Raw genomic sequence first — 57,671 nt, 5'->3', positions numbered from 1 at the left:
CAATAAAAAGCATGGGTACTCTCCTTTGTTCTATTTCATTAAATTTATCGTTAGGGTACGATTTAAAGTCAACATCCCCACGGATGCATAAAAGCGCAATGCGCGCTCATTAAATTCCCATACATTTAGCTCCAGTGATGCGGCATTGCGTTGTCTCGCCCATTCCATGGCAGCCAGATATAACTTCTTGCCGATCCCTTGCCGCTGACACGAAGTCAAGACCGCAAGTTCATTCAAATACGCATAGCTTCGTGGCACGAGCGCTTCATAGTTTGGACTTTGTTTCATCTCTAACATAGCCACACCAACGACGTCAGACCCAAGCTCAGCTACGATAATTTCTTTATCTGCCTTGTCTGAAAAGCTTCGATACCAACCCATTGCGACAACATGATCTAGGTGGGCAAATCGATCCGGTAATGCACTCGCATGCTCTTCCTGACCTTCACGAATAATGCTATTGACAACTTTGTAGTCTTCCAATGTGGCCGATCGTAGTCGTAGTTCCAAAGTAAGCCACCTCCGATAACTCAAATAGGGTAAAGACTGTCATTTTACTGCAACAAAATATTGAATATTTATACATATAGATGTATATTTATGTAATACATAATGGAATGGAGGCTCTTCTAGGTGGACACACAACGTGATTTTTTTGAACGATTGGATCGAATTGCAGCGAATACTTGGCCAGCAGAAAGCTGCACAACGGTTAATCATTGGCTCGTACGCGCCTCGCAAGGTATAACCAAACGCGCTAACAGCGTGCTTGCGATTGGGTCTTACCCCAATGATGACAATTGGCTGCCGCGTGTTGAACAATTTTACCAAAGTCATGGATTACCTGCTATTTTTCATATGAGTGATGCCTCTCCCGCGCATTTGGATAGGTTGTTACAATCACACGGGTACGAGACGGACACCCCATGCTTTATGATGACGGCAGATAGTCAACAAGTGGCAAGTTGTGCGCTAGAACGCTTAACAAAGCAATACCCATCCTCTTTGTCACTAGACGTAGAGATTTCACAATCCGTCACGAAAGAGTGGCTCGATGCGTTTCTCTTATTAGAGAAATACCCAGAAGAACGCAGGGGCTTCTATCAAGGTTTAAGCGAGCGCATGCCGGCATCTAAAGCGTTCATTGCTTTGAAGGATCACAGACAAATTGTCGCACTTGGTACAGCCATCGTTGAGGGTGAATGGGCTGGATTCGTCAATGTCATCGTCCATGAAGAGCACCGCGGCAAAGGCTACGGTTACGCTATTCTGCATGCATTAACTGTTTGGAGCCTCACACAAGGCGCGACCCAACAATATTTGCAAGTCATCGCCAACAATGTGCCAGCGGTAACATTGTATGAGAATCTTGGCTATCAAACAAAATATGGCTATCATTACCGAGTGAAGTATGATTTGGCTCCTCTTGTATCATCCTAACAAAGAATTTCTTAGGATGAAAGGAGCCGATTTACATGACTGCCACGAAGGAGAAACCTGTTTTCCCCCCTCAACATCAGAATAAGCAACCCGGCATTGAGTCGGGAATGAAGCCACTTCCCGAATTTGAGAAAGCCAGCTATAAACCTGCTGGTAAGCTAAAAGATAAGGTCGCCATTATCACTGGAGGTGATAGCGGCATCGGGCGCGCGGTTGCTGTCGCTTACGCCAAAGAAGGAGCCGATGTGATCATCGTCTACCTAAATGAGCATGGCGACGCCGAAGAAACACATCGGCATGTGGAGCAAGCAGGGCGCAAATGCTTACATGTCGCAGGCGATATAGGAGATGAAAGCTTCTGCAAGCAAATCGTTGCTCAAACGGTCAAAGAGTTCGGGAAACTCGACATCCTTGTGAACAATGCCGCTGAACAACATCCACAGAAAAGTATAACGGACATTACATCAGCGCAGCTTGAACGAACCTTTCGGACGAATATTTTCTCCTACTTCTATATGACCCAAGCCGCCCTTCCTCATTTAAAGCCTGGAAGTGCAATCATTAACACTACATCGATCACCGCGTATCACGGTCATGAGCAATTAATCGATTATTCATCTACGAAAGGTGCTATTGTCACCTTTACGCGTTCACTCTCCCTCCAATTGAATGCTAAAGGCATTCGCGTGAACGGCGTAGCGCCTGGACCGATTTGGACACCTCTGATCCCTTCCACCTTTACGGAGCAAGAAGTGGAAGTATTCGGCTCAACTACGCCGATGAAACGTGCAGGACAGCCTAGTGAGCTAGCTCCTAGCTATGTTTTCTTGGCCAGTGAGGACTCGTCCTATATGGCCGGGCAAATTCTTCATATCAACGGCGGTGCCATTGTAAATGGCTAGTTAAGAAAAAGCATGACAAGCAGCGGAATCACTCGCTACCTGTCATGCTTTTTTTGTTAGAGCCCGAGCTTCAATAACAATTTGTCCCCATACCACTTGGTATAAGCTAGCGTTTCTCTCGCCTCGTGATAAGGCATGAAGAGCACCTCTGACTTCGTCGTGGAGACGAACGGCTCTTGGAGACCAATCGTTTCTGCAATATCAAGAGATCGAGATCCATGGAACTTATGGGTAATAATGATGGAGCTAACAAGCCCCTTCTCATCCATAATTTGCTTACTGAAAAGTAAATTCTCGTAGGTGCTAGTCGCCTTAGATTCAATGAAGATACTTGATTTTGGCAACCCTTTTTTCACCAAATAGTCCCTCATACCCTCTGCTTCCGTTAAAAGAGAACCATTGTGATCCAATCCGCCTGAAACAATGAGTTGCTTAAAACGCCCTTGCTTGTACAAATCCACCGCTAAGTCCAGCCGTTCTTGCAGACCCGGACTTGGAATGTCCTTACGCAGCGAAGCTCCCAAAACAATACCTACATCGACTTGCTTTGGTAAGGTCTGATGAGGTCCTACCTGTACCTTCCACTGGATAAAAACAACCCAACCAACTAGCAGCGTAAAGGAGATCAAGATGAATTGAAACATTCTCACAAATGTGCGATAGAGCTTGGAAGGTGCTTTTACTTTGGAGGTATAGGCTTTCCGCTTAGGAGGCTTGGCAGGTGCAGGTGAGATGGCGCGTTGTTTTTTGTTCATGCTGGGCTTTGCCGTCATCCTTCCTACTCCTTATCCAGAAATGCGCTAACTTGCCGAAATAACGCTGGCGCATCCTCGCTTAAACATATGAGATGATTTGATTTTGCGTGCCAATGCAGCTCTCGTTGACCTCTTAGCTTGCTATAAATATAGCGTGCACTTTGGGGATGAATCACTTGATCTCTCTCCGACTGTGCGATAAGTGTAGGCTTATTCACTTGACTCAGTTCCGGTTTCAAATGTCGGACTAGCCGCGTAAATTGCCAGGTGGCAACAAGTGGTGTTGATTTCCCTTTGATCAGGCTAATTTTGCGTTGATACTTCCATTCATCACGAAGTACGTTCAAGAGCCTGCCGGGACTGACATAAATGACAGCGGTATTTAACAAAATGAGCCTCCGAACAGGGTATCGAACCGATAAATAGGCAGCCAACAGACCTCCCATAGAAAATCCGACCATATCAAAGGAGCCGTAGTTTTCTGTCATTTTCGCTGCATGCCATTCCGCGGCCTGCACCCAATCTTCCCAACGCGATGCATGGAGCTGATGACGACTCTCCCCATTCCACGGTAGTATAGGTACCTCACACAGCTGTCCACGCTCTCGCAAATGCCGAGCTAACGGCTCAACCTCATAAGGTCCACCTGTAAATCCATGGAACAATAAGCACGGTTGTTTCATGAGATCCACTCCTATCCAGCATGAAAGCGTTCTTTCGTATAGTTTATTTTTCTTTGATGGAAATGGTGTTAATCGTTACCTTTTCTTTCGGCTTGCTTGGCGAAGAATCTGCACCATTTGGATCTCTTTCCACTGGCGTATCTGCGATTTTGGTAATTGTGGCCATACTATCTGCTGTCACTTTCCCAAAAATTGAGTAATTCGGCATCTTATTTAATGACGCGCAATCCGCACCTGAACATATGAAAAATTGGCTGCCATTCGTATTCGGACCGGAATTCGCCATCGCAACTGTACCTGGCTCGTAGGTATGCGTCGTCTTTAACTCATCCGCAAATTTATACCCAGGACCACCTCTGCCGGTTCCTTGGGGATCACCCGTTTGGATCATGAAAGTTTTGATAATACGGTGGAACGTAACATTGTTATAAAAGCCTTCCTTGGACAAGAAGACAAAGTTGTTTACTGTTTTGGGAGCTTCCTTGGCGTAAAGATCAATGGTGAACGTCCCTTTCGAGGTGGTAACCTCCGCTTGATATGTTTTGTTCGTATCAATCATCATGTCAGGAGCTTTACTCCATTGCTTTGCCGCCCCTGTTGATGCAGCAGGTGTCGCAGTTGCAGCCCCAGTTGATGCTTTGGTGCTCGCACTCGGTGTAGCAGTCCCGCCAGTAGTTTCCGTTGGTTTGTTGCCACATGCGGAAGCGATGAGGGTTAAGGTAAGTAATGAAGCGGTTAGCAGCATTTTGGGTTTCATGGTTTTGGTGAACACGTTCATGGGTAGGGCCTCCTGATTGAATTTTTGTTTGAAATACGTGCACGTTGCTAGTTGGAAAAGACATTTATCACGGCGAAGATCGGCGGAATGTGCCGCAGGATAAGCCTTCAGCGGTGAAAACGCCGTTGTAACGACCTTTTTGGGCGTTACAGCTTGTCCATGGCAGTCTGCTGGGGCTGTAAGGCCCTTTGGGGGCCTTACGGTGCTCGCGCAGCAGCCTTACGTGCCGTTCTTAGTCTTGTCGTCATTCAGCTTGTTGCCCGGAGTGAGCGTTGGACTTGGCTTGGGACTCGTAGTCGGGCTCGGACTTGGGCTCGTGCCTGTTTCCGTTCCCGTGCCTGGTTTAATCGTTGCACCTGGTGATGGAACAGGCTTCCCGCTAGGCGTTGGGGATGGATTCTGACCGTTTCCAGGTGATGGTAATGGCGAGCCTGATGGCGATGGAGAAATAATACCGCCGTTAGGCAACGAATCATCCTTCGGAATTTCGACCGTTGCGACGTTCGACTTTGCACCAGGTGTATTGGAATCCGATTCCACCGGTACAACGTAATACTGATACGTTTCCCCACTGTTAATCGTCGTATCATTTATTTGTGCCGTTGGCGTTAAAACAATCATCTTTGCTTCAGCCTCTGTAGCACCCTTACGATACAATTGATAGCTAACTTTCTCTCCCAAGGAAGTCCAAGCAATTTTTACTTGTTTGACTTCCGGCACGTAAGTTGCCGTCACATCCTTAATGCCGCTTGGTGGTTCTTTTAAATCATCTACATTCGCAGGCTTCACGAAGCTTGTAACTGGTTTACCTTCCAAGGATTTCGACATGATTTCCTTGAAAAGAGCCGCTGTGCTGCCACTTCCAACCGTTACGTAGTGCTTCGCATCGACCTTATCGAAGCCTTCCCACACTGCAGCAGTCCATTCAGGTGTATAGCCAACGAACCACACATCGCGATCGTACTGTTCAATGCCCTTAATATCTAAGCCAGTAGATCCAGTTTTCCCTGCGACAGGTCGGTTAAACTTCGCTTTTACACCCGTACCGCCCGTATCCACGACACCTTGCAGCAACAATGTCATATAGTAGGCCGTGCTCGGCTGCATAACTTGTTTTTTCTCAGGCTTATAAGCCGCAATTTCTTTACCTTGAGTGTCGGTTATCCGTAGAATCGCATGTGTCTTATTTTGCGATCCTTGATTCGCAAACGCCGTATAGGCTCTTGCCATTTGCAATGGTGATACACCGTCAGTAAGTCCACCTAGCGCAACAGCTAAATTCTGATCCTTCTTATCATTTAAGGTGGCACCTAGCTTATTAGCAAATGCAGTTCCAGTCCCAACACCAATTTTACTTAATAACCAGACAGGCGCCAAATTGTATGATTTCTTGACGGCTTCGAACATCGTGACTTGCCCATGTGTCTGGCGATCATAGTTCTGTGGTGTATATGTGCCATTCGCGAATGACGTTTGCGTATCATCCAGAAGCGAATAAGGCGTATAATTCCCGCTATCCAATGCTGGACCATAGACCACAATCGGTTTAAAAGACGAACCTGGCTGTCTCTGCGAATACACACGACTAAACCCTTTGGTCTTATAATCGCGACCGCCGATTAATGCCATTAAACCGCCGGTTTTGTTATCCAAAATAACCATGGAACTTTGAATTTTTTGACCGTCTGCAGCGTCCTTCTGGAAAAAACTCGGATTGGCATAAGTTTGCTCCATGACCTTCTGAGCTTTAATGTTCATCGTTGTGTAAATCCGATAGCCCTTGGTCAAGAGTTCATCTTCTTCGATGCCGTACATATCTTCCGCTTCATTCACAACGTAATCCACGAAAGAGGCATAGTCCTTCGTTCCTTGGTTCGTTGACGCAGGCGGCACATAATCCACGGCTGCAGCTTCCGCACGTTCCGCCTCGGAGATATAGCCCTGATCCGTCATCAGTCTAAGGACAACCGCACGACGCTCCTTGGACAAGTCAGGATGAGTCAGAGGTGAATACCGTGACGGTCCTTTAGGTAATGCGGCCAAAGTAGCGATTTCCCACACCTTCAAATCATTCAAATTCGATTTCCCAAAGTAAACTTTGGCAGCTGCCTTAATCCCGTACGCATTACTTCCAAAGAAAATACGATTTAAGTATTTCTCCAGAATCTCATCCTTCGTAAAGCGCTCATCGAGAGCAAACGCGATCGACATCTCCGTTCCTTTCCGGAAAGCCGTCTTCTCTGAGCTTAGGAATACGTTTTTGGCAAGCTGCTGTGTGATTGTACTTCCGCCTTCAACAGCACTCATATGAACAATATCGGTGACGAGTGCACGCCCGATGGCCCAAAAATCAACCCCCGAGTGCTCATTGAACCGACGATCCTCAGTTGCGATAAAAGCTTGCTTCAACCGCTCAGGAACGTCCTTAATGTTGACACTTTCGCGATTTTCACCTTTATAAATCTTTGAGATTTCAGTTGCAGGTTTGTCCTTCCCATCCTTATCTTTGCCTTCCTCTTGTGCATAAATTAGTGTGGACTCCGTCGTGTCGTCGATTTTATCGATATTCGCATCCAAAATTTTGAAGCCGCTCATGATGACAATAATATATATGCCCAACGCACAGATCACAGCTATTATCGCAGCAATGATAGAGCCCATAATTAGCTTACGTGCATTCAATCGTTTCTTCTTTGAGCCTTTGTTACTGCTCTGTTTGGACTCCCTTGGCTTGGTTTGCGGCGTGGATGGATTTCTTGTAGGTTTATCCAGGTTCACCAACTCCCTTACGTTTCATTCTCTAGATTGATGCAGAAACCAACAAAAGAACAACCTTTATACAAGGTTGCTCCCAAAAGTTTCTATTCGTTTAGACGTTTCAGTCCATTAAAAAGTTGCAAAATGAAGCGATACTCAGATCGAGATCGATTATTCCGTTGCTTCAGCAGCAGCCATTAACGAGACAGCACGCTGTGGTGTGAATGTGGAAATGGCATGCTTGTACACCATTTGCTGACGACCTTCGCTGTCAATAATGATGGTGAAGTTGTCAAATGCACGAATAAGTCCTCTAATTTGAAACCCGTTAGTTAAATAAACGGTTACGGGAATGCTTTCTTTACGCAGCTGATTTAGAAAATTGTCCTGAATATTAATGGATCTATTCATCAGTATGTCCCCCTTAATGGAATGAAACTTTCGCCAGACGGCGCTATTTTCTAATGGTGATATTTGTTAATTATATTCTATTTTATGTACAAACTTTCCTGCTAGTATATCACTAATCATTTCGAAATGGGCAGAAAAATTTGCTGTATCCGTGACATCGACCCAATCAATGTCCTTCATATGCCGAAACCAAGACAATTGGCGCTTCGCAAATCGACGTGTATCACGCTTGAGTAAGATCACGGCATCCTCGAAGCTGAGCTCATCTTCCAAATAACTGACGATCTCCTTATAGCCCAGGGCTTGCATCGAAATCGCCTGCTTGGGACAGCCTGCATCCAGTAACCCTTGTACCTCTTCGACCAATCCCTCCTGAATCATGGCATCGATGCGTTCTTCAATACGCTGATATAGCAGTGCCCGATCCATCGTGAGCCCAATAATACATAGTTCGTAAGGAGACTCTTTTTTCTGGGAGGCTAAGTGCGCCGTCATCGTTTGTCCTGACATTTGGAAAATTTCAAGAGCCCGAATGACTCGTCTACGGTCGTTCGCATGCAATCGGTCCGCACTCTCAGGATCAATTTCACGAAGCTTGCGATGCAGGGCTTCTTCCCCATACGTATTCGCAAACTCTTCCTGGGCCTGCCGGAACGCCTCATCCATGCTGACATCCGTAAATTGATAATCGTAGCAAACCGATTCGATATACAATCCTGTGCCACCTACGATAAATGGCAGCTTGCCACGCGAATGGATGTCATGAATCAAACCCTTTACTCGCTCTTGAAACTCTGCTGCCGAAAACGGATACGAAGGATCATGAATGTCAATCAAATGGTGCGGGACGATCTGCTGCTCCGCCTCGCTCGCTTTGGCGGTTCCGATGTCCATGCCACGATAGACCTGCATGGAATCACCAGAAATAATTTCACAATTGTAGCGCTGCGCAATTTCCAAACTAAGCTTGGTCTTGCCAACTGCGGTGGGACCAAGTAGCACGAGTAATTTCGGCTTGGCTGATGGGGCTAACACAATCGAATCACTCCATACGTTGTTTTCGTTGTTGATCGTAACACATGCTCGAACCCGAGCCGGGCAAACTCAGAGCTGTCTCTGTTTTCCTTTAGCACAATGCTCTTGCGTGCAACGCGTCTTGCTTCTGCAATCGAAGCCAAACTAACGGCTTCAACGTTCGCACGATGCCGCAGAGGTGACATCGCATGCGACTCCTCAATCGGACTTCGAAACATCGGATCAAAATACACCACATCCACACTTTGCGTGTCTAATTGCTGCAAAAATGAAAGATGATGTGTTTTCTTAACCTCAATACGCCTCATAGCTGCATTAAGTTCCGGTATTTCCGATTCATATTGAACCAAACCTTCTTGGATCAGCATCGCAGGGATCTCTTCACTCTCCAATGCTGTGACGCGCCCTTCAGCACCAACAACATACGAGAAGACGATCGCATCGGACGCCAGTCCTGCTGTACAATCCACAATCCTGTCACCGGGTTCGGCTCCTGACGCTTCAATTAACAAATCAGGCTCACCCCGCTGCATCCGTTTAACACGAACGAGCGACATACTTGGATGGAAAAAAGTTGCAGGTTGGTCTTCTTCATAGTACCTGATCTCTTCTCTCGTCACAAGCAGGACGGAGCTATCCTTATAATTTCTCCTAAGATGTTCCAAAGAATACTTCTTCCGGGGCACAATTCGGCCCCCATACAAAGCTGCTAAACGTGAAGCCTCCGCCAGCAATTCGGCGGAAGGATTATACGAAGTTGTCACTAACACAGGGTTACATCACTCGCTTAAACATTTTTTCTAACTCATACGTTGTGAAGCTTATTACAATAGGTCGTCCATGAGGGCACGTATAAGGATTCCTGCAACCCGCGAGTCGATCAAGCAACGTTTCCATCTCCAACATGCTAAGACCTTGATTGGCTTTAATCGACGCCTTACAGGAGCACATGATCGCAGCCTTCTCGCGCAGTTTGGCGATATCCAACGCTTTACGATCCGAGATGATGAGTTCACACATCTCTTCTACGATAGCCTTTTCTTCACCGGACGGAAACCAATGAGGATGAGCCCGTACTAGGAACGTGTTGCCACCAAAGGCTTCCATGTAGACACCGACTTGTTCAAACAGCGCAAGTTTATCCAAAATAACGCCCGCTTCAGACGGTGTAAATTCCAAAGTTATGGGAACGAGTAATTCTTGGCTCGCTTCAGCAGGATTGCCAAACCGCTCATAAAAATATTCATAATTAATGCGTTCATGTGCCGCATGTTGATCAATCAGGTACAAGCCTGTTTCATTCTGAGCAATCAAATAAGTACCATGCATTTGCCCGATCGGATCTAATCTCGGGAATGTTGGGAGCTTTGGTGCATCACTGTCCTCACCAGTAGGCATCAAATCCATGAATGCTTCGTTCGTTCGGCGCTGCTGTTGGATGGATGTGTTTCGATAAGGCGCATCACCGGTTGGTGTGTAACTCTGATTGGGTGATGGCGTCCGTTTCGTCGCAAAAGCTGCATCAGATGACGAAACACTGCTTGAGTAAGACTGAGTAGGTGCCTTCGTTTGACTAGGTGTTGTCAAGGAAGTAGTCATTGGCTGACGATAGGCTGGTGCCGTTTCTTTAATCTGTGACGGCGTCCACTGGTTGTCAGGTCTTTGCACAGGGCGTGATTCTTTCGAAACGTTCGGCGTATCTTCCTCTTTATGATCCTTAAAAAAGTCCGCTTCCAATTCCACCGATGGACTTCGGTTCTCTCGAATTGGCTCCATAGTCCGCGTGAGCTCCAACTGTTCCTGGACAAAAGCGCCTTTCGGCACGGATGCCGCCTTGATCCCCGTAGGAATCAGCACCTGCCTGCCAAAAAGCCGTTTCACTTCGGCTTCGATCAAAGCCGTTAGCTCCGCTTCCTTACTGAAGCGGACTTCAAGCTTGGATGGATGCACATTGACATCCACGAGCGCAGGGTCCATCCCGATGTGCAGCGCAGCAACGGGATAGCGATTGATCGGCAGCAGGGTATGATACCCCTGCAGCAGCGCTTGATTCAGCGCGAAGTTGCGCACATAACGACCATTGACAATGGTCGAGATGCCGCCGCGATTCGCACGGGTCATTTCGGGCTTGGCGACAAAGCCCGAGATCGTATAATCCAAGCTTTCCACTTGGATTGGAAGCATTTGCTTGGCAATCGCCGTGCCGTAGATGCCGGCAATGACTTGGAGCAGATCCCCATTACCCAGCGTTTGGAGCAGCACATTCCCATTATGCTTTAAAGTAAAAGCAATTCCAGGGTGAGCAAGCGATAGACGATATAAATAATCGGAAATATGTCCGAGCTCCGTCTGGATCGTTTTCATATATTTCAGCCTGGCTGGTGTGTTATAGAACAAATCACGCACCGTAACTTCGGTACCACGCGATGCGGCTGTTTCTTCCACACTGCGAATCGTACCGCCTTCGATGGCGATTTTCCGCCCTAGGCCATCGCTCGTCGCGCTTGTCACGCACTCCAGTCTGGAGACAGAAGCGATACTGGGCAAGGCTTCGCCTCGGAAGCCCAGTGTTCGGATCGAGAACAGATCTTTGCTTGTCGATATTTTACTCGTGGCATGTCGCTGAAACGCTAATTCACAGTCTTCAAGAGCCATCCCTGAGCCATTATCGGAAACCCGAATTAAGGTCAAGCCGCCCTCTTCAATCGTGACATCAACACGCGTGCTGCCCGCATCAACCGAATTCTCCACCAGCTCTTTCACGACCGATGAAGGCCGCTCCACCACTTCACCTGCTGCAATTTGGTTCGCAATATGCTCGCTTAAGAGCTGAATTTTACCCATAGAATACTACCCCTTTACAGCCTGTATAGAAACATTCTCACCTTGATGATTGACCTTCAACTGTGGAAAATAATCATCAAATAGATCTACATTGACATAGCTTGTGCCGTTTTCAATCATCAGTTGATCTTTTGCAATTGGAAAGGCGTGTGTGATATGCCCATCTGAGATGTCAACGGTACGATTTGCATCATTCCATGTAATCTTAACTCCGATAAGTGCAGCTAAGCCACGTGCCGAAGCAAACATCTTTCCATCTTCTTGGAAACTTCCAAAACCATAACCTACATCAACGCCGTTATACGTGACACCATGCTTCGAGAACATCACATTGATATCCGAAATACCTGCTTCATGCAAAGCTGTGATGAATTGTGCGGACACGCCATCAACTTGTATATCTGGTGTAATGCCAACTTTGTTCACTTTTCGCTTTTTTGGTGTTAAGTATTCTTCAACCGTGACCTTCAACACACTCTCATCCGGAAACTTGAAGAGATGCTGCACACTACCTTTTCCATATGTTTGCATGCCAATCACTTTCGCAACCCCATAGTCCTGCATGGCTCCAGACAGTACTTCCGATGCACTTGCACTATTCTCATTGGCTAAAATATATACGGGAATTGCCAGTGGATTGCCGTCACTAATGAGCACAGGATCATCGACACCATTGCGATCCCTCGTATGAATGAGAACGCCGTCCTTCACAAAATGCTTCGCAATATTCTGCGCGGTATCCAGATACCCACCTGGATTGTTACGAACATCCAGGATGAGCGATTTCAAACCTTTGGCTTGAAGCTCGCTCAACTGAGCATCAAACTCTTCATCAGCTTCGCTGGAGAAGTCCGTGATTTGCACATACCCAACACCGTTCGCAAAGCTGCTGCTAGACACTTCAGGTGAGTTTACGGCTTGGCGAGTAAGCTCGAATGTGATTTCTTTATCTCCACGTAATACCGTAACATTTACTTTGGTTCCTGCGACACCGATAATCTTGTTTCGAACAGCGTCAATCGAAGTGGTCGAGGCTGGTACGCCATCAACAGCTCGAATGTAATCCTCTCGTTGCAGACCAGCAGCTTCAGCCGGCGAGCCTTTAATAGTTTTCGACACATAAACACCCTTGTCATCGAGGCCGATGACACAGCCTACTCCGACATAATTGTTTTCAAGTGAATTGGAAAATTGATTGTAGTCCTGTGGACTGAAAAGAACGGTATAAGGATCCTTTAAACCCGCAATCATTTGTTCAATGCTCTGATTGGCAAGTGCGGCTAGCGTAACCCCGCTCACATGGTTTTCAGCCAATGTTTTTCGAACGAGAACGGTTTGTAAATCCTCTTGCCCCATTGCAGTTGCAGGCAGAGCGACGGCTAGAGCCGATGCTAGAGCTAAGGTTGCTTTTAAAGCTTTCTTGCTAAGTGGTGATACTCTCATAGGCATATCTCCGTTCAACTGAGATCAATAAATATTAGTAACTTACAGCAACTGTTAAAAAGGAATAATGGCTTAGGCTCGCTTGTTTTACTGTAGTTTTTGCTTCCATTCATACACTAAGTTGAGCGCCTGCAATGGCGTCATATTGATGAGATCAATCCCCTTCAACTGGTCGAGCACCAGTTGAGATTTGCCGTCAAGCTTCTTCTTGACGGCAACTTCGGCCGGGCTGTCTTCGTCGAACAGGGACAGCTGACGGATCGGGGCTGCCACCGTTTGGGCAGCAGCCGGAGCCGGAGCCGCAGCCGCCACCGGTTCGAGGGTAGCGGTAGGCTTAGCGGTCTGCGGTGCAGCAGACGCGGCCCGCTCTTCAAAGCCATTCAGCAGCGCGTACGAGCGCTGAATGATCGCATCCGGCAGCCCGGCGATCTCGGCACAGTAGATGCCATAGCTTGTGCTCGCTGCCCCAGGAATGAGCTTGCGCAGGAAGGTGACCTGCCTGCCGCTTTCTTTCACCGCCATGCAGTGATTGCGCAGATGAGCAAGGCTCTCTTCTAGATGTGCGAGCTCATGGAAATGCGTCGAGACGAGCGTCTTGCAGCCAATCCGATCGTGAAGGAACTCTATGACGGCTTGTGCGATCGCCATTCCCTCACCTGTCGAGGTGCCGCGACCCAGCTCATCAATGATAACAAGGCTCCGACTCGTCGCCTTTTCCGTCATGACCTGGATGTCCATCATCTCGACCATGAACGTACTCTGACCGCCGATGAGATCGTCGGCCGCGCCGATCCGCGTGAATATCCGGTCGGTGACCGGGATGCGCGCAGAGCTGGCAGGCACGAAGCAGCCGATCTGCGCCATCAGGCAGATCACGGCAACTTGCCGCATATAGGTACTCTTACCGGCCATATTCGGCCCGGTAATGAGCAGGATGCGGCCCTGCTCTTGCAAGAGGCTCGTCCCGTTCGCGATGAACGAGCCGTCCTGGATGACGGCCTCCACCACAGGGTGACGGCCGTCTTCAATCTCAAGATCGAAGCCTTCGCCGATCTCCGGCTTGCGGAAGTGATGCGCCGCGCTGACCGTCGCCAGCGATTGGTAGACATCGGCGGTGGCAATCACCTCCGCCAGCTTCTGCAATCTGGAGATGTGCTTCGAAATCCGGTCGCGCAGCTCCGTAAACAACTCATACTCCAGATCGATCATTTTATCCTGCGCTTCCAGAATAAGCGCTTCTTTCTCTTTGAGCTCCGGCGTAACGTAACGCTCAGCATTCGCGAGCGTCTGTTTACGCTCGTAGCGTCCTTCCTGCAGAGCGGACATGTTTGCCTTCGTTACTTCAATAAAGTAGCCGAACACTTTGTTGTAGCCGATTTTGAGCGACTTAATGCCCGTCGCTTCGCGCTCTTGGCGCTCTAGCTCCGCAATCCATTGCTTCCCATTCTTGCTAGCTTCACGAAGCTGATCCAAATATGGCTGATAGCCTTCACGAATCATCCCGCCATCGCGAATAGAGACGGGAGGCTCGTCCTCAATGGCATTGGCAATCCACGACATGACATCATCACAGACGTCCATATTTTCAACGAGTTTACGCAGTGTTTCGGAACCGGAGGTTGCACATAACTGCTGTAGCATAGGGACTTGTTGTAGAGAATGCTTCAACGCGATCATATCGCGGGCATTCGCATTGCCATAGGAGATTCGAGCGACTAAACGCTCCAAATCATAGACTTCCTTCAGCGCTTGCTTCACGTCTTCCCGCACAATCAATTGATTGTAGAGGAGATTAACAGCTTCTAGTCTTTCTTCAATGCGAGCTACGTTCATAAGCGGCTTCTCGATCCAACGGCGCAGCATACGCGCGCCCATGGCGGTTACCGTTTTGTCCAAAAGCCATAACAGCGACCCTTTTTTGGCACGTTCACGAACCGTTTCCACAAGCTCTAAATTTCGCCGAGTAAACGGATCCATCGTCATAAATTGATCTGGCTCATATATACGAATGTGCTTCACGTGTGTGAGCGCTCTTTTTTGCGTTTCTTTCAAGTAAGCAAGCAGCAAGGCTACGCCTTGTCGACTGATACTAGATAATGCCGGTAGCGCGGTATCTTCTGCGAAATGTTCATCAAGCAGCCCTTCATCAGCTAGGGTCCACTCCGTTAGCACCATATTACGGCCCCAAGCTGCACCAGACTCACGAATCGTTGTGAGCAAAGCTTGATTGGTAACAATTTCGGACGGATTATACACGTTCAACTCGTCGACCACGAGCTCCCAAGAATGAGGCAATTGCGTCGTATAGAGCTCACCCGTGGAAATATCGCAGGCTGTAAACGCATAGCCATGGTCTTGGTTTACTAAGGAGACAATGTAGTTATTGACGGATTCGCCTAGCAGTTTACTATCCATAACGGTTCCTGGCGTAACAATCCGTACAATTTCTCTACGGACAACGCCTTTGGCCTCAGCGGGATCTTCTACCTGCTCACAAATAGCGACTTTGTAGCCTTTCTCAATCAAACGGGACATATAGTTGTCAGCCGCGTGATGGGGCACGCCGCACATCGGGATTTTTTCTTCTCCGCCGCCTTCACGGCCCGTTAACGTAATTTCTAATTCACGCGAAGCATTAATCGCGTCTTCAAAAAACATCTCATAGAAATCGCCTAGTCGAAAAAATAAAAAGGCATCTGGGACCTGCGCCTTGACGGCTAAGTATTGCTGAATCATCGGCGTATATGTAGCCAACTTGTGTTCCTCCAACCTATTCCATAATGAAAAGTCATATCTATGAAACTATCATTCTTATTTTCATCCCTACATAGCCGTGCATAAGTCGTTCTGCTTCCTACAGGTGACTTCGAGGAGCCCTGCAGGAAGCAAAACAACCATTTTATTGTACAACTCTCTAATTAACTGGATAGCTTTCAACAAAATTGATCTCTCATCCATGACTTAATCTATGAAGCAATCTATGTCGCTTTCTATGACTCTATAGATAATCTATTATAACATGATTTCCTGGTCAAAAGCTTCTTTCCGCGCTCCGGGTGCAATTTTCCAAGCGACGCGAATATCCGCCATTTCGTCCCATGGCTTCATGGCGATCATCTGCGAACGAAGCCCTTCCAGGACGCCCGTATGGACTTCATAGCCTTTCAATTGTTCCAAATCCTTCCATAACATTGCCACTTCTGCTTGAAGCCTCTGCTTATCTCCCTTGTAATACGCAGCTTGTATATCTGGTTCTTGAAGAGGCTTCCGCGATAAACGCCTGTAGTTATTGACGATAAGGGCTGCAAGTGCGAAAACGCCGCGCGTGATGTCGGGAGAGGCTAACCAACTTGGCATTGTTCGGTACTCAAAGCCCCCATGTGACTTCTTGCGGAAGTCACCAAGGAAGCCATAGCGCGGACGCCGACCACGCGTCGAGACGTCCTCGATCAGAATGAGAGGCAGCGCGAGATAGTTATCCAGTGCTCGCATCAGATGCCCATTCATCCAGCAGCGGCTGAAGTGGAGATGACCCCCGAGCGGATAGCCCCGCACCGGCATCCCGCCCGAAAGCCATGCAAGGCTTTCGTCGTGGATCTTCCGAGCGGCAAGCCCCATGGTCACTCGCACATTCTTCGCGAGCTGCAGCGGGTCCACGCTCGGCTGCGGGCGCAGCTCTGCGAGCGGCAGAATCACGCGGTGCCCGCTGAGCACGATGGCGTCGCTGCCCACGGCGCCATCGCGCGTTAAGAAGCGATCGGCGAAGACGACCTTGCCCTGCGGATTCATCAGCAGGAACTCCGGGTCGCAGCCGAGCATCGCTCGCTCTTTTCGCTCCAGCTCTTTCGCAAGCGATTGATCATAAGAATCAATTGCTTGCGCGAAGAGCTGCACCAGCCTCCCGTTCAGCTTCGGAACGGGATCTACATCAAGCACAAGCGTGTGGCCGCTTGGCGTGATGCCGATGGTTACCAGGCCATAGTCTAAGCCGAGGGCATAAATTGCTTTAACCGATTCGCGGCTCGCCCTGCGTACATGGAAGTTGATCTGTGCCGGTTGAACTTCTATGTAGGCGGCGTTCGCACCCAATTTCCTTTGATGCTGTAAGGACTTCTCCGAAAGCAATGCGGTCTCGTTTTTCTCATAGACAAGGAGGGTTTGCAGATGAAAGACAGCCACTTTATATTTATGCGTAAAGATCGGATGTTCCATTTTCCCCCGCGCTTTGGCGGTTTGAAAGGCCAATGTTTTCATCCCATGAAGCTGAAGCAGTTCATCCCGCTTCCGTCTATTCTGAGCGCGCATGATCGCTTTAATGGGCTGCAGAGCAGGTATCTGTGGATACTCATCATGTGCCGCTCCCCAATGCAGAATCATGTGACCTTGCCAGTTCTCAGGAAGCCTGGTCCCGCTTGGAATTCGGCTGCGGTCAGCCAGCTCCAGCGCTTCTTTCTCCTGTGCGTGCAGCAAGAAGGTTTCCATATTCACACCCCCTCATCTTACTCACTTCTACCATCACCAATGCCATGCATCCGCGAATGCCCAAATGTGTGAATACAACAAAAAAGAGGGCAAATGCCCTCTGCCGAACCTCTTTAGCCCGCATATAATGGCGTATAAGATTCCTTAATCCAGTTCATCCTCGAGCAGATCGGCGTCCAGATCCTCAAAATCTCCCTCGCCACTGTCATCGAAATCCACGTGCTTGTCGTCGAAGTCATTGCAGCCGTTGGTGCAAACGACTACACAGACTTTCGTTTCGGCAATGAGCTCAACTTGAAACTCGCGTTCCACCCGAATAATGACGCTGTCGCCGCTTGAAGAGACGCTTGCTTCCACGCAGTTCGGCTCTTGCGTCGCGACAGCTGATACTTCGGCTGTCGTCGGCTTATGTTTTTTGTCCAAGTAGCTTAGTCCAACGATTTCTACATACGATACGGTTTCTTTTGCTACGTCTGTTTTGGTGTTACGATCGTAAGAATACCAGATGTTGATATCGTAAGTACCAACTACCTCTACGCCCTCTCCAGAATGGACAGCCTCGAATTGGTTATTAATAATCCAAGCGCCCAAAATACTGGTTGGAGAATAAGGCGGAGTCACGGTATGACTTACATGAGAAAATTTGCGACCTTTACCGCAGACAGCCTTTGTAATGATCTCTCTGCATTGCAAATCTTTATCTAATGACATCCTTTCAACCTCCTCCATACAATCATTCATTACAAGTGTATGCAGGACAGTAGTCTAGAGTGACAATTATTTTTATACTTTTTTATTTATTTAATATACTGATTTCTGTCAGAGTCAACCCGCTTCTGGGCGGTGTTTTTTTTGCTTTTTGGCGATGGCTAAATAGTGCATTAACTCTCTTCTAAGCTGTAAAATCGCTGATCTGACTTCGAATTCTTCCCGACTTTGTGGAAGAGGCATTCGTTTATAGCGAGCATCCAGCTCTTGCAACTCTTTCTCTGCTTCCCCTGTATAATAGTCTTCCTTCACAGTTTGGCTAATATCTTCGAAGATCGCAGCAACCCACTCACCATGCGGCAGCGCCTGATACACTTGTGCGACCAAATCAATCATCCGATGGATCGAATCCAACTGCTCGCCTCTCATGTAAAAGTACACACGCCAATACGGATCTCCGCCAAAAAGCAACGTATTTTCCATTGAACGTTTGGCCAAGCTTGCCCCCCGCTCGATCTCCTCGCTTGCTTGAAGCAGCTCTTTCCCATCCCAGATCACGGTGTTATCGCGAAGATGCTTCGCAATGTTGACGAAAATATCAGAGAATAAGTTCTCCACGCGTTGTTTGTGAGCGGTAAGTGCCGCATCGGCCTTTGGCATGTAAGCAATGTTGATCAAAGTAGCTGTTCCTAATCCAATGATGAGCAAAAAGATTTCATTCAGCACGGTTGGCCAATCCGCAGATTCATAGGCAAAAAGATGCAGCATGACGACGGCGCCTGTCACAGCTCCCTCCGTAATCCGCAGCCGTACCAAAATCGGAAACACGATAAGTACAAACAAACTCACGACCCAGATATGAAAGCCGAGCAGGATAAATAAAGCCGAACCAATTAGCAGTGCTAGAACAGATGCCGCGATGCGGTGAAGCGCACTTTGGATCCCTTTTCTTTTCGTCACTTCTATGCCCAAAATTGCAAGAAGCCCCGCCGCACCAGGCGTATGAACCCCTAATATATACGCGAGATACATGGCGATTATGACGGCAATGGCCGTTTTGAGCACACGAAAGCCCATAGCGTTTTCACCTCTTTACAGGTTTATCTATGGGCTCATTATTTCATTTTGAGATTGTTGTGGCAAGCCTCTCTCTATGACCGATGCTTCGTTAGTTTCTTCTCTAGCTTGGCTACAAGTTGATACATGACCGTCGCAACAAGCGCGATAACGAATAGGGTAGATATAACCAAGGTGAAATTAAAGACTTGAAAACCATATATGATTAAGTATCCCAGCCCCTTCTGGGACACTAGAAATTCGCCGACGATGACGCCGATCCAGGCCAAGCCCACATTGACTTTTAGCGTAGAAACGATGGTTGGAAAAGAAGAAGGAAGAATGGCTTTAAGAAATACTTTACGCTGATTACCCCCAAATAACTTAACAATCTTGATGTAGTTATAATCGACTTCTTTGAAGCTGCCATAGACGACGAGGGTCGTAATAATAACCGTAATGGAAAGTGTTGTAGCGATAATGGAAAGCAAGCCAGGTCCGAAGCCTACAATAAACAACGGACCAAGAGCTACCTTTGGCATACTGTTAAGGACGACAATGTACGGATCCAGCACTCGCGATAGGAATGGCGACCACCAGATGACAACCGCCAACGCTGTTCCAAGAATGGTTCCCAGAAAAAATCCAATGATGGTTTCTTCCACCGTGACAGCGACATGAGGAAGAAGTGTCCCGTCGATCAGCTTTTCCCACAGCAAATGGAATACCTTGGTCGGATAGCTAAAAAGCAGCACATCAATCCATTTTAATCGCGATGCGAGTTCCCAGAGGGATAAAAATAGGAGCAGGATAGCGAGCTGCAGAAGTCGGACCCATGTCGTCTCTCTCTTCTTCGCTTTTAGGAAACGCTGATGAACAGCTTGCTTTAACGCTTCGTTCGCTGTATCGATTCGGATACGCGACTCATCTGGATTAGCCATGCTGCACCCCCCCAAACTCCTGCCAAATCTGCCGAAATAGGACATGAAATTCAGGCAACTCTCTCGCTTCAAATGGTACCGAAGCCCGAATCACTTCCGGCATCAGGAAGGATTGACGAATTCGACCTGGATTAGGTTCAAGTACAATAATGCGGTCACTCATTGCGATAGCTTCCGAAATATCATGCGTAACTAATATCGCTGTCTTCTTCTTTGCGCGGAGAGTCTCCACAACTAAATCTTCTAGTTGAAGCTTGGTTTGATAGTCCAGTGCCGAAAATGGCTCATCTAGTAGAAGCAGCTCCGGCTCTGTCGCCAAGGTCCGGACGAGGGCCACGCGTTGGCGCATTCCACCGGACAACTGTGCAGGATAGTAATCTTTGAAGGCGAGCAGACCCATTTCCTCCAACAAGTGAAGAGCCCCCTGTTTCTTCTCTTTTGTCAAACTGCCCGCGATTTCCAAACCCATACAGGCATTATCTTCGATCGATCGCCATGGAAATAAATAGTCTTGCTGCAGCATATAACCCACTTTAGGCGATGGTCCATGGACCTGGTGATGGGATACGTTGATCTGGCCGGATGTAGGTGGGAGTAGTCCCGCAATGAGGGACAAGAGTGTCGTCTTGCCGCAACCGCTAGGACCAATCAGACTAACGAATTCGCCTTTCTCCATCTCAAAGGAAATCCCTTGAAGCGCAAGTGTTGCACGCTCTTCGGTTACATAAACCTGAGTAACATCTCGAACCTGTACAGCTGTCTCCATGGCCTAACCTCCTCTTGACTCCATCCTGCGGTGACTCCACTGCGCCTATTTCTTCACATTCGATTTGGCTTTCTCTGCGAATGAATTGTTCACCAATTTGTTCCACGCGACTTTCTCTTTTAGCTCGCCGGCAGCTGTCATCACATCAAGTAAATTGTTCCATTCCTTTTCATCGACAATGCCATCTGTTGCGTAGGAGCCTTGATCCTTATAGCGTTTCACTACATTTTTCACAATCGCGACATCGATATCTTTAAAATATGGCAGCACAGCTTCTGTAATCTCATCCACGCTTTTCGAGGCTACCCATAGCTGCGCTCGTTGAATCGCATTGGTGAACTTTTGAATCGTGCTCGCATTCGATTTCATAAAGCTTTGCTTCGCCATAAACACTGTGTACGGCAGATGTCCACTTTCGACACCGAAGGAGGCTACTACGAATCCTTTGCCCTCTTTCTCAATGATCGATGCTTGCGGCTCGAAGAGCTGCACATATTCACCTGTTCCCGAGGCATAGGCAGCAACGATATTCGCAAACTCAATGTTTTGGATCAACTTTAAATCCTTCTGCGGATCGATATTGTGCTTCTTCAGGGTGAATTCCCCTGCCATTTGCGGCATGCCGCCTTTACGTTGGCCAAGGAAATCTTTACCCTTCAGCTCATTCCAATCGAAGGTATCTACTTTTTTCCGGGCAACCAAGAAGGTCCCGTCTGTTTGGGTAAGCTGAGCAAAATTGATAACGGGATCATCAGAGCCTTGCTGTGAGACATAAATGGATGTTTCCGATCCTACAAGTGCAACATCAATCGTATTAGACAGCAGCGCCGTCATCGTCTTGTCGCCACCAGGCGTTGTCGTCAGTTCCACATCGAGCCCTTCATCCTTAAAAAAGCCCTGCGATAACGCGACATATTGCGGTGCGTAAAACAAGGAATGAGTCACCTCACCAATGCGCACCTTCGTTGTTTCCTCCGATTTCGTTCCACACGCTGAAGCAACTAGACTTAGCAGCAGAACGGCGGATAATGTGAATCCCCATCGTTTCCGATTGTTCAAAAGACGTCCCTCCCGATTCGAATTGTACTGTATCGTATGCAAGAGCCCAGACGTCGGTTAATGGTTCTTCCAGAAAAGCTTAGAGAGTTAATAAAATTTGGGATTTGTGATGAATTGGGCGTGACGGGATTGTGTTTGTTCACAAAAACAAGTCACAACAAAAAAACAGCTCCTCCCGACGGAACAAACCGTCTAAGAAAAGCTGTTTTAAACTGATTATCTTTATTGAATTACACAGTCAAGATGCTACCACCTATATACCGTACACGTTCGAGTACTTCTCTTCCAAATACGCCACCAAGTACTCCGGATTTAACGCTTCGCCTGTCACTCCTTGAATAATTTCGTTCGGTGTCTGCAGCTTGCCGTGCTGGTACACTTTCTCCGTTAACCATTCTTTGATCGGTGCCAGATTACCTTCCGCAATCAAGCTATCGAAATTAGGCAGCTCTTTGCGGAGTGTGTTGGTGAATTGCGCCGCGTACATATTGCCAAGCGCATACGATGGGAAATAGCCGAAGGCACCGCCGGACCAGTGGACATCCTGAAGAACACCTTCTCCATCATTCGGAGGCGTAACGCCCAAATACTCCTCGTATTTGGCATTCCAAGCGGCTGGTAAATCCGCTACAGCCAGTGTGCCGCTGAACAACTCTTTTTCGAGCTCATAGCGAATCATGATATGTAAGTTGTATGTGAGCTCATCCGCTTCAATCCGGATCAGAGATGGCTCAATATGGTTAATCGCACGATAGAAGTCATCTACACTCACATCATCAATTTGTCCGCTGAATGTCGTCTGGAGCTCACCATAATAGCGATCCCAGAATTGTTTGCTGCGGCCAATGACATTTTCCCAGAAGCGCGACTGCGACTCGTGAATACCCATGGAGGTACCCGAGCAGAGATTCGTCCCTACTAGGTCAGCAGCAATGTTTTGCTCATACAGCGCATGTCCGCCTTCATGGATGGTGCCGAACAAGGCTGAGGTAATGTCATTTGGCAAATAACGCGTCGTAATACGCACATCTCCTGGATTCAATGCTGTTGCGAAAGGATGCACGGTTTCATCCAGACGTCCTGCTTCAAAATCATATTGCATTTGCTTCAAAATGGACAGCGAGAATTGCTTCTGCTTGCCTATATCAAATTGTTGGTCTAAGAATGCACGATTCGGCTGGTTGGCCGAAGCCCTAATCCGCCCAAGCAGTGGAACTGCTTTTTCACGCAGGGTTCCAAATACCTCATCCAACTTATCAACCGTCATCCCTGGCTCATACATATCCAACAATGTGTTATATTTATGGCCTTCATAGCCCCACAGCTCAATGAACTCCTGCGTTGTTGCCACAATTTTCTCCAAATAAGGTTGGAAGGAAGCCCAATCCGAATTATGTTTTGCGCCTTCCCAAGCGGATTCAGCTTGCGAGGTTAACACCACATAGGCTTGATATTTATCAGCCGGTATTTTTTTGCTGCGATCGTATTCTTTTTTGCATTCCTGCACCATTTTGCGGGAAATCGGATCTAATTGTTCCAGTTCAGCTGACTGCATGAAGAAATCCACGAAGCTGCCCATCTCATCTGACGTCGACATCCGAAATACCTCGGTGGAGAGCTCACCGACAACCTCAGAACGCGTTTCGATCCCTTTTTTCGGAGCACCTGTACGCATGTCCCAATAAATCAAAGAGATTGCCTCTTCGTACTGCTTCATTTTACGAACATAAGCTTTGAACGATTCCAACTTGGCATTCACAACACCAACACTCATGTGCTCATCTCCTTAAAGTTTTTCGTTAGAAAAACTAACTTCGGAAGCATTCGCTCCCAAATGTTTCAATATTTATCATACTTCCAACCGGGGCTAGAATCAAATATCGATCAGTTTGTGGTAGAATAAGCAGAAGTGCCATGAAGATCGCTTTTTTGCGCACCAATTTTGAAGGAGATGACATCCATGAACATTACGTTTACCGATACAGCAACACAACGATTAACCCCCTATATGGAGCAAAATAACACTTTACTAAAGCTGGTTTTTGACACCGAAGGCTGCGGATGTTCCGTCAATGGCGTACCTACACTTTGGTTAGTCAACGAGGCAAAAGCAGAAGATAAGGAGGCCCTTACGGACACCTTTCCACTGATTTATAAAGCGAAGGACGAGATCTTTTTCGAGGAGAACATGAAAATCGACTTCCATGAAGGAAATAAATCCTATATACTGAAGAGTAATAATCAAATTTACAATGCGGGTATGAGCTTAGTCGACAAACGATAAAGCTGCAGAAAACATAGAAATGCAGCATCAACTTACCTGGAGGGAATACCATGTCTTTGATTAATGAGATCTTGAGCTACAACAAGGATTTTGTAGAAACGAAGCAATATCAGGAGTTTCTGACCACGAAATTTCCGGACAAACGAATGGTTGTCGTTACGTGTATGGATACGCGGCTAGTCGAATTGCTGCCAAAAGCGATGAATCTTCATAATGGGGATGCCAAAATTATTAAAAATGCTGGCGCCATTGTCTCTCATCCCTTCGGTAGTCTCATGCGCAGCATTATTGTTGCTGTCTATCAGCTGGATGCTGATGAAGTATTCGTCATTGGCCACTATGATTGCGGGATGACAGGACTCAACTCCGAAAGCGTCATCTCCAAAGCGAAGGACAGAGGCATTTCTGATGATGTCATCGAGACGCTGGGACATTCCGGCATCGACTTGAAGCGTTGGCTGACTGGCTTTAATCATGTTCGCGAGGGAATTGAGAAAAGCGTGAATATCATTCGCAATCATCCCCTACTTCCCAAAAACTTACCCGTTCATGGTCTGATCATGGACCCGGAAACAGGTCGCTTAGATCTAGTTGACGCGGCGTATACGCCATCACCTGATCTTATATAAACAACACGAAAAGAGTAGATCCAGATTTTACCTGGATCTACTCTTTTTTCAATTCGTTATGGCTTTATCGTTTTGATTAAGCGTTTCGCATCTCCATTCGGTGTAGCTACAACTTCATAAATGTTGATGTATGCACCTGAATTGATTTGCTCTGATTTCACGTTGCCGAAATCGAGATATTGTACGCCAGACATCACTTTTTGCTGACCGGTGAAGGTCATAGCTTTGGAAGTTAACAGACGTCCTTCGGAATCCACAATCTCAAACAAGAGCGAGGAGAAATTCGCATCCGTAATCACTTGCGCTTGACGTTCTACATCCAGATCTAACCGCAACCGGTAAGCGTAAGAGGAATCTTTGCTATACGTCGTACTAAGAATATAATCGTCGAAATTAATCGTGAATGGATAAACGGAGATCGGACCTGTTGTTGCTACGGATTGGACAGACGCTTTATACGAGCCAACCGCCAGACGATTTGAATCGTACAGGTTGAGCGCAAGCTTATCTGCATCCTCAACATCAGGCACCATGTACGAGTAACTAAGCACATAACTCGTGTTAGGCGCGATGCTCTTCGCAACATTGGTTTGTCGAACGCCGGAGTAGGTATAACCCTCTTCATTCGTCAAATCGGTTTGGAAATCAGGCAAGGCCAATGTCGACGTTCCTTTATTCGTCAGCTTATATTTCGCAACAACGGTCTTATAGCCAAAGTCTGAGTTCACACTCATGCCAAACTCAACGAGAGACATATCAATGTTAGAATCGATGTTATTCGTCGAAGTAAGCTTAAAGGAATCACCGATCTTATACGCTTGTGCAGCGGCATAGGATGTCGCTTCACCTGCAACGCCAGCTCCGGCAAGTGATGTAACGGCAACTGGCAAAGATGCCGCTTGTTTCGTACTATCCGTGCTGCCAGCCCCTGTTGGTGTCGATGTGGAGGAAGCAGCCACACTTTGTTTCTCCAATACGACCAATTGCAAGGCATCTGCGTTTAGCGCAGCAGGTAATACACCTTGGAAATGGAACGTTGTCGACTCATTTGGAGATAAGTACGACGAACGCACCGCATTATCACTCGATGTCACTCCTACATTGCTGCGAACAGCCTGGAACTCGGCGGACAAGGCAGGAATCGTAACGATCCCTTCACTCTCGTTCGTCAAAGTCACATTCGCTTGCACATGCAGACCATCCGATTGTTTAATAGCTGATGCCCAGGAGGTCGAAATAACGAGCCCATTCAAATCTGCGCTATCATCCGTATTCGGGTAAGCCCCTTTGTCGCCAATCTTGCCTACATTGAACGATTTCACAGCGTTCAACGCGCCTAGAACCGTCGTTTTCACCTTCCCCTTAGGTGAGAATAACAAGGATAACTTATTCGTATCTAGGGAAGCGGGAACAGCTGCTTGTAACGTCACGGTTACAGGTTGCTCAGGAAGCAATGTGCCTACGCTTGTCACAAATTGAACACCATACGTTAGCCCTTTGCTGTCTTGGAAATTGAGCTCAAGAGCATCTGGCAGTTTCACACTAGCGCTGCTTTCATTGCTTAAGATGAGATCCGCGTAGACCATCCATACGCCATCTTTATACACTTTATAGCTTTGTCCAAGCTTAGCGGTTACTAGGGCATCATCGGCCAGCGTAGTATCAATCTCTTTCAAATTAATGACAGCTTGTTGTTCAAGCGTCTGACCCGCTTCGATCATGGCCGATTCAACCGAGAGCGCACCGATATCCGATGTAGAATTATAATTCCATTGGAAAATATCTACCTTCAGATCGGATGGTGAAAGATTGCTCGGAATTTCGGACGTGAACTTAAACGTCCCCGTCTCCCCTGCCTTCACCCGCGCAACCACTTTCTCATTCAATTTCGCTGTGTACGTAATGCCATTCGAATCAATGACCTTAACACCATAGTTATTGAAATCTACCGTGGAGTTACTATGATTGTTCAAGCCCAGTGAGAAACGAAGTGAACCATCATCAGCACCTGCCGATACCGTCACTTTGTCTAATGTGAAATAGACGGAATCACTGAGAAATACGCCTTCCTTACCAGCGAAAGCGGAGGTAGCCAGAGGAAGTGTTAGGAAGCTTGCAGCGGTTAGCAGTAAAGCCGAACGGCTAAACAGACGTTTCATCTTACGTTGTTGGTTCACAGGAAGTCCTCCTTGTAGTTAAGTTTAGTCAGAACGTAGTGCGTCTATCGGACGCAGTTTGGATGCTTTGTTTGCCGGATATAACCCGAATATCACACCGACCAATACGGAAAATAAGAAAGAATATAGGCCTACGTTAAAAGAGAGACTCGTTGTCTGCTTCGGACTAAAATAAGGTAATGCATATGAGAATCCGATGCCAAGGAGAAGCCCTATTAAACCGCCCATCCCACTGATAACGACCGCTTCGACTAGGAACTGAAGCAAAATATTCCGACGCTTAGCGCCAATGGATTTGCGAATACCGATCTCACGTGTACGTTCACTTACCGTCACTAGCATGATATTCATAATCCCAATTCCGCCAACCAGCAGGGAAATTAAGGCAACCGCCACTAATTGATTCGTAAGGGTGTTCGTCGCTTCAGTCCGTGCTTTCAGCAGCTCGTCCTGATTCGTTAACACAAAGCCTGTATCGCTTTTGAACTTATACGTCAGGTATTGCTTCATTGTTTCTTGTGCCGTATAAATATCGTCTTTCGTCGGCGCTTCAACATAGGTTGTACGTATTTGCCCCAGCTTGAATTGACGTCTTGCAGATTCAAGTGGCACGATGACCGAGCTATCAACGGAAGCCCCGCCAATGTTAGAGCCCTTTTCTTTGAGCGTACCGATAACGTTGAAAACAACACCATCGATGTTGATATTTTCACCAACCGGGTTTAATGACCCGAAGAATTTTTTGGTCACTTCACTGCCCAAAATAGCGACATTAGAACGAAACTCAAGATCCGCAGGTGACAGGTTACGACCTTTATCGATTGTTGCTTTAATAATGTCGAAATAACGGTCATTCGTTCCGAGCACGTTATATTTTTCCTGTGTACGATCATATTTGATATTGGAGCCGTTCTTCGTCATCGTTGGAGCAATGGATTTGAACTCCGGGAAGTTCTCGAAATTCATCAGATCATCATAGCTCAACTGCGTCGCGCGTCCGTTCCCCGTCGCTGTAACAACAAGCAAATTCGTTCCCATGTTCTCGTATTGCTTCGCGATAGCCTCCGAAGTTCCTTGACCGATGGAAACGAGCGTTACAACGGAGCTTACGCCAATAATGACGCCAAGCATGGTCAGAAATGTACGCAGTGGACTCGAAATGATCGTCCGAAGCGACATCCGGATCAGTTCACTTAGCTTCATACACTCACCTCTTGCTGCTGCAGATCCAGCTTCGAACTATTCCGATAATCATCAATGATGACACCATCTCGAAGCGCAACGACACGTTTCGCATTGTCAGCGATATGATGGTCATGCGTAATGAGGACAATCGTATTGCCTTGTGCATTAAGCTGAAGGATAAGCTCCAACACTTCCTCACCCGTTCGCGAATCTAATGCACCTGTTGGTTCATCCGCCAGAATCAACGAAGGTGAAATCGCCAGTGCACGCGCAATCGCTACCCGCTGCTGCTGACCGCCTGACAGCTCACTTGGTCGATGATGACCGCGCTCGCCCATTCCGAGCATTTTCAACATCGCATTCGCACGTTCCTTGCGCTCTTTCTTGGAAATGCCTGCATAGATCATCGGAAGTTCAACGTTTTCCATGGCTGTTAGCCGAGGCAGAAGATTGAATTGTTGGAAAATGAAGCCGATTTTCTGGTTGCGGAGCTCCGCTAGGGCATTATCACTCATATGCTCCGTCACGACCCCATCCAGGGTATAACTGCCAGAGGTCGGAACGTCCAGTAAGCCGATCGTGTTCATGAGTGTTGATTTACCGGATCCACTCGGACCGATAATGGCGACGAAATCACCATCGGCAACGGAAAGCGATATGTTACGCAAAATGGGGAGATCTTCCTCACCGCGTCTATAAGTTTTCGTTATATCTTTCAGTTCAATGATATTCATACCGCAATAGCTCCTTTCAGGGCAGCATTATCTTGTAGCGCCACCGCCGCCACCGTTAGTCCGCGTAGCACCGCCACCGCCAGCGTTCCCGCCGTTCCCACCTGCGCCTGCTCCACCAGCTCCGCCGCCTTGGAAGCCACCGGCTCCACCAAAACCACCGGCTCCACCATTTTGCTGGAATTGCTGTCTTAAGCGATTAATATCATCTTGACTTAAATTTTGCTGTCTCTTCACAGCAACAGGCAATACGACTTTATCGCCCTCTTTAAGACCATCCGTGATTTCAATTTGCGTTGTGGAGCGGATACCAATTTTCACTTCATGTTCCGGCTCAGTTGTTCCATCTGCTTTTTTCAACGTCACAAGACGTTTACCGCGTTGCAGTTGAAGCGCTTCTGGCGGGATATACAGAGCATCTTTTTTATCCTGAATCAAAATTTCACCCGTTGCTGTCATCCCATATTTCAATTGATTATCTTTGTTTTCTGTAGCCAGAACAACATCATAGAACGTTACGCCGTTCGTTGTTGTACCGACCGTCGATACTTGTGTCACTTCAGCCGGGAACACGCGTCCTGGGAAGGAGTCGACCTTAATTTCCGCTTTCATCCCTACCTTAATGTTAGGTAGATCGAGCTCATCGACTTGAACCGGCAATTGCATTTTGGCGAAGCTTGCTACTGTACCAAACTGCGTACCGCTGGATACCTTCGTACCAACACGGAAGCTGCTCAATATATCGCTCTTTTTATTCACGAAATCTGTCGAGAATACGCCGTCGAATGGCGCTAGTATTTTCAAGGAATTTACGCGATCTTGCGCAGCATCAACCTTCAGCTTCTGACGTTCAAGAGCCGATTGCGCCGTTAGAATATCATCGTCAAGCGTATCATTTAAGAAAGTTGCAATCAGATCTCCTTGATGAACGCTTGCGCCTGTTTTGAAAGGTAATGTGGATACATTCCCCGTTGTTGCAGCAAGCACAGTAGCTACTTGTATGTATTGAAGTGTTGCTTTTCCTTGTGAATCCGCTGTCTTCCCGCCAATCGTTGCGGTGCCCATGACATTCATTCCAGCATCCATGGAATTATCATTTGGGATTTTAATATCAATATCGAACAATTTGCCGCCTTTGCCATCGGACTTAGGGTCTTTGGAAATCGCTGTGATCGTTCCTGTTTTGGTGATCATGAAGCCATCCACGGTTATGTCGATGGTATCTCCTTTATGTAATTGGGAAGCATCCTCCACGAAAAATGGCAGGGTAACCGTTAACGTACTAGCATCGCCAATCGTAGCGATTTTCGTTGATTTATTAATCGCTGAGCCAAGATCAATATTGGCATACGTCAATTTCCCGCTAATCGGTGCTTTTACCCCCATTAACCCTTTCATTTGCTCTTTCGTGTTCAAATCCTTCTGCATTTGCTCATACGTGACTTGAGCATCTTGAAGATCGTTCTCAATCGTTGAGCTTGTAAGCTCAATCAGAACATCGCCTGCCTTAACCGCTTGATTACGAGTCAGGTTAATCGATTTGATATTTGCATTTTCTGTAGCCGTGATCGTTTGCGTATCCTTCGGCTCAAATTGGGCTGTACCCGAAACCGAGAAGCGGATGTTCCCTTTTTTCACATCAACCGTAACTTCTTTCGTCTCGGCTGACTTTGTCTTCTTGCCTTTTGCCAAATACACATAGGAACCACCAGCACAAACGCAAATTGCCACAATCACAATGAACCATTTACTGCGAAAAAATTTCATTCTGATACTTCCCCCTTAGCTTTTGTACGCTGACTTACGACTTCGAAACCAGTAATTCAATTAATTGCTGCTCAACGCTTATCCCCAATCCACGTGAATCGGGAGGCTGCTGCGTATCGGTATTAACATGCTCTGACAGACCAGCTTCAGCCTGTTGCTCGATCTTCCTCCTTCTTTCGAAAGCGTTTACATACCGCTCCCTCTCTGCTGCCGACAGCTCTTCCCTATGATTGCTCATTCGCTCAGACATACGCAGCTTCAATCGCTTCGATTGTTCATCCAGATAATCTTTCTGCTCTTTCGTTAATACTTGGATGACTGCTTTTCGTTCGGATTCGTCAATGCTTCCTTCTTCCTCACTTTTGCGAATAATGGGCAGGATAGCGTGAGCTTGCTCGGAAGTCAACGCGAGTAAAGGTTGGCGATCCATCACGATCAAACCTTGAAAAAGCATGACCAACTGCCGTTCTCTTTGATTCTGAACATCTTCAGCAGTAGGTAGCTCTTGTGCGACTTGTTCCGAAGCAGGTGTAGACGGGTTCACAGTAACAGTGGGCCCAGCTTGTCCAGTACCCTGCCCGTTACAACCGGCTAACAAGAAGGTCGTGAGGGTTATACACAGTAAGCAATTGCGTGTATAGCTCAACTTACAACACCTCCAAAAAAAGAAAAAACCTATCCATCAGCAACAGGATAGGCGAAAGATATGTATGAAGTATGAAATAATTGTGACGAAATTGTGAATTATCTATCTACTCTTGGAAATACGATGCGAAACTCTGTGCCTTCCCCAACTCGGGAGCGAGCCCCAATAGTTCCATTCATCCCCGTGACAAGATGCTTCACGATGGTTAGACCAAGCCCTGTTCCTGAAATACCGTCAGATTTAGACGTCCTTGCCTCATCCGCCTTATAGAAGCGATCCCATATGCGAGTTAATTCTGCAGCGGTCATTCCAGTCCCTGTATCTCGAATATACAAATGGACTTCCTTCTCGTGCTCTTCCAAAGCTAATGTCAATGTTCCCCCTTCAGGGGTGAATTTCAACGAATTATACATTAAATTATGGATAATTTGGGCGAAGCGATCCGGATCCAATTGAACTTGACACCCTTCACCATTCTCCGCCGGCATAATGAGATGCAACAAAATGTGCTTCTCCGCAATAGCTGGCTTCAAGAGCTCAAGCGAATCCTCCAATAGTTCGATGATATCAACAGGACGTAACCGAAAGACATCAACCCCATTTTGAATCTGAGCTAGGTCCAACAGGTCCGTAACAAGGCGTTGCAATCGCTGCACCTCTTGATCACAAATGTGTAAATAATGCGGATACTTCTCCTGCGGAATAATGCGATCATTCATCGCAACGATGAATCCTCTCAATGTCGTGAGAGGCGATCTAAGCTCATGAGAAACATTGGCTAGAAATTCTTGCCTTGTTTCCTCCCACTCCTCCAATTTCTCCACCATGAAGTTAAAGCTTGTGGCCAGCTGACCAACTTCATCCTGTGACGTGACGGGAACTCTCGTTTTGAAATCACCATGAGCCAGCTCTAAGGCGGCACGATTCATCTGTTGCAGCGGCCCCGCAAGCCTTCGAGAAACAATAAACAAAATAAATCCTACCGCTAAGAGAGAGAACAGGAGCGGGAATATGATGTTTAACCGTACAGCAGAAATGACTTCACGAATATCACCAGCAGGGAAATGAAGGATAATGACCATCGGCTGTGCGTTTAATTGATAAGGAGCATAGTAAGCGAATAGGTTTCTTGTGCCCTCTGTCGTCTCCATACTAATCATGCTATGCCCTGAATGGCCATGCAAACCATCAATAAACAAGGTATCCATCGGCTTCGGGATTGCTCTCCCTTCACTATCTGAAGAGCCGTTGGTTATGTTCCCTTTCTCATCTACAAGCCAGACTTGTCCGTTAATACTTCTAGCGAGAATACGGACCGTAAATTTAAGCTCACGAGTTGAAATCGTGCCATCCTGAACAGAATTCAATAAACGGATAACTTCTGCATTCCGTTTTTCCAGAAGCTCAATTTTATCCTTGTAGAAGAGATCCGTAAAATAATAATTCCAAAAAACGAAAAGGCCGATAAAAAAGAGCACACAGGTCGCGAGAAAGGAGAGGAAAATTTTAATATATAAGCTATTGTATTTCCCCATGATCCAGCGCTTAAGCATGCTGTACGACCTCGAACGAATACCCAATTCCCCATAGGGTCTGAATATTCCAGGTCTCATGCTGACCTAATTTCTTTCGAAGGTTTTTCACATGCGCATCCACCGTACGAGTTCCGCCCGTAAAATCAAAATTCCACACATATCCGAGCAAATCCTCGCGCGTAAATACACGTCCCGGGTTACTCATTAAGAAAAACAACAACTCAATTTCCTTGGGGGTGAGCTCAATGCGATTTCCACCAACCGTGACCCGATATTGCTCCAAGTCAATCATAATATTGCCAATTTCCAACCATTTGCGTGGGGAACTCTGGGGTTGCGTTGTATCAGCTGGCAGTTGCACCGTTCTACGGAGGACAGCCTTTATTCGTGCAATAAGCTCATTGGGATCAAATGGCTTCACTAAATAATCGTCGACGCCCAAATTAAAGCCTCTCAACTTATCAATAGACTCGCCTTTGGCAGTCAGGAAAATAATCGGCGTGTGATGATAGGGCGCATCCATTTTTCGAATTTGCTCACACAACTCATACCCGGAAACATCAGGAAGCATAATGTCAAGCAAAACCAAACTAGGTCTCTCACTCACAATCGTTTTGAGAACGTCTCCGCCGCGATACAACTGAATCGAATCAAAATTGGAGTGCTCTAAGTACAGCCTTACAACCTCCGATATATTGGGTTCATCTTCAACGACTAGAATTTTACCTTCCGAATTCATCGCGTCCCACCTAGTTCCTTCCGGATCACTTGTTGTCTGGCTCTCTCTTCAATAACCTCTGACCGATCTCTTCTCGTGTGCTTGTGAATAATCATTTCATCTGCCATCGGACTAGGTGCTTGCCAGCTCCAACCTTTCATTTCACATAATTCCATGCACAAGTTCAGCAGCTCAGGATCAGCAATCGGTAAATTCATATCTGCAAAGAGATAGTTATCGCGTTCAATCGCCTGCCAAGCTTGTTCAATCCGTGCTTGCAGCTCTACATCGTCCAGGCCCAACGTTCGAACATCTTCCGCTTGCAGATTTTTCGCAGCAGATTTCAACATTTTCACAGCCCCTGTATAATTTCCTCTGCGACTATGATACATCCCGACGGCAATTTGAATAAGCCCAACGTAAGTTAATCGTGCTGGATCATTAGGATGCTCTTTCCAAAATTCTTCCATCACTTCATGACACTCAAAATAATCCCGCTCTCCGTGAAAATAACATAAATAATCGGTGTATGCCTCTGGATATTGCGTCATTTGAATTCCCCTCACCTTAAGTTCATCACGGTTAAACTATTCTCTATCATGTTACTAAAAAGTTTGCCCATCGTCCAACTTCATGCTAGCATCCATCAACTTCCAACACGTCGAAAACGCAACCAATCTACCATTTCATACGTCCAATAGAGTAGCTTACTAGAAAGAGGCGGAATGAATGAAAATTGGAAAATGGTTACTCACAAGCACCTTACTCCTCTCAATGACTGTATCTTCAACAGTTCTTGCAGCAAGTACGAGCCCATCAAGCACAGATAAAACGACGAAATACCGCGTCTATCAGTACAATCAGGTACTCATGGAATTTGCAACGTATGGCCAAGCGGAAGCTTATGCTCGATGGTTTTCGAACAGTCATGTCGAAGAAATCGGCACGCGTACTTGGGTGTGGAGCAATCTCCCTCGTTATCAAGTGTATCAGCAGGATGTAACGTTGCCCGAATGGCAATTTGCTACACTGAATGAGGCTATCGCCGAAGCTAAAAAATGGACAAACGCCAGTGTGCGGGATTTGCAATCCACAGGTTGGGTTTGGAATAATTATGCCCGTTATCAGCTCTATCAAAATGAAATTACGCTCGACACTTGGAAGTTTACTAGTCTGACAGATGCCATCTCGGAAGCTCAAAAATGGGGTAACGCCCATATTATCGATTTGAACTCGAATGGGTGGATATGGGATAACATCTCCCCCGCCACTAAAAGTGCTAACAGCGCTGGAGCCGTGTTATACAAAGTGTATCAAGGAACATTTTCTGCTCCAAATTGGGGATTTGCTTCCTTAGAAGATGCCATTCAAGAGGCGCTCAAATGGGGGAACTCCACTGTCGTTAATCTCAACTCCAAAAGTACAGTTTACAGGAATCTTAAAGTTTATAAAGTGTTTCAAAATGATAGCCTCCTACAGGAATTCACTTCCTTAGACGACGCAATAAGCTATGCGCAGCTTTGGGGTCACAGCTCCATTTATCGAGAAGGTCGTAAGATATGGAATAACTACGCCTCTTACCAAGTGTTTCAGAGCTCAAACCTAATCGGAGAGTTTAAAACCTTCCCTGAAGCTTTATCGTATGGAAAACAATACAGTAATGCATCCATACAAACCTTGGAGCACCGTACGCTTTGGGACAATTTCAAAAAGCTGCAAGTGTGGGGCTGGAATGGCAGCTCTGGCGCAGAAACCATCAAATCACATGTAGCGAACACACTCGGACTGGATGTGGATTCTCCCTCCTACTTCGAGTTGGCAGATAGCGCGGGCAATCTCAAGGATACCTCGAATGCCGATACGGTCAAATGGTTGCAAAAAAGCGGCTATACCGTGTACCCATTAGTCAGTAATCAATTCAGTTCATCACTAACAACTCAGTTTCTCGCAGACAGTGCGGCGCAGGACAAGTTTATTACAGCTTTAGTCAACCGTTCCGTTCAGTTGGGAGTTCCTGGGATTAACGTGGATTTTGAAAGCTTAGCAGGTTCTGACCGCAATGCGTTTACAGGGTTTATTTCAAAATTGACGACCGCCGCGCATGCGAAGGGATTAATTATTTCCATCGATTTGCCGCGCGGCAGTGTGAAATGGAATCATCTTTCTGCTTTTGATCATGAGAAACTGGGTGCGATCGTCGATTACATCGTTATCATGGCTTACGATCAATACTGGAAAGGAAGCACATCGCCTGGCTCTGTTGCAGGTATTCCTTGGGCTGATGGCGGCATTCAAGAGTTCCTTTCCTACGGTATTCCGCGGGACAAAATCATTCTAGGCATCCCGTATTATGTACGCGAATGGCAATTGGATGCGAAAGGCGCATTAGTAGACAACCGCGCCGTTCTAATGAAAGACATTCCTGCTTTATTGGCGTCTAAAACGACCACGCAAACGTGGGACAATGAATTTGGCCAATACCGTGTCGAGTACAAAGAGAATGGCTTCACTTACGTGCTCTGGGTAGAAAATCAAGCGACCGTCACGGCACGTATGGACTTAGCGAAAAAGTATGATATCGCTGGTGTGGCGGCTTGGCGGCTAGGGTATGATTCGGCTGATTTGTGGCAGGCTGTTTTGCAGAAGAAGTAGGGGTTAGAGGTAATACTAAGAGAATATAAAATCTGAGATATGTACAACTGAAATAAATAAACCTGAGGTCAAGACTTCAGAAACTAAAGACTTCAGAAACTAAATTAAACCTGAGGTAAGGACTTCGTCCTTGTCTCAGGTTTTTTATTTGAAAAGTGCACGCATGGTCTAGATGAGCCCCCACTGGCTAAAAGTCGTTTCCGTCCCGCAATCCGCGCAGTACTTCGCATCCGCTTTATTGACCTTATAGCAACCCTTATGCATCAGGGATTTCTCTTTTGTGCATTTGTTTTTGAGCGGCGCTCCGCAACGTATGCAGTACCTGTCTTCTTTCTCGGCAACGTATTTACATCTGACGCAGGTTTGTAGCTCATTCTTGGCTGTTGCCATACGTTCATCCCCTTGAAGTTCGTTGATACGTTACTTCAAGTATATTCGAACTGCCGTCACACTTGTTCCTATTTCATTGCTCAACCTAATCGGTACACCTTCTACCTTTAACCCTTAACCTTCTACTTTCTACCTTTGAACTTTTAGTTTTTATTACTAATCCATTTAACTACACCTTCCACCTCATACTCTTCGTCCTTCTCCCTTCACATCGCATCCATGCTAACAGTAAAAATTACTAAGGGAACGTCAGTACGCTATTTCCGCGAAAATGGCAGTTTTGAAGATGTGAAGGAACGTGATTCCTCTATTCTCTCGATTTCAGGCGTTTTAGACCCGTTTTGAACAAAATAAAGCACACACGTTCCCCTTCACGCTTGAAATCTGTCCTTTTCGCATAAATAGGGGATCTACGTTCCCATTCCATAAGTATTTTTATCTCGATGTATAAAAAGAGGTCCCTTTCGCCCACCCTATGAGGTAGGGGAGGTGAAAGAGACATGGCAAAAGATGTAATGTGTGAAGTGAATTCCTGCAAATACTGGGCAAATGGGAACAAATGCAACGCTAGCTCGATTTCGATCGTGAGTCACCACGGCAGTAATCAAGCACGTAATTCAGAAGAGACAGATTGTCGAACCTTCGAATCCAAAGTTTAGTTCATCTTTAACGCTAAACTACATCGGCAGAGAATCAAATGCGAGTTTGAAAAGAGGCCTTTAAGGCCTCTTTTTTGTTTCTACGTCTATTGTAACCAATAATGATAATTATTATCAGTGTTGGAAGGAGAGATTTTCGAGGTCCTCGATGTCTTGCGTTGGCGCTTGGCACGCAAAGTTCTGGCACACATACGCTGTAGCCCGTCCGCCTAGCGGCAGTTTGTCTTGTACCAGCGGAATTAGCTGGCGCACCTCTTCCCCTGCCGCTCCCGGCGGGTGAAGAATCAGTAGCGCATTCGGCAGATACTGCCGCTGCACCGTGCGAAGCATGGTCATCAGTGTCTCCGGCTTCGCCGGGTCGCCGGCGATCACAATTTCGCAGGCTTCGCCATATGCGAAATCAAGCGCGGCCAGCGTCAGCGCGTGGCCCGGCGGGTACTTGCTGACAGCTCCAGCGAATGCCTGGAGCTGCTCATCCGCTGCCTGCGACAGCTTCGCGTCGTAGGTCAGCCTGGACAGCCGCAGCATATTGAGCGCGGCTGCTCCATTACCCGACGGCATCGCGCCGTCGTAGAACTCTTTGGGGCGGGTGAGCAGCTGCTCGGCATCGCTGCCGTAGAAGAAGAGCCCGCCCTTCGCTTCGTCACCGAAGAGACGAAGCATCTCTGCGTTCAGCTGTACCGCTTCACTGAGATAGCGCAGCTCGAACGTTGTCTCGTACAGCTCGATCAGCCCCCAGACGAGGAACGCGTAGTCGTCCACGTAGCCCAGGAACGCCGCTTCGCCATCGCGATAGCGTGCAAGCAAGCGCCCATCTTCGCGGCGCAACTCGCGAAGCAAGAAATCCGCGGCCTTCGTGGCGGCATCCGCGTACATGGGCTTGTCCAAGGCACGTGCGGTCTTGGACAGCGCAGCGATCATCAGACCGTTCCACGAGGTCAGAATTTTATCATCCTTCCCCGGATGGATCCGCTTTTCGCGGTGCGTGAAAAGCTTGACACGGGCAGCTTCCAACTGCTGCTTCAGCTCTTCAAGCGGGGTTTGCCTCCGCCTCGCAAAAGACGCCAGCGTCGTATCTAGCAAATTCGGGATATTTTTCCCCTCAAAGTTCCCCGACTCCGTCAAACCATAGATCTCACTATAGAGATCTCCATCGTCGATACCTAGAACGTCCTCCACTTCGTCCATCGTCCAGACGTAGAACCTCCCTTCCTCGCCTTCCGAATCCGCATCTTCCGCAGAATAGAAAGCGCCGCCTTCGTCCGTCATATCGCGAAGCACATACGTAATAATTTGCTCAGCCACCTCGGCATATTTGTCTTTTCCAGTCACCTGATACGCTTCTATGTACGTCATCACCAAAAGAGCGTTATCATACAACATCTTCTCAAAATGCGGCACTACCCATTTGGCATCAACAGAATAACGGGAAAAACCGAATCCTATATGATCATACAAGCCCCCGCGGTGCATCGCATCTAGCGTTATTTCAACCATTTCAAGCGCTCGCACATTCCCCGTTTTCTTATAATATCTCAATAGAAATGACAAGTTGTGGGAGGTAGGAAACTTCGGTGAGCTGCCAAATCCACCATTTTCGGCATCAAAATTAGAGTCATACAAACGAAAAGCCTCATGTAAAGTATCCTCCGTCAATATATCGCCTGTTTGATGCTCCAATAATCGACTCGTCGTTTCCGTGATCACTTGATCACCAACCTCGCGAACTCGATCAGGATCTTCCTTCCATTTACCCGCGAGCTGTGCAATGATCTCAACCATCCCTGCTCGATTATACTTACGGCTGCGCGGTAAATAGGTCCCGGCGAAGAAAGGCTTTTTCTCTGGGGTCATGAACACCGAAAGCGGCCAGCCGCCTTGTCCAGTCATCGCCTGACATACAGCCATGTAGATATGATCGACATCCGGCCGCTCCTCACGGTCAACTTTGATTGAAATGAAATCTTTGTTCAGCATCTCAGCTACGGTTTGGTCTTCAAATGATTCATGTGCCATGACGTGGCACCAATGACAGGTTCATGTGTGTCATCAACGTCAGCTATACCCAATAGATAAGAAAATAGGCTTATTTTCTCGTTTCGCTTTGTCAAACGCTTCTTCGTTCCAAGGGAACCATTCCACAGGATTATGAGCATGTTGAAGTAAGTATGGCGATTTCTCGGCGATTAATCTATTGGGTTCATTGTTCGTTGTCATTTGGGCACCACCTCCTTATTAGCTGGAATATTTTTGTTATTGATAGATCAAGTTTAGCATATCCCTGAAAAAAGAAAAAACCCTGCTGTGATAGCAACGGTTCAATAAGATGACATCTGTATTCATTTCTGACTGCAATCCATTTTACATATTAAACTTCTGACATCAGCTAAATTAATGATGAAGTTGTTGATTTCAACAAAATTCGAGCCGATACGGATGAGCTTCACACTTCCAGGATTCGGAAAAGGAGCTCTAAAATCTACATGTATCACTGCGTTCGTTTTCTTAGCATTGGTTTGATTGGGTACTTTTATAAATAATAAAGCATTTACGCCAATTTGTACTCTCGTTTTCCCTACTATGATAAAATCTTTCGTTACTTTTCTTAGAATGCCATCAAATTCCCTAAGGGAATTAATCCCGGAAACATGCTTTCCAATAAAAGCTTTTAACCTTTCTACCAATGCTATATTCGTTTGCTTTGGACATGTCGGAAATATAACGGGCTTTTTTACTCTGCAAACCAATTGTACGACTTCATGAAGAGGATAAAAAATCCTTTCCTGAAACCCGTTTTTTAGATTTACCTCGATCAACTCGATAAAATTGGAGCCCCTGAGAACTAAAAAACGATCAATCACTACATTAGGAGGTTGTTTGGTTTTCAACTTTACTCTTACGCGAATCGGTGGAAAATTCGTTCCTTTAAAGCGCATAGAAATAAACGCAAGTTGTGAAAACGGCGTGCCGTTATAAGTGGTTTCGCCACTGGGTGTTTTTCCGATTGTAAGCGGAGTTGCTTCAAAGCTATTCCCTTTTGTATCTCCCCAAGAAACTTTAACTCCAATGAGGGTGCGTAACCGTTGCTTCAGTGTAATTTTTTGAGGAGAAGGACAATTCATAATTTTTGTCACTATTTACTCCAACCCTTCGCCTTTAACTTGAAAATTCAACGATGTTTGTAATGCTGGATGACTCTATACCATATTCATTTTTCGATATTGCTGTATGAGACATATGCCTGTATACAGCAAAAAAACATTGCTTGACAATTAACTAGTTGGAAACACATTTCGTGGCATCCAACCAGAAACAGGAGGAAAATTAACTCGAGTTCTATTTTCTAAGTAAAATGTTTCAATGCTTAGAACTTTCAATTTGTGCTTGAATACCATGGAATAGGTTTAATTCTAAGGTAATTTAGAGTGGTATTGTTGAGAAAAACAATTTGGAAGGGATGAAGAAATTGCCACAAGAAAGAGTTCATCTAATCATTTCAAAGTCGCGTAAAGATAATGAAATTTTTTTAGATTCATGCGCAGGAGGTGGTGACTCACTTCTCATTATCCAAAATAATACTTCTGCAACACTTAGAAGGAAGGCAATAACAAAACATGTTACTATTAAAGTTCTTACATCAGACCCGGATGCTTGTGGAGAAACGTTTATAAATACATTGGAAGTTAGCCCAGCAACTGCAAAAACGTTTGGATTAATAGCCGGATTCGTATATTTATTGAAATATAACGTTAAGACTAAGACCCTGACAATTATTTTAACAAGGACTAGCCAGGTAACTCCATTCGGAATTGAAGAAACGAATATAAAAAGAAACGATATAATAGCTCTTACTAGAGCGACAGAAGATGTCCTCAATCTACCTAGTAAACCTTCCATAATAACGGTAGTAAGAGCTGGAAAAATAAAAAAGATGAAACTTCAGGTAATCAAACCACCATTAAATTCATTTGCTTTAGGATTCGCAACCAGCCCCAAAATCGCCTCTTTGTTTGGGCTTATAAAAGGACAGAAGTATGTTTTAAAGTTTAATCAAGTAACTAATGTACTTGAAATTAGAATGTTGGCGCAAAATAATTCATCCAATTAGCGTTATTCAAATCAACCTTAAACGTAAGCGTCAAACAGCCCCCACCTTGTCATCAAGTTGAGGGCTGTTCTATGTTGTAATCAAGAGTTAAACATGCGACCTTAGTGTTTTTGTTCAGGGGTGTTCAATAAGAATAAAGAAGCATAACCGAAAATAATAGCAAGAACATTTAGAGCAGTCCATTGAAAGTGAAGTAACTGACCAGACTGCCAAAATGTGACGAGATGAACACCACTTACATAGACTTAGCAAGTCGGAATCCAAGGTCATCGATGGCAAATGTCGGGTGACTGCGACGACGACACGAAGCCCCACAACCTCTGGCCTCTTCAGCCCAGCTACCACCGCGAAAAATTCGGTAAGAGCCGTATATGTTCTGATCGTATAAATCCCAACACCACTCCCAAACATTCCCTAACATATCATACAGCCCCCACGCATTCGGTTCTTTTCTTCCTACTTCATGGGTCGTGCCAGCTGAGTTTTCGTTGTACCAAGCAATCTTATCTAGCTCTCCGTATCTGTATCCTTTAGTTCCTGCTTTACATGCGTACTGCCATTCCGCTTCGGAAGGGAGGCGATACCCATCTGATTCCCAATTACAGATGATATTTTCACCATCATTACTTATAGAATAACACTCCTTCAAACCAACTTTCTGAGAAAGTAGATTACAAAAAGAAATGGCATCATTCCATGAGATATTCACAACCGGATTTTGATCTCCATCAGAAGAAATAGATGATGTTTGTGAAATGGCAAAATAAAGTTCCTTAGTGACAGGATACCGGGCAAGAAGAAATGGTTCTATGTCAACTTTCCATTTAGATGCTGTTCGATCGTCCCTTAAGTCTATTTCTCCACCAGGAATTTTTACCATCGGATAATCAGCAAGACTCTGTACTACATTTGACACTCCATCTTCCTCCTAGCCTTTCTTGTGTTAACTGCTGCTCCATTTATCAATAGCTTGTTTTTCATTATATTTCTCCTGCAAACCGTGTTTTTAAATCGAAAAAGTCCTCACTTAATGCCGATCGATTTAAAATTATACAATCACACCCTGCTTCAAATTGTGCAGTTGCCATTAGATCTAAAGCCGACTGGACATCAGTTATCAGAGATTTCACTGCTTTCAACGACGGCAATTTCTACATCGTTCTTTTGGATTGGACTTAATTTCATATTCGTCCTCCATCCGTCGTTTGACCTTTAATTAATCTTCTGACATAATCTTCACAGATATATCGATTTTCCTCATTATTCAATGGAGGGATATTCGCTACTCTAAAGAAGCTTAATCCAACCACCATCGCTAGAAGGCCGTAAGCGGTCTTTTGGAATCTTCGACCCTCATTTGCCCCGACATGTTGCCGTCATCAAAGATCCTCACAATGCCGTGAAGATCTTCCATATAGCTCTTGGATACTACATCTTGTAAATTACGATCCAATACAGCTTTGGAGAAGAACTGAAGAAAAAGCTTGGCTTGATCTTCGTGCGGGATAAACATCCTCTCAATCCCATTAAGTTCCGAAACATTGATCGTCTTTTGCCTATCATCACTATATGGTGGGAGAATGTGCTTCAGCGTGACATCGATCATTCCCTCTGCTGTCATTGTTTTCTGAATTTCTGACTGGATCTTTAAACCATAATGGGCTAAGAACGACTTGAAAGCTTCTATGATCAAGTTATCTTTATTCTTAAAATAATAAGTGACAACGCCTTTTGAACAGTCCGCATACTCAGCAACCTTAATACCTGAGTTTGAAGGATTACCTTTCGTATCCAACACGGCAATCATTTCCAATACATTTCGTCGAATGAAATGATAAAAAGATTACACACTACTTCTGAGGTGGAATCCGTCCGTAATCTAGATCTGTTATTTTACACATAGAGGTGTCCAAGTTTAGTTGTAGTTTATCACATGCAGTACATCATTCAAAAAGTAATTCATCCCACAATCAAAAAAAAGTTGTCGTAAATGGAAGAAGGTTGACATGAAATTTTCAAATTTATCCCCAGCACTAGAACCAGCCAATCTCGTAAGCTGTTTAATCTACCAGCAGGGTCAACTTCAATTTGAACATTATCGAGAGCCACACATGGCGGACACCATTGCTAAAATCAATTCCTGCACCAAAAGCTTCCTTGCTGCACTCTGTTGCATTGCCATGGATCAAGGCTTGTTGCCTGACCCGTTAACACCTGCATCCGTTTTTTTCCCGCAGCTTGCAAATGATCATCAATCAGCCAAGCGCGATATAACGCTGCTTCATCTATTAACGATGACCTCTGGCTTCAATTGGACAGAGTTTGGCGGTCAGAATTCCTTTCCGCATATGACAAGATCGACTAATTGGGTTCAATTCGTGTTAGAGCAATCCTTATCTGATACGCCTGGTGCGAGAATGACTTACAATTCTGGGGGCTCGCAATTATTATCGGCCATTCTCATGGAAGTTACAGGCATGACGGTTGCCCGATATGCCGAGTTATTTCTATTCGGCCCACTTGGCTTTGAATCCTATACGTGGGAACACGACCCACAGGGAATACATACTGGCGGATTTGGACTGTCGCTTCGCCCAATCGATATGCTGAAGTTCGGTCAACTCTACTTACAACAAGGTAAATGGGACAACGATCAGATCATTTCACAAGATCTTGTTGCCCGTTCGACGCAATCTGCTATACATGCAGAAGCACCTCGCCGCGGCAGCTATGGCTGGCACTGGTGGACGGATTCTTACCCCGATGTTACAGATGAAGATTCGTCCTCCAATGTAATTAAGTACTATAATGCTTATGGTTTTGGAGGCCAATGTATTTATATCATCCCTAGTATAGAAACCGTCGTTGTGTTAACCAATGATCAACGAAAAAAGAGCAAGATCCCCCTGAATGTATTCCGTCAGTCCATTGCACCTTATCTAGTTGAGCACCTTTGAAATATACAAAAAAGCTTCCCACACTCGTGGCAAGCTCTGTTCCATCAATGATCTCATTATGTGATTACGTTAAATTAGTAAAGGCTAAGAATCCGCCCAAAGGCACAATCCAGATCAGCGGGATGCCATTCCAAATCAAGGAAGACCTGTAACGTCGACGGGAAAAGGATACCCATCCCCCAATTAAAGCTGCGAGAAGTCCAACCGGATAAAGCAAAATGGCGATAAAAAAGAGCCACGTTGTCACATCTGTGACCGCATCAGGACTGTCAAACAACATGACCGACATCCCCGCGATAAACAGCCAAACAAGAACAAAAATGACGTACACCATCTGCGACAATATTAATGTCCACAACATTTTTTTACGATTCATGATACCCCCGATCCCAACTAAGAATTATGTATGATAAATGCAACTCACCAAACAGCTTTATTTTATCACATCTATGAGTACGATTTCGTCTATTTTCGACAAAAAATACCTGGAACAAAAAAGGGCTCTGGAGCAGATTCCCACTGCGTCCAAACCCTTTTACCTTTCAGCAAAACTCAAGTAAATATCATATTTTTCCCATAAAAAATCTCATCCATTTCCCACTTGACACTTTTCTCAATTTCGAGCTGCTCTTCCTTGCTGAGCGTATCCTTCGTATAGCCGAACAAATAATTGTTCAAATCAAACTCCCGAAGCTTGCATTTCGTATGAAAAATGTTCTCCTGATACACATTCACGTCAATCATCTGATATAAGTCTTGGATCTCCATCGGAATATAATTTTGAATAGAGCTGATCTCATGATCGATAAACAGCTTATGCCCGCTGATATCACGTGTGAACCCTCTGACTCTGTAATCCATCGTCAAAATGTCGTTATCGAAGGAGCGGATCAGAAAGTTCAACGCTTTAAGCGGTGATATTTCACCACACGTAGAAACATCAATATCGGCCCGGAAGGTGCTAATGCCTTCGTCTGGGTGATATTCCGGATACGTATGCACAGTGATGTGACTTGTATTCAGATGCATGACGACCGCATCTGGAAGCGGCCCAGGGGATTCCTCGAACGATTCGTTCGGTTCCTGCTCGATCGGTCCTTCCGATACCAGCATGGTAACGCTTGCTCCCTGTGGCACATAGTCCTGTTTTGCGATATTCAGCACATGCGCGCCGATAATATCGGCAACGGTTTTCAATAGAGCAGTCAATCGCTCCGCATTGTATTGCTTGTCTATATAAGCGATATAGGCTTCACGCTCTTCTCTCGTTTTGGTGAAGCAAATATCATACATGTTAAAGCTTAGTGATTTGGTCAAATTATTAAAGCCATGCAGGGTAACCATCTGCTCTGAAGTTAGTTTCAAAAGTCTATTCCCCCTAAGTGTCATGCCTTAAACAGCTAATCTTAGGATGGTATGTAGGTGGCGATTTTATCCATATACGAATCATTAATCCTTCACTGATCATGTTCTCAAATCTTGCCAAGGCATCGCTAACTCACGCCAACAGGCAGGTACGCGGCTGGAATCCTTCACATACAAACTTTATCTGCGATGAGTACCTCTTTAATTTCAGATGGTTTGGTAGGTACCAGGCGACATCGAAATGTGCAATCGTTGGCAAATTATTCATTCTGACGCTGAATCGCTTTCGGATTATTTTGTACATAGTCGTTGTACGTTCCCCGCCAAAAGGCTTCATCTAACTCCTCGAAGGATAATTGTAAACTCATCGATTTACCGATCTGAATGGCATGATAGCGATACGCATTGAAAAAATTTCGTTCAACGCTCGTGTACGCAATCCCTATTTTCTTTAGTGATTGCTTAGCTAATCCCATCCCGACAATCATTGATAAGCAAGCAGCCATACATCTGGTAAGCAAATACACTAGTATACCTTGCCAACCTGTTAGCATATAGCCTACGACTACTGAAATAATCGTTGGCAGGAAGAAGACATATATCTGTTTGAAAGCTGCCCCTAGTTGCACGAAAGGAAATAAGATAAGGCCACTTGAGTTGAAAATGATCCCGGCAACCATGGCTATCAACGTATATACGCCTATGCTTTGAGGGCTTAACTGAAGGACAAAGCCAAACAATCCAGTTACAAACCCTAACGCAGAGGACATTAAACTAATGTCTTCTGTCGTTTTCAGAATTTGCTTTGGCCTAATGTCCGGATATAATCTCGCCATAAGACCAAAGCTTGTTGGCACATCAAGCCTTATGATAAGTCCTTGAGGTGTGTGAATGGCCATAGCAACTATGCTCTCTTCTTACGTGTTACAACATCGAAAATAACCGCAATCGCCAAGACAGCACCACGAATCATATACTGGTAGGAAATTCCAATACCCATAAGATTCATCCCGCTTGATAAGGAAGCCATAACAATCGCTCCAATGATGGAGCCCGTTACTTTACCAACACCACCTGCAGCCGAAACACCGCCAACATAGGCCGCGGCAATCGCATCAAGCTCGAACAGAGTACCTGCAGTCGTTGTTGCAGATTGCAAACGAGCCGTAAAGAGGATTCCGGAAAGCGCTGACAGCATGCCCATCGAACCAAACACGATGTAAGTGATCTTTTTTACACTAATCCCGCTCAAATTCGCTGCTTCTGGATTGCTTCCAACGGCATAAATATGTCTGCCTAACACCGTTGAGGTGGTCAATAAGTGGTACACAGCAACAACGATCATAACAACGATGACGGTCCAGGAAAAGCCGTTATATCCAGCAAGAATCCACGTAATATACGCAATGATAGCCGAAACGAAAATGACTTTCACCGTAAAAAGGTTGGCAGATACCACTTCAAAATTGTATTTCAGCTTGTTATTTCGTTTGGAAAATTCACTGTAAATATAAAGAACGATTAAGACAGCGCCTAAAATCAAGGAGAGTAGATTTAGTCCACCAACCTTCGTTATGGCAGGGATAAAGCCGTTCCCGATGGCATTGAAATGCTCATCTTTGATAATAATCGTACCTGTTTTCTCTGTTACACGCAGAAGAGCTCCTCTGAAAATCAACATGCCTGCAAGAGAAGCGACAAAGGATGGAATCCCAAATTGTGCGACCAACAAGCCATTGAATAATCCGACGATAATGCCGAGCACCAAAATAATAGGAATTGTGATATAGAAAGGAACTCCTGCTTGTGAAAGGAGAACCGCAGCAATTGCACCCAGGAACCCTGCCGCGAATCCAACGGACAAATCAATATGCCGGATCACAATGACAAGGGTCATCCCCACGGCTAGAACTGCAATATACCCTGTTGCATCAATTAGATTACTTATATTTCGCGATGACATAAACAATCCATCTGTCATAATGGAGAACGTCAGCATGATGATAAATAGGGCAATATACATCCCATATTCTCGAATATTCACTTTAATTAGCGATTTCGCTTCACTGTAAAATTGCACTGGACTTCCTCCTATTGCGTCGCAAGCTTCATAATCATTTCTTGATCAGCTTCCTCGATGGAAAGCTCGCCCTTTATGTTCCCTTCGGCCATGACATAGACCCGATCACTCATACCCAACACTTCACTGAGCTCCGATGAGATCATAATGATGCTCATCCCTTCGCTGATCAGTTTGTTCATAATCGTATAAATTTCATATTTGGCGCCCACATCAATGCCGCGTGAAGGTTCATCCAAGATCAATAAGCTCGGATTCACAAATAACCACTTACCGAGTGAAACCTTCTGTTGATTACCACCGCTTAAATTACCAACGATTTGCTCAACGGAAGGCGCTTTAATATTTAAAGACTGTTTATAATGGTTGGAAATCTTCACTTCTTCGTTATGATTAATGACGCCGTTATCAGAGATCTCATCTAGATTGGCCACAGCAATGTTCTGCTTAATATCTTGAATGAGGAACAAACCGTCCCCTTTTCGATCCTCCGTCACATAGGCAATGCCTGCCTTGATGGCATCCTTCGGATGGTTAAACGTTTTTTTTACACCGTCCATCAGGAGATCACCGCGAAGCTTGTAAGATTTGGGATTTCCAAAAATACTTTGCGCCAGCTCCGTTCGCCCCGAACCCATTAAACCAGCAATACCAACGATTTCCCCTTTTTTAATATGCAAATTAATGTCTTTCACGACTTCCCGGCCTAACTGAGGATCGTACGCTGTCCAGTTTCGGACTTCGAGGATGTTCGTTCCGAACGATTTCGTCGTTCGTTTTGGGTAAATATCGTCGATTTCGCGACCAACCATGTTTTTAATAATGACACTTTCCGAAATTTCACCTTTGGCAGCGTCCAATGTACAAATCGTCCGACCGTCTCGTAACACAGTGATATGATCGGCAATCGCAGTCACTTCTTTGAGCTTATGCGAAATCATAATGCTCGTAATGCCTTGCTTTTTCAGCTCACGCAGCAAATCTAGTAAGTTCTCGCTTTCTTTCTCATTGAGCGCAGCCGTCGGTTCATCGAGAATGAGCAGCTTTACATCCTTGCTTAATGCTTTCGCAATTTCGACGAGTTGTTGCTTCCCAACACCCAAATCCTTAACAAGAACTTCCGGGTTCACATCCAGCTTCACTTTATGAAGCATTTCTTTCGCTTGCCGGATCGTTTGATTCCAATCGACCATCATGCCTTTTTTCACTTCATTGCCTGCATAAATGTTCTCATATACCGTGAGGTCCGGAAAGAGCGCTAACTCTTGATAAATAATCGCAATCCCTGTCTTCACACTGTCACTGATTTTCGAGAACTGCTGAACTTTACCTTCAAAAACGATATCTCCCGAGTATGTTCCGTGTGGATAAACACCGCTTAGCACCTTCATCAAGGTCGATTTTCCAGCGCCATTCTCACCAACCAAACAATGAATTTCGCCCGTATTTACTTTAAAATTAACATTCGCAAGTGCCTTCACGCCCGTGAATTCCTTGGAAATATTGTTCATTTCTAACATGTATTTGCTCATCATCAAGCGCTCCTTAACCTAACGACTCTTGGAATAGCGGAATAGTGATAGACGTATCTATCACTATTCCGTCCAAGCTATGTTTGATTACACTTATAAACCTTTGAAATCAGCTGCTTGGTAGTAAGCGGAATCAACGAGAGCGGATTTCACGTTCGCTTTATCAACTACGATAACGTTCGTTTGTTTCGCTTTAACGTCGATTTTGCCATTGTTGTACGAACCCGTTGTTTCAGGTGTTTTGCCATCAAGGATAGCTACGGCCATACCCATTGCATCTTTCACAAGTGTACGCACATCTTTGAACACTGTCATGGATTGTTTACCATCAATGACGTATTGGATCGAAGCTTTCTCAGCATCTTGACCAGTAACCAGGAACTTAGTAACAGCTTTATCCGATCCAAATACATCCGCGATTGAGCGAGCTGTTCCATCATTTGGAGCCAGAATCGCAACATCGCCTTTCATGTCTGCTGCAGCAGCTGTCAAATGTGTTTGAGCTTTGTTCTTCGCTTCGTTTGCATCCCAGTTCGTTGTTACTTGACCGATAATTTTGCTCATTTGCTCACGTGTTAGCTTTGAAGTTCCTTTCAAAGCAACAGCTTCACTGGAGTTCGCAATTTTGAATGTGCCATCCGCAATTTTCGGTTGAAGCACTTGCCAAGCTCCTTCGAAGAACAAGAAGGCATTATTGTCAGATGCAGCACCTGCATACAGGTACAATGGTTGACCTTTTTTAGCTTTATCAACGAGGTATTGTGCTTGTGCTTTACCAACAGCAATGCTGTCGAAAGTCACATAGTAGTTAACAGCATCTGTTTTCGTAATCAAACGGTCATAGGAAATGACTTGGATACCGGCTTTTTTAGCTGACTCTACAGCAGCAGCTGCAGCATCACCGTCTTGCGGACAAATAATCAATACTTTGATTCCTTTTGCAATCAACGCGTCAACGTTTTCTTTTTCTTTCGCAGATGATCCTTGGCTGAATAAGATCTCCGTTGTATATTTCGAACCTTTCAATGCATCTTTAAACCGTTGCTCATCTTGAACCCATCTTGGCTCGTCTTTCGTAGGCAGTACAATCCCAACACTTACTTTTGAGCTGGAGTTCCCACATGCTGCAACCATCACAGCTAGAAACATAACAACTAACATCAGAGAAATCGCTTTCACACTTCGTTTCATTCGTATACCCCTCTCAATTGTTTTGGCTGTTCGCCAACTACAAACTGAGTATATCACCGGGATTTTCCAATGTAACCGCTTTATATTAGCACTTTTTTTAACAATGCTATACTATTTTGTCATTTGCCCCTGACTCACATTTTTATAAACCTCTTCTCGCATATGAAAACCATCTGCAATAATCGTGGCATCCATATTCGATTTATCGACGGCGATCGGATCAAGTAGAATGGACGGAACATCAATTTTCTTATTGTTTACTTGTTTATCCGCATGGACATTTTCGCCCTTTGCCATTTTCACAGCAAGCTCAGCTGCCGTTTCAGCAAGCTTCTTGATCGGCTTGTAGACCGTCATGGTTTGTGTACCTTCGACAATTCGCTGTGCGGCCGCAAGCTCCGCATCTTGTCCGGAAACAGGGATCAACCCCGCCATCTTCTGGGCCGCTAATGCTTGAATGACTCCACCTGCTGTCGCATCATTGGCAGCAACAACCGCATCAATCTTGTTGTGATTCGCTATCAAAGCCCGCTCCATGTTCGCCAAAGCATTAGCAGGCTTCCACTCTTTCGTTGCTTGATCAAACACAATGTTGATGTCACCTTTCTCGACGAGAGGCTTCAGAATGTTCATTTGACCTTTTTTAAACATGTGCGCATTATTATCCGTATCTGCGCCTTCAATTAACACATAATTCCCCTTTGGAGCCTGCTTGACGATGGCTTTGGCTTGCAGTTCGCCAGCTTTCTCATTATCAAAAGAGATATATAAATCAACATCCGAGTTGACGATTAAACGGTCATAAGAGATGACTTTAATGCCTGATTTGTGCGCTTTTTCCACTATCGCTGCTGAAACCTCTGCGTTGTGCGGCACAACGACAAGAACGTCTACGCCGCGCGAAATCAAGTTTTCCGCTTGGGCAAGCTGCAAAGCGTCGTCGCCATTCGCGGCTTGTACCTCGATGCGGGCGCCCAGCTTTTCTACAGCTGCTTTGAATAAATCGCGATCCTTTTGCCAACGTTCTTCGAGCAAGGTATCAATCGATAAACCTACGACCACTTTCTTGTCCATTTCCACGATCCGATTGGGGCTTGGCTTACTATCGATCTGCGGACTAGCTTTATCCGTTGGCGTAGTGTCCGCTCCGATGAACGAACATGCCGATAACAATACAGCCATAATGGCTGCTATCCCAAGCATTTCGCTCCGCTTTATGACATTTTCCAGCGCAAACCCCTCCTTAAAGTTTTCGTCAGAAAACTGGCTTCGTAAGCATCATCTTAAAGTTTTCGTCTGAAAACTGACTTCGTAAGCTTCACTTAGCTCTGCTTTTTGTTTGCTGGTCGAATCAGCATTTTCCGATAATCCGTCGGCGAATGACCCACTAGCTTTTTAAACACTCTGCTGAAATAATTCGGATCATTATAGCCGACTTCAAACGTGATTTCTTTTAAACTTTTGTCTGTTTCTTGCATCAATTGTTTGGCCGTTTCTATACGATATTCTGTGAGAAAATCAATATAGTTCATGCCGAAATGCTCCTTGAAGAGTTTGCTGACATAAAAAGGGTTCCGATCAACCGTGGCAGCAATCCGTTCCAAAGACAAATCTTCATGCGCGTGCTTCTGAATGTATAGCTTCATCATTTGGAGTAAATCTGTTTCAACGACATCGCCAACCTGAACTAAATTATGAATCAATAAGCGAGATTCTGCCTTTAGCTGCATATAACTTGTCGTTGGATAGGGAAAGTACGGGGTTTGAACCTCTACACCCATTTCTTGCAGCATTCTCGTGACAATGATCAAGACTTCAAAAATTCTCTGCTGCCCCATTCCAACCCCTTGACCAACAGCTTCAAATACATCAATCATTTTGGCAATCTGATCCCCTGCCGACTCGAGGTTACCCCGTCTAACCTCTTCAATTACGTTTTTCTCCATCTCCATCGTTCGGCCGCCAATAGCCTGGATGTCATCTTGGGATAAATTTTCATATAAATTGTAGCGAAAAGGTAAAGTTATATCCATGGATGCGAGTAACGCTTCATGATAAGATCTACGCATCTCCCTTACATCTTTACATACGCCACCAATTCCTATAAAAAGGCGACTGTCGTGCTTTACGCCCAACACATGTAGCAATTTCTTAGCGACACTAATGGCCTGCGCACGATATGAGAATTCGCCTTCCATAAATATAATAAGGGGGACTTGATTGCCGGACATTTTACCAAGCCAGATCGGCATTGGAAGGTCATGAATCAGCTGATTTAATTGCGAATACATCTCTTCGATTTCCAGTTGTTGTTCCATTTCCTCCAAAGCATGGGAGAATTGCAATGTCATCACGAAGCCAGTTCGCCCGGTTGGAAGTCCTATTAATTCAATCATTTCGCTAAGAGAAGCGGATTGCACATAATCAAATAACAACTGCTCCACGATATCGGCTTCCACCAGCGGTGTCATCTTCTGTAGCCTGACTTGATCTATGCTTCGAAGGGCCAGTTCTTGTTGCACAAGCTTAATCTCATTGGCTACTCGGCCAATCGTCTCAAGAACAACGGAAATTCGGCTTGGTTTCAGCATATAGTCGTACACGCCAAGTTTGATCGCCTGTTGGGCAAATTCAAACGTATCAAACGCAGTAACGACGATGAACTTTATTGCCGAGTTGGACTCCTTAATCTTCTCAATAGCCTGTAGGCCATTAATGCCCGGCATTTTGATATCCATCGTAATGAGGTCGGGTTGAAGACGGGCTGCTGCTTCAATTGCTTCCCTGCCATTTGAAGCTTGGCCTATGACTTCTACCTCTGGAGAACCCTCTTCAATCATTTTTTGCAACGCAATCCGCTCAATTGGTTCATCATCTACAATCAACAATCGGATCATACCATTTGCCCCCTTGGCAGCTTCAATGTAATACACGTGCCAGCTCCTAGATGGGATTCGATCTCTATCATCTCTTCAACCCCATAAAACAGCTGCAGTCGATGAATCACATTCCATATCCCTATTCCCGTGGAATGCCCTTTATAGATTGAATTTTCCGTATGTGATAATAGCCTATTCAACTGCTCTTCATCCATGCCTTGCCCTGTATCCTCCACTTGTACAATGACATGATGCTCTTCCTGCTTCACTCGAATCGTTAAAGTCCCGCCCTCTTCAGCAGGTTCAATCGCATAAATAAACGCATTTTCTGCAAGCGGTTGCAAGATCAGGATAGGAATCTCAATTTCCAGTGCGCCCTCATCAATTTCTCTTACAACATGCAAACGATCGCCGAATCGTGCTTTTTGAATCGTTAAATATTCCTCAAGCACCTCGAGCTCATCCTTTAGTGACACTCGGCTATCCAACTTACGGAGATTATATCTAAGCATACCGGCGACAGAGCTAATTAATTCGCTTGTTTTGCCCGCACCTGCCAAATACGCCTCTTTAGACAGCATATTTAATGTATTAAATAGAAAATGGGGATTGATCTGGCTTTGTAAACTCTTCAATTCACTTTCTTTCAACATAAGCTTATGGCGATGAAGATCGTATTCCAATTGCGCTTTACTCTGAATATCATCGATAAAATGACCAATTTTCACGCGCATACTGTCTAACGTTTTGGCCAAAAAGGATATTTCATCGTTATTGCCCATCTCTATAGGATTTTTGAAGTTCCCTCGTGACAATTCACGTGCAGACAGTGTTAACTTCAATAAAGGCTGCGTGACACTATTGACAAATCGATAGGAAAACAGCAAGAGCAGCAAGGAAACCAGCGCCAGCGTCCATAAGCCCATTTTTTTAATATTTTCACTTCGCTTAATAATTTTCCTATAGAAGGCATCATAGGTGTTCTGCTCGCCGCTAATTAAGGTTAGGGTCGCCTCTGAAATATATTTGGAAATGTTGGATGCCTCGTCAAACTGTTTGGCGGCATTCTCTTCATCATTATCCTTTTGAAAACGAACGGCTAAATCCATCGCTTCCGACTGGCTTTCCAGCATATTCTGCAGATTATCGAGCAGCATGCTGTTACTCAAATTTCGTAACCAGTCCATTTCTGACTTTGTTCGCAGCAAACTGCTGTTATCCGAGATATATTGATTCAAGCTTTCTAGCGTTGGTGACATGCGGTATTTATTCAGGGTTGTTAAGGATTGTTGACTTAATTGCGAGGCTTGGTTCATTTGCATATAACGCTGCAGAATCTCGTTATACTTTTCAACCGTTCTTTGATTATAAATGCTCATGGAGAGCCAAATAATCGCCATAATTACCCAGATCAAAATAGACAGCATCATCATTTTACTTCGAATGGTTTTCAAGGGCTTTCTCCTCTTCTCCAGATGAAGTCACCACACTAATTGGCGTGAAGTAGCTGTTCTCGAGTGGCAGTTGTGCAGCATCTAACCAACGTTTCATCAAATTTACACTTAAAATGCCCATTTCTTCATAATGCTGCGAAAGCCCAGCTTGTACCTGACCGTTTTTGATCAACATAACAGTTTGCGGGGAATCATCAAAAATGAAGATCGGATATTCTTTGGTCCGCGAGCGCGAATGCGCAGCTTGAACGATGCTCTCACCAGAGTCCGTCGATAATCCAAGAAAGGCACTCACATTCGGATTGTGATTCAAAATATCGTTCGTTTGCATTTTTGGCTGTGACATTTCCGGATCGTTAGTAGCGACAACGAGTTTAATACCCGCGTATTTCTTAAATACTTCGCTCAAACCTTTTAACCGTAAATCATCCGTCGTCGGAGACGACAAATTCTGAATAACTCCAACGATACCTTGACCTTTCAGCTGCGTCGCGATGTACTCGCCCATAATAATTCCTTCTTGATAATGGTCGGAACCAATATAAGATTTACGCAAGCTGCTCGGCGCATCGGAATTAATCGTAATGATCGGTATCCCTTTCTCTGTGGCCTTCTTCACCATGAGATCGAAATCCGGATGATCCACACCCTCCACGATGATTCCACTCGCTTTGGAAGCGATTGCAATATCGATCTGCTTGATCAATCCTTCCAAGTTCGAACGATATACGCCCCAGAAATCGATTTTGATGTTATGCTCTTCTGCAGCCTTGCGCGCCCCTTTTTGAATCTCATTCATCATGAAGCTGCCCTGCTCCTGTGAAATGATCACTATACGCTCTGAATGCTCATGAACCATTGGTTCAGCAGCGCTCGACATGCCCAAATCGCTCTGATAAATCTTGAGCATATAGTATAAAGAAAATGACAGCGTAACAAAACTGCTGACAATAATAGCGAATAATATCAATTTTTTCATACGGTCACCCACAGATTCTTCCAATTTCCAGTAATTCTATCATGATTTCGGTTATTCGAATAGAATCAAAATAAAAACGCGCCAAAAAACCTGCATAGATTCGTGGCGACGCTAGGACGAATCTCTTGCTAGACTTATTCGAGTAAGATCAGTTGGATTTTCCGCATGCCCAATGGTAGAATATAGGGGATTGTCCCAATTTCACAATAAGAGGAGAATGGCTATGTCAGTTGATGCTTATTTAAATTTCCAAGGAAACACCCGCGAGGTTGTGAACTTCTATGCAGAAGTATTTAACCTGCCAACTCCAAAAATCATTTCATTTGGCGATATGCCAGCACACCCTGATTACCCTCTTCCAGAAGAAGCTAAAAATGGTGTTATGCATGCTCGATTAAAGATTAGCGGCAGCAATGTCATGTTCTCAGACACATTCCCTGGTATGCCATACATCGCAGGTAACAACATCAGTCTTTCGCTAGTCAGCGATAACCTGGAAGAAATCCAAAATGCCTTCCACAAGCTGAAAGAAGGAGGCCAAATCGGGATGGAACTTCAAGCGACTGACTGGAGCAAATGCTATGGTCAACTCGTGGACAAGTTCGGCATCCACTGGCAGTTTAACCTTGAAGATGGCGACGGCACTTACTAATCCGTAGTATGTGATTTTCCAAATAAAAAGGATTTCGAGCTCGCTTTTTCAAGTGAGGTTTCGAAATCCTTTTTTTCATTTATAGAATCGGTGAAATCAATTTCGAAATCGACTCCAGAAACCGGATACGCAGCGATCGTTTCTCATATTCCTCCAGCGTCAACTCCATACATCCCTCCATGTCCTTCCAAAAGGTATTCTCCAGCTTCGTTGCCGTCTCCTCATGAAACATCAGCGCATTCGTTTCGAAATTAAGCCGCAAGCTGCGAATATCGAAATTCGCTGTGCCCACAGATGCCACTTTTCCGTCTACAATAATCGTTTTGGCATGAAGGAAACCGTAATCATACAAATAGCATTTCACACCCGCTCGCAACAGCTCACCTACGTAGTATAGCGATGCCCAGTGCACGAATAAATGATCGGCTTTCTCCGGTATCATAATCCGGACATCAATCCCCGAAAGAGCAGCGATCCGCAGAGCATTCAACATACTTTCTTCCGGAATAAAATAAGGTGTTTGCAGCAATATGCGACTTTTGGCCATATAAATCAACTTAAGGAACGTATGTACAAAATGCGGCCAAGTCTCATTCGGCCCACTAGCTACGATTTGCATTGGCACTTGACCTTTCGGGGCATTTTCCAATATCAGTGGGAAATGCCGATGATCCACCTCAATCTGCGACGTAGATGCCAAATTCCAATCGAGAATAAACCGGGACTGTAAAGCACGTACTACAGTACCTGTCAACCTAAGATGCGTATCGCGCCAATAGCCAAACCTCGGGTTCAAGCCCAGGTATTCATTACCTATATTAAATCCGCCAATATACCCGATTTGACCGTCAATAATCGCAAGTTTGCGATGATTACGATAGTTTACACGGTAATTCAGGAAGGGGATCCTCGAAGGAAAGAAAGCGGCTTTTTGCCCGCCTGCCTGCTGGAAATCTCTGAAAAATGAATCCTTCAACGTACGGGAACCGATATCGTCATACAAGAAGCGGACTGTCACCCCTTGCTCAGCTTTTCGCGTGA

50 protein-coding genes and 2 pseudogenes (2 of these 52 cut by a window edge) are annotated in these 57,671 nt (G+C 45.5%); 9 read left to right on the top strand and 43 right to left on the bottom strand.

The window, feature by feature from the left end:
• Together lplA and AC58P7_RS05140 are read right to left on the bottom strand one after the other, a co-directional pair.
• Positions 1–13 carry the 5' end (the start) of a lipoate--protein ligase gene (lplA, locus tag AC58P7_RS05145; protein WP_497340483.1) on the bottom strand. The gene continues 989 nt to the left of window position 1, outside the view, so 13 of the gene's 1,002 nt are visible here — the first part of the coding sequence; the start codon lies at positions 11–13; its stop codon lies off the left edge, out of view.
• Between the two features lie 17 nt (positions 14–30).
• Positions 31–510, bottom strand: a complete 480-nt coding sequence (locus AC58P7_RS05140) for a GNAT family N-acetyltransferase (protein WP_497340481.1) — start codon at positions 508–510, stop codon at positions 31–33.
• Between the two features lie 123 nt (positions 511–633).
• Here AC58P7_RS05140 and AC58P7_RS05135 point away from each other — a divergent pair, with 123 nt between their 5' ends.
• Complete coding sequence (locus AC58P7_RS05135; protein ID WP_497340479.1) at positions 634–1,440, top strand: GNAT family N-acetyltransferase; 807 nt, start codon at positions 634–636, stop codon at positions 1,438–1,440.
• A gap of 35 nt (positions 1,441–1,475) precedes the next feature.
• A complete protein-coding gene (locus AC58P7_RS05130) occupies positions 1,476–2,342 on the top strand; it encodes an SDR family oxidoreductase (protein ID WP_497340477.1) in 867 nt (288 codons plus the stop codon).
• 56 nt (positions 2,343–2,398) lie between these two features.
• Here the strand turns inward: AC58P7_RS05130 and AC58P7_RS05125 are convergent, their stop codons facing one another.
• The 17 genes from AC58P7_RS05125 to AC58P7_RS05045 all read right to left on the bottom strand — a co-directional run bounded on the left by AC58P7_RS05125 (position 2,399) and on the right by AC58P7_RS05045 (position 23,834).
• Complete coding sequence (locus AC58P7_RS05125; RefSeq protein ID WP_497340475.1) at positions 2,399–3,097, bottom strand: YdcF family protein; 699 nt, start codon at positions 3,095–3,097, stop codon at positions 2,399–2,401.
• Positions 3,098–3,120: 23 nt separating this feature from the next.
• Positions 3,121–3,780 (bottom strand): alpha/beta hydrolase, encoded by a 660-nt coding sequence (locus AC58P7_RS05120; protein WP_497340473.1) that lies wholly within the window; start codon positions 3,778–3,780, stop codon positions 3,121–3,123.
• A 43-nt stretch (positions 3,781–3,823) separates the two neighbouring features.
• Positions 3,824–4,558: a peptidylprolyl isomerase gene (locus tag AC58P7_RS05115; protein WP_497340471.1), complete on the bottom strand. Its 735-nt coding sequence runs from the start codon at positions 4,556–4,558 to the stop codon at positions 3,824–3,826.
• A gap of 219 nt (positions 4,559–4,777) precedes the next feature.
• Complete coding sequence (locus AC58P7_RS05110; RefSeq protein ID WP_497340469.1) at positions 4,778–7,336, bottom strand: transglycosylase domain-containing protein; 2,559 nt, start codon at positions 7,334–7,336, stop codon at positions 4,778–4,780.
• Positions 7,337–7,486: 150 nt separating this feature from the next.
• The gene (hfq, locus tag AC58P7_RS05105; RefSeq protein WP_056620871.1) at positions 7,487–7,726 is read right to left on the bottom strand and encodes an RNA chaperone Hfq; all 240 of its coding nucleotides are present in this window, start codon (positions 7,724–7,726) and stop codon (positions 7,487–7,489) included.
• Between the two features lie 66 nt (positions 7,727–7,792).
• Complete coding sequence (gene miaA, locus AC58P7_RS05100) at positions 7,793–8,764, bottom strand: tRNA (adenosine(37)-N6)-dimethylallyltransferase MiaA (protein WP_497340911.1); 972 nt, start codon at positions 8,762–8,764, stop codon at positions 7,793–7,795.
• Positions 8,755–9,531, bottom strand: coding sequence for a class I SAM-dependent methyltransferase (locus AC58P7_RS05095; protein ID WP_497340467.1), 777 nt, complete (start codon positions 9,529–9,531; stop codon positions 8,755–8,757). Before AC58P7_RS05095 ends, miaA begins: the two co-directional genes overlap by 10 nt.
• A 4-nt stretch (positions 9,532–9,535) precedes the next feature.
• Positions 9,536–11,605, bottom strand: coding sequence for a DNA mismatch repair endonuclease MutL (gene mutL, locus AC58P7_RS05090; RefSeq protein ID WP_497340465.1), 2,070 nt, complete (start codon positions 11,603–11,605; stop codon positions 9,536–9,538).
• A 6-nt stretch (positions 11,606–11,611) separates the two neighbouring features.
• Positions 11,612–13,048, bottom strand: a complete 1,437-nt coding sequence (locus AC58P7_RS05085) for a S41 family peptidase (protein WP_497340463.1) — start codon at positions 13,046–13,048, stop codon at positions 11,612–11,614.
• An 87-nt stretch (positions 13,049–13,135) separates the two neighbouring features.
• Positions 13,136–15,802 (bottom strand): DNA mismatch repair protein MutS, encoded by a 2,667-nt coding sequence (mutS, locus tag AC58P7_RS05080; RefSeq protein ID WP_497340461.1) that lies wholly within the window; start codon positions 15,800–15,802, stop codon positions 13,136–13,138.
• A 258-nt stretch (positions 15,803–16,060) separates the two neighbouring features.
• Positions 16,061–17,530, bottom strand: a complete 1,470-nt coding sequence (locus tag AC58P7_RS05075; protein ID WP_497340459.1) for a putative amidoligase domain-containing protein — start codon at positions 17,528–17,530, stop codon at positions 16,061–16,063.
• A gap of 144 nt (positions 17,531–17,674) precedes the next feature.
• Entirely contained in the window at positions 17,675–18,241 is a 567-nt protein-coding gene (locus tag AC58P7_RS05070; RefSeq protein ID WP_497340457.1) for an outer spore coat protein CotE, read from the bottom strand.
• Positions 18,242–18,355: 114 nt separating this feature from the next.
• Complete coding sequence (locus AC58P7_RS05065) at positions 18,356–19,315, bottom strand: aromatic acid exporter family protein (protein WP_497340455.1); 960 nt, start codon at positions 19,313–19,315, stop codon at positions 18,356–18,358.
• Positions 19,316–19,389: 74 nt separating this feature from the next.
• A complete protein-coding gene (locus tag AC58P7_RS05060; protein WP_497340453.1) occupies positions 19,390–20,235 on the bottom strand; it encodes an ABC transporter permease in 846 nt (281 codons plus the stop codon).
• The gene (locus AC58P7_RS05055; protein ID WP_497340451.1) at positions 20,228–21,001 is read right to left on the bottom strand and encodes an ABC transporter ATP-binding protein; all 774 of its coding nucleotides are present in this window, start codon (positions 20,999–21,001) and stop codon (positions 20,228–20,230) included. Before AC58P7_RS05055 ends, AC58P7_RS05060 begins: the two co-directional genes overlap by 8 nt.
• A gap of 45 nt (positions 21,002–21,046) precedes the next feature.
• The gene (locus AC58P7_RS05050; RefSeq protein ID WP_497340449.1) at positions 21,047–22,060 is read right to left on the bottom strand and encodes an ABC transporter substrate-binding protein; all 1,014 of its coding nucleotides are present in this window, start codon (positions 22,058–22,060) and stop codon (positions 21,047–21,049) included.
• Positions 22,061–22,313: 253 nt separating this feature from the next.
• The gene (locus tag AC58P7_RS05045) at positions 22,314–23,834 is read right to left on the bottom strand and encodes a carboxypeptidase M32 (protein ID WP_497340448.1); all 1,521 of its coding nucleotides are present in this window, start codon (positions 23,832–23,834) and stop codon (positions 22,314–22,316) included.
• Between the two features lie 186 nt (positions 23,835–24,020).
• Here AC58P7_RS05045 and AC58P7_RS05040 point away from each other — a divergent pair, with 186 nt between their 5' ends.
• Together AC58P7_RS05040 and AC58P7_RS05035 are read left to right on the top strand one after the other, a co-directional pair.
• Positions 24,021–24,344 (top strand): iron-sulfur cluster biosynthesis family protein, encoded by a 324-nt coding sequence (locus AC58P7_RS05040; RefSeq protein WP_497340446.1) that lies wholly within the window; start codon positions 24,021–24,023, stop codon positions 24,342–24,344.
• Positions 24,345–24,394: 50 nt separating this feature from the next.
• On the top strand, positions 24,395–24,973 hold the full coding sequence (locus AC58P7_RS05035; protein WP_497340444.1) for a beta-class carbonic anhydrase: 579 nt from the start codon (positions 24,395–24,397) through the stop codon (positions 24,971–24,973).
• A 56-nt stretch (positions 24,974–25,029) separates the two neighbouring features.
• Here the strand turns inward: AC58P7_RS05035 and AC58P7_RS05030 are convergent, their stop codons facing one another.
• From AC58P7_RS05030 to AC58P7_RS04995, 8 genes are all read right to left on the bottom strand, one after another.
• The gene (locus tag AC58P7_RS05030) at positions 25,030–27,150 is read right to left on the bottom strand and encodes a hypothetical protein (RefSeq protein ID WP_497340442.1); all 2,121 of its coding nucleotides are present in this window, start codon (positions 27,148–27,150) and stop codon (positions 25,030–25,032) included.
• A gap of 24 nt (positions 27,151–27,174) precedes the next feature.
• The gene (locus tag AC58P7_RS05025; protein ID WP_497340440.1) at positions 27,175–28,353 is read right to left on the bottom strand and encodes an ABC transporter permease; all 1,179 of its coding nucleotides are present in this window, start codon (positions 28,351–28,353) and stop codon (positions 27,175–27,177) included.
• A complete protein-coding gene (locus AC58P7_RS05020; protein WP_497340438.1) occupies positions 28,350–29,069 on the bottom strand; it encodes an ABC transporter ATP-binding protein in 720 nt (239 codons plus the stop codon). The genes AC58P7_RS05025 and AC58P7_RS05020 overlap by 4 nt, the downstream gene beginning before the upstream one ends.
• Positions 29,070–29,096: 27 nt before the next feature.
• A complete protein-coding gene (locus AC58P7_RS05015; RefSeq protein WP_497340437.1) occupies positions 29,097–30,833 on the bottom strand; it encodes an efflux RND transporter periplasmic adaptor subunit in 1,737 nt (578 codons plus the stop codon).
• Between the two features lie 34 nt (positions 30,834–30,867).
• Complete coding sequence (locus tag AC58P7_RS05010; protein ID WP_497340435.1) at positions 30,868–31,479, bottom strand: hypothetical protein; 612 nt, start codon at positions 31,477–31,479, stop codon at positions 30,868–30,870.
• A gap of 98 nt (positions 31,480–31,577) precedes the next feature.
• The gene (locus AC58P7_RS05005) at positions 31,578–33,032 is read right to left on the bottom strand and encodes a sensor histidine kinase (protein ID WP_497340433.1); all 1,455 of its coding nucleotides are present in this window, start codon (positions 33,030–33,032) and stop codon (positions 31,578–31,580) included.
• Complete coding sequence (locus tag AC58P7_RS05000) at positions 33,025–33,753, bottom strand: response regulator transcription factor (RefSeq protein ID WP_497340431.1); 729 nt, start codon at positions 33,751–33,753, stop codon at positions 33,025–33,027. The genes AC58P7_RS05005 and AC58P7_RS05000 overlap by 8 nt, the downstream gene beginning before the upstream one ends.
• On the bottom strand, positions 33,750–34,283 hold the full coding sequence (locus tag AC58P7_RS04995) for a DUF309 domain-containing protein (protein WP_497340429.1): 534 nt from the start codon (positions 34,281–34,283) through the stop codon (positions 33,750–33,752). Before AC58P7_RS04995 ends, AC58P7_RS05000 begins: the two co-directional genes overlap by 4 nt.
• Before the next feature lie 178 nt (positions 34,284–34,461).
• Here AC58P7_RS04995 and AC58P7_RS04990 point away from each other — a divergent pair, with 178 nt between their 5' ends.
• Both AC58P7_RS04990 and AC58P7_RS04985 read left to right on the top strand, forming a co-directional pair.
• On the top strand, positions 34,462–36,384 hold the full coding sequence (locus AC58P7_RS04990; RefSeq protein WP_497340427.1) for a glycosyl hydrolase family 18 protein: 1,923 nt from the start codon (positions 34,462–34,464) through the stop codon (positions 36,382–36,384).
• An 890-nt stretch (positions 36,385–37,274) separates the two neighbouring features.
• On the top strand, positions 37,275–37,433 hold the full coding sequence (locus tag AC58P7_RS04985; RefSeq protein WP_497340425.1) for a DUF1540 domain-containing protein: 159 nt from the start codon (positions 37,275–37,277) through the stop codon (positions 37,431–37,433).
• Between the two features lie 114 nt (positions 37,434–37,547).
• On the opposite strand, the pseudogene AC58P7_RS04980 reads toward AC58P7_RS04985, so the two are convergent.
• Both AC58P7_RS04980 and AC58P7_RS04975 read right to left on the bottom strand, forming a co-directional pair.
• A pseudogene (locus AC58P7_RS04980) lies at positions 37,548–39,650 on the bottom strand (thioredoxin domain-containing protein).
• A 122-nt stretch (positions 39,651–39,772) separates the two neighbouring features.
• On the bottom strand, positions 39,773–40,567 hold the full coding sequence (locus tag AC58P7_RS04975; RefSeq protein ID WP_497340423.1) for a hypothetical protein: 795 nt from the start codon (positions 40,565–40,567) through the stop codon (positions 39,773–39,775).
• A gap of 323 nt (positions 40,568–40,890) precedes the next feature.
• Between AC58P7_RS04975 and AC58P7_RS04970 the strand changes: the two genes are divergently transcribed.
• A complete protein-coding gene (locus tag AC58P7_RS04970) occupies positions 40,891–41,541 on the top strand; it encodes a hypothetical protein (RefSeq protein ID WP_497340421.1) in 651 nt (216 codons plus the stop codon).
• Positions 41,542–41,776: 235 nt separating this feature from the next.
• On the opposite strand, the gene AC58P7_RS04965 is transcribed toward AC58P7_RS04970, so the two are convergent.
• The 3 genes and pseudogenes from AC58P7_RS04965 to AC58P7_RS04955 form a co-directional block, all read right to left on the bottom strand.
• Positions 41,777–42,421 carry a formylglycine-generating enzyme family protein gene (locus AC58P7_RS04965; protein WP_497340909.1) on the bottom strand — a complete coding sequence of 215 codons (645 nt, stop codon included), beginning with the start codon at positions 42,419–42,421 and terminating at the stop codon, positions 41,777–41,779.
• Between the two features lie 100 nt (positions 42,422–42,521).
• Complete coding sequence (locus AC58P7_RS04960) at positions 42,522–42,629, bottom strand: DUF4180 domain-containing protein (protein ID WP_497340419.1); 108 nt, start codon at positions 42,627–42,629, stop codon at positions 42,522–42,524.
• A gap of 93 nt (positions 42,630–42,722) precedes the next feature.
• Positions 42,723–43,300: pseudogene (locus AC58P7_RS04955) on the bottom strand (TetR/AcrR family transcriptional regulator); the annotation flags it as partial.
• 247 nt (positions 43,301–43,547) lie between these two features.
• Between AC58P7_RS04955 and AC58P7_RS04950 the strand changes: the two are divergent.
• Positions 43,548–44,498, top strand: a complete 951-nt coding sequence (locus AC58P7_RS04950; RefSeq protein ID WP_497340417.1) for a serine hydrolase domain-containing protein — start codon at positions 43,548–43,550, stop codon at positions 44,496–44,498.
• A gap of 64 nt (positions 44,499–44,562) precedes the next feature.
• Here AC58P7_RS04950 and AC58P7_RS04945 read toward each other — a convergent pair whose 3' ends face one another.
• The 10 genes from AC58P7_RS04945 to AC58P7_RS04900 all read right to left on the bottom strand — a co-directional run bounded on the left by AC58P7_RS04945 (position 44,563) and on the right by AC58P7_RS04900 (position 55,978).
• Entirely contained in the window at positions 44,563–44,874 is a 312-nt protein-coding gene (locus AC58P7_RS04945; RefSeq protein ID WP_497340415.1) for a hypothetical protein, read from the bottom strand.
• Between the two features lie 176 nt (positions 44,875–45,050).
• Positions 45,051–45,863 (bottom strand): adenosylmethionine decarboxylase, encoded by an 813-nt coding sequence (speD, locus tag AC58P7_RS04940; protein ID WP_497340413.1) that lies wholly within the window; start codon positions 45,861–45,863, stop codon positions 45,051–45,053.
• A gap of 260 nt (positions 45,864–46,123) precedes the next feature.
• Positions 46,124–46,762: a hypothetical protein gene (locus AC58P7_RS04935; RefSeq protein ID WP_497340411.1), complete on the bottom strand. Its 639-nt coding sequence runs from the start codon at positions 46,760–46,762 to the stop codon at positions 46,124–46,126.
• Between the two features lie 5 nt (positions 46,763–46,767).
• Positions 46,768–47,943, bottom strand: a complete 1,176-nt coding sequence (locus AC58P7_RS04930; protein WP_497340409.1) for a sugar ABC transporter permease — start codon at positions 47,941–47,943, stop codon at positions 46,768–46,770.
• Between the two features lie 11 nt (positions 47,944–47,954).
• Positions 47,955–49,475 (bottom strand): ATP-binding cassette domain-containing protein, encoded by a 1,521-nt coding sequence (locus AC58P7_RS04925; RefSeq protein ID WP_497340407.1) that lies wholly within the window; start codon positions 49,473–49,475, stop codon positions 47,955–47,957.
• Positions 49,476–49,568: 93 nt separating this feature from the next.
• Positions 49,569–50,666 (bottom strand): sugar ABC transporter substrate-binding protein, encoded by a 1,098-nt coding sequence (locus AC58P7_RS04920; protein WP_497340405.1) that lies wholly within the window; start codon positions 50,664–50,666, stop codon positions 49,569–49,571.
• Positions 50,667–50,777: 111 nt separating this feature from the next.
• Complete coding sequence (gene xylF / locus AC58P7_RS04915; protein ID WP_497340403.1) at positions 50,778–51,869, bottom strand: D-xylose ABC transporter substrate-binding protein; 1,092 nt, start codon at positions 51,867–51,869, stop codon at positions 50,778–50,780.
• A gap of 119 nt (positions 51,870–51,988) precedes the next feature.
• Positions 51,989–53,563 carry a response regulator gene (locus tag AC58P7_RS04910; RefSeq protein WP_497340401.1) on the bottom strand — a complete coding sequence of 525 codons (1,575 nt, stop codon included), beginning with the start codon at positions 53,561–53,563 and terminating at the stop codon, positions 51,989–51,991.
• Positions 53,560–54,999 (bottom strand): sensor histidine kinase, encoded by a 1,440-nt coding sequence (locus AC58P7_RS04905; protein ID WP_497340399.1) that lies wholly within the window; start codon positions 54,997–54,999, stop codon positions 53,560–53,562. The genes AC58P7_RS04910 and AC58P7_RS04905 overlap by 4 nt, the downstream gene beginning before the upstream one ends.
• A complete protein-coding gene (locus AC58P7_RS04900; RefSeq protein WP_497340397.1) occupies positions 54,980–55,978 on the bottom strand; it encodes a substrate-binding domain-containing protein in 999 nt (332 codons plus the stop codon). Before AC58P7_RS04900 ends, AC58P7_RS04905 begins: the two co-directional genes overlap by 20 nt.
• 223 nt (positions 55,979–56,201) lie before the next feature.
• Here AC58P7_RS04900 and AC58P7_RS04895 point away from each other — a divergent pair, with 223 nt between their 5' ends.
• The gene (locus AC58P7_RS04895) at positions 56,202–56,630 is read left to right on the top strand and encodes a VOC family protein (protein WP_497340395.1); all 429 of its coding nucleotides are present in this window, start codon (positions 56,202–56,204) and stop codon (positions 56,628–56,630) included.
• Positions 56,631–56,709: 79 nt separating this feature from the next.
• Here the strand turns inward: AC58P7_RS04895 and cls are convergent, their stop codons facing one another.
• A protein-coding gene (cls, locus tag AC58P7_RS04890) for a cardiolipin synthase (RefSeq protein WP_497340393.1) crosses the window boundary here: on the bottom strand, positions 56,710–57,671 show its 3' portion. 493 nt of this gene lie beyond the right edge of the window; only the last 962 of its 1,455 coding nucleotides appear in the window; the start codon falls outside the window, past its right edge; it ends in the stop codon at positions 56,710–56,712.

This window comes from Paenibacillus sp. J22FR5, from assembly GCF_059691975.1.
The sequence above is the reverse complement of the archived record's forward strand: the minus strand, read 5'-3'. Positions and strand labels throughout refer to the sequence as shown.

What these genes read in the sequence shown, in the direction of transcription:
- AC58P7_RS05130 (WP_497340477.1), top strand. Translation starts at nt 1,476, where the DNA reads ATGACTGCCACGAAGGAGAAACCTGTTTTCCCCCCTCAACATCAGAAT.
- AC58P7_RS05125 (WP_497340475.1), bottom strand. Translation starts at nt 3,097, where the DNA reads ATGAACAAAAAACAACGCGCCATCTCACCTGCACCTGCCAAGCCTCCT.
- AC58P7_RS05120 (WP_497340473.1), bottom strand. Translation starts at nt 3,780, where the DNA reads ATGAAACAACCGTGCTTATTGTTCCATGGATTTACAGGTGGACCTTAT.
- AC58P7_RS05115 (WP_497340471.1), bottom strand. Translation starts at nt 4,558, where the DNA reads ATGAACGTGTTCACCAAAACCATGAAACCCAAAATGCTGCTAACCGCT.
- hfq (WP_056620871.1), bottom strand. Translation starts at nt 7,726, where the DNA reads ATGAATAGATCCATTAATATTCAGGACAATTTTCTAAATCAGCTGCGT.
- mutL (WP_497340465.1), bottom strand. Translation starts at nt 11,605, where the DNA reads ATGGGTAAAATTCAGCTCTTAAGCGAGCATATTGCGAACCAAATTGCA.
- AC58P7_RS05085 (WP_497340463.1), bottom strand. Translation starts at nt 13,048, where the DNA reads ATGAGAGTATCACCACTTAGCAAGAAAGCTTTAAAAGCAACCTTAGCT.
- AC58P7_RS05075 (WP_497340459.1), bottom strand. Translation starts at nt 17,530, where the DNA reads ATGGAAACCTTCTTGCTGCACGCACAGGAGAAAGAAGCGCTGGAGCTG.
- AC58P7_RS05070 (WP_497340457.1), bottom strand. Translation starts at nt 18,241, where the DNA reads ATGTCATTAGATAAAGATTTGCAATGCAGAGAGATCATTACAAAGGCT.
- AC58P7_RS05065 (WP_497340455.1), bottom strand. Translation starts at nt 19,315, where the DNA reads ATGGGCTTTCGTGTGCTCAAAACGGCCATTGCCGTCATAATCGCCATG.
- AC58P7_RS05060 (WP_497340453.1), bottom strand. Translation starts at nt 20,235, where the DNA reads ATGGCTAATCCAGATGAGTCGCGTATCCGAATCGATACAGCGAACGAA.
- AC58P7_RS05055 (WP_497340451.1), bottom strand. Translation starts at nt 21,001, where the DNA reads ATGGAGACAGCTGTACAGGTTCGAGATGTTACTCAGGTTTATGTAACC.
- AC58P7_RS05045 (WP_497340448.1), bottom strand. Translation starts at nt 23,834, where the DNA reads ATGAGTGTTGGTGTTGTGAATGCCAAGTTGGAATCGTTCAAAGCTTAT.
- AC58P7_RS05040 (WP_497340446.1), top strand. Translation starts at nt 24,021, where the DNA reads ATGAACATTACGTTTACCGATACAGCAACACAACGATTAACCCCCTAT.
- AC58P7_RS05035 (WP_497340444.1), top strand. Translation starts at nt 24,395, where the DNA reads ATGTCTTTGATTAATGAGATCTTGAGCTACAACAAGGATTTTGTAGAA.
- AC58P7_RS05025 (WP_497340440.1), bottom strand. Translation starts at nt 28,353, where the DNA reads ATGAAGCTAAGTGAACTGATCCGGATGTCGCTTCGGACGATCATTTCG.
- AC58P7_RS05020 (WP_497340438.1), bottom strand. Translation starts at nt 29,069, where the DNA reads ATGAATATCATTGAACTGAAAGATATAACGAAAACTTATAGACGCGGT.
- AC58P7_RS05015 (WP_497340437.1), bottom strand. Translation starts at nt 30,833, where the DNA reads ATGAAATTTTTTCGCAGTAAATGGTTCATTGTGATTGTGGCAATTTGC.
- AC58P7_RS05005 (WP_497340433.1), bottom strand. Translation starts at nt 33,032, where the DNA reads ATGCTTAAGCGCTGGATCATGGGGAAATACAATAGCTTATATATTAAA.
- AC58P7_RS05000 (WP_497340431.1), bottom strand. Translation starts at nt 33,753, where the DNA reads ATGAATTCGGAAGGTAAAATTCTAGTCGTTGAAGATGAACCCAATATA.
- AC58P7_RS04995 (WP_497340429.1), bottom strand. Translation starts at nt 34,283, where the DNA reads ATGACGCAATATCCAGAGGCATACACCGATTATTTATGTTATTTTCAC.
- AC58P7_RS04990 (WP_497340427.1), top strand. Translation starts at nt 34,462, where the DNA reads ATGAAAATTGGAAAATGGTTACTCACAAGCACCTTACTCCTCTCAATG.
- AC58P7_RS04985 (WP_497340425.1), top strand. Translation starts at nt 37,275, where the DNA reads ATGGCAAAAGATGTAATGTGTGAAGTGAATTCCTGCAAATACTGGGCA.
- AC58P7_RS04970 (WP_497340421.1), top strand. Translation starts at nt 40,891, where the DNA reads ATGAAGAAATTGCCACAAGAAAGAGTTCATCTAATCATTTCAAAGTCG.
- AC58P7_RS04965 (WP_497340909.1), bottom strand. Translation starts at nt 42,421, where the DNA reads ATGGTAAAAATTCCTGGTGGAGAAATAGACTTAAGGGACGATCGAACA.
- AC58P7_RS04960 (WP_497340419.1), bottom strand. Translation starts at nt 42,629, where the DNA reads ATGGCAACTGCACAATTTGAAGCAGGGTGTGATTGTATAATTTTAAAT.
- AC58P7_RS04950 (WP_497340417.1), top strand. Translation starts at nt 43,548, where the DNA reads ATGAAATTTTCAAATTTATCCCCAGCACTAGAACCAGCCAATCTCGTA.
- AC58P7_RS04945 (WP_497340415.1), bottom strand. Translation starts at nt 44,874, where the DNA reads ATGAATCGTAAAAAAATGTTGTGGACATTAATATTGTCGCAGATGGTG.
- AC58P7_RS04935 (WP_497340411.1), bottom strand. Translation starts at nt 46,762, where the DNA reads ATGGCCATTCACACACCTCAAGGACTTATCATAAGGCTTGATGTGCCA.
- AC58P7_RS04925 (WP_497340407.1), bottom strand. Translation starts at nt 49,475, where the DNA reads ATGAGCAAATACATGTTAGAAATGAACAATATTTCCAAGGAATTCACG.
- AC58P7_RS04920 (WP_497340405.1), bottom strand. Translation starts at nt 50,666, where the DNA reads ATGAAACGAAGTGTGAAAGCGATTTCTCTGATGTTAGTTGTTATGTTT.
- xylF (WP_497340403.1), bottom strand. Translation starts at nt 51,869, where the DNA reads ATGCTTGGGATAGCAGCCATTATGGCTGTATTGTTATCGGCATGTTCG.
- AC58P7_RS04910 (WP_497340401.1), bottom strand. Translation starts at nt 53,563, where the DNA reads ATGATCCGATTGTTGATTGTAGATGATGAACCAATTGAGCGGATTGCG.
- AC58P7_RS04900 (WP_497340397.1), bottom strand. Translation starts at nt 55,978, where the DNA reads ATGAAAAAATTGATATTATTCGCTATTATTGTCAGCAGTTTTGTTACG.
- AC58P7_RS04895 (WP_497340395.1), top strand. Translation starts at nt 56,202, where the DNA reads ATGTCAGTTGATGCTTATTTAAATTTCCAAGGAAACACCCGCGAGGTT.